82 protein-coding genes and 2 pseudogenes (2 of these 84 cut by a window edge) are annotated in these 52,689 nt (G+C 46.3%); 80 read left to right on the plus strand and 4 right to left on the minus strand.

Features of this window, described 5'->3' with window-relative positions; all coding sequences use genetic code 11:
* Nucleotides 1–396: the 3' portion of a hypothetical protein gene (locus MHI55_RS07510; protein WP_235193755.1), read on the plus strand. The gene continues 3 nt to the left of window position 1, outside the view; the window shows 396 of its 399 coding nt (coding positions 4–399); its start codon lies off the left edge, out of view; its stop codon occupies nucleotides 394–396.
* A 174-nt stretch (nucleotides 397–570) separates the two neighbouring features.
* Nucleotides 571–1,254, plus strand: a complete 684-nt coding sequence (locus MHI55_RS07515; protein WP_076251543.1) for an HAD family hydrolase — start codon at nucleotides 571–573, stop codon at nucleotides 1,252–1,254.
* Nucleotides 1,255–1,358: 104 nt separating this feature from the next.
* On the opposite strand, the gene MHI55_RS07520 is transcribed toward MHI55_RS07515, so the two are convergent.
* Nucleotides 1,359–2,654 (minus strand): Nramp family divalent metal transporter, encoded by a 1,296-nt coding sequence (locus MHI55_RS07520; RefSeq protein WP_036669231.1) that lies wholly within the window; start codon nucleotides 2,652–2,654, stop codon nucleotides 1,359–1,361.
* A 400-nt stretch (nucleotides 2,655–3,054) separates the two neighbouring features.
* Here MHI55_RS07520 and MHI55_RS07525 point away from each other — a divergent pair, with 400 nt between their 5' ends.
* The 8 genes and pseudogenes from MHI55_RS07525 to MHI55_RS07560 form a co-directional block, all read left to right on the plus strand.
* Entirely contained in the window at nucleotides 3,055–3,474 is a 420-nt protein-coding gene (locus tag MHI55_RS07525) for an organic hydroperoxide resistance protein (RefSeq protein ID WP_036610819.1), read from the plus strand.
* 210 nt (nucleotides 3,475–3,684) lie between these two features.
* Nucleotides 3,685–3,930, plus strand: a complete 246-nt coding sequence (locus MHI55_RS07530; protein ID WP_036610816.1) for a zinc ribbon domain-containing protein — start codon at nucleotides 3,685–3,687, stop codon at nucleotides 3,928–3,930.
* 99 nt (nucleotides 3,931–4,029) lie between these two features.
* Complete coding sequence (locus tag MHI55_RS07535; RefSeq protein WP_036610814.1) at nucleotides 4,030–4,308, plus strand: hypothetical protein; 279 nt, start codon at nucleotides 4,030–4,032, stop codon at nucleotides 4,306–4,308.
* Between the two features lie 188 nt (nucleotides 4,309–4,496).
* Nucleotides 4,497–4,919 (plus strand): thiol-disulfide oxidoreductase DCC family protein, encoded by a 423-nt coding sequence (locus MHI55_RS07540; protein WP_076251545.1) that lies wholly within the window; start codon nucleotides 4,497–4,499, stop codon nucleotides 4,917–4,919.
* A 99-nt stretch (nucleotides 4,920–5,018) separates the two neighbouring features.
* The gene (locus MHI55_RS07545) at nucleotides 5,019–5,882 is read left to right on the plus strand and encodes a DUF6612 family protein (protein WP_036669080.1); all 864 of its coding nucleotides are present in this window, start codon (nucleotides 5,019–5,021) and stop codon (nucleotides 5,880–5,882) included.
* A gap of 209 nt (nucleotides 5,883–6,091) precedes the next feature.
* The gene (locus tag MHI55_RS07550; protein ID WP_017690000.1) at nucleotides 6,092–6,475 is read left to right on the plus strand and encodes a VOC family protein; all 384 of its coding nucleotides are present in this window, start codon (nucleotides 6,092–6,094) and stop codon (nucleotides 6,473–6,475) included.
* Nucleotides 6,476–6,636: 161 nt separating this feature from the next.
* Nucleotides 6,637–7,854: a hypothetical protein gene (locus MHI55_RS07555; protein WP_076251547.1), complete on the plus strand. Its 1,218-nt coding sequence runs from the start codon at nucleotides 6,637–6,639 to the stop codon at nucleotides 7,852–7,854.
* A pseudogene (locus MHI55_RS07560) lies at nucleotides 7,851–8,759 on the plus strand (ATPase, T2SS/T4P/T4SS family); the annotation flags it as partial. The gene MHI55_RS07555 and the pseudogene MHI55_RS07560, both read left to right, overlap by 4 nt.
* 21 nt (nucleotides 8,760–8,780) lie before the next feature.
* Here the strand turns inward: MHI55_RS07560 and MHI55_RS07565 are convergent.
* Both MHI55_RS07565 and MHI55_RS07570 read right to left on the minus strand, forming a co-directional pair.
* Nucleotides 8,781–10,262 carry a recombinase family protein gene (locus MHI55_RS07565; RefSeq protein WP_340389488.1) on the minus strand — a complete coding sequence of 494 codons (1,482 nt, stop codon included), beginning with the start codon at nucleotides 10,260–10,262 and terminating at the stop codon, nucleotides 8,781–8,783.
* A 1,017-nt stretch (nucleotides 10,263–11,279) separates the two neighbouring features.
* Nucleotides 11,280–11,648 (minus strand): helix-turn-helix transcriptional regulator, encoded by a 369-nt coding sequence (locus MHI55_RS07570; protein ID WP_340389490.1) that lies wholly within the window; start codon nucleotides 11,646–11,648, stop codon nucleotides 11,280–11,282.
* 156 nt (nucleotides 11,649–11,804) lie between these two features.
* Here MHI55_RS07570 and MHI55_RS07575 point away from each other — a divergent pair, with 156 nt between their 5' ends.
* From MHI55_RS07575 to MHI55_RS07855, 57 genes are all read left to right on the plus strand, one after another.
* On the plus strand, nucleotides 11,805–12,038 hold the full coding sequence (locus tag MHI55_RS07575; protein WP_340389492.1) for a helix-turn-helix transcriptional regulator: 234 nt from the start codon (nucleotides 11,805–11,807) through the stop codon (nucleotides 12,036–12,038).
* Nucleotides 12,039–12,053: 15 nt separating this feature from the next.
* On the plus strand, nucleotides 12,054–12,671 hold the full coding sequence (locus MHI55_RS07580; RefSeq protein ID WP_340389494.1) for a BRO family protein: 618 nt from the start codon (nucleotides 12,054–12,056) through the stop codon (nucleotides 12,669–12,671).
* 14 nt (nucleotides 12,672–12,685) lie between these two features.
* Nucleotides 12,686–12,874 carry a hypothetical protein gene (locus MHI55_RS07585; RefSeq protein ID WP_340389496.1) on the plus strand — a complete coding sequence of 63 codons (189 nt, stop codon included), beginning with the start codon at nucleotides 12,686–12,688 and terminating at the stop codon, nucleotides 12,872–12,874.
* A 73-nt stretch (nucleotides 12,875–12,947) separates the two neighbouring features.
* A complete protein-coding gene (locus tag MHI55_RS07590; RefSeq protein WP_340389498.1) occupies nucleotides 12,948–13,079 on the plus strand; it encodes a hypothetical protein in 132 nt (43 codons plus the stop codon).
* Nucleotides 13,072–13,311, plus strand: a complete 240-nt coding sequence (locus MHI55_RS07595) for a hypothetical protein (protein WP_340389500.1) — start codon at nucleotides 13,072–13,074, stop codon at nucleotides 13,309–13,311. The genes MHI55_RS07590 and MHI55_RS07595 overlap by 8 nt, the downstream gene beginning before the upstream one ends.
* Entirely contained in the window at nucleotides 13,301–13,525 is a 225-nt protein-coding gene (locus tag MHI55_RS07600; RefSeq protein WP_340389502.1) for a hypothetical protein, read from the plus strand. Before MHI55_RS07595 ends, MHI55_RS07600 begins: the two co-directional genes overlap by 11 nt.
* 141 nt (nucleotides 13,526–13,666) lie before the next feature.
* Nucleotides 13,667–13,843, plus strand: coding sequence for a hypothetical protein (locus MHI55_RS07605; RefSeq protein ID WP_339197778.1), 177 nt, complete (start codon nucleotides 13,667–13,669; stop codon nucleotides 13,841–13,843).
* Nucleotides 13,844–13,880: 37 nt separating this feature from the next.
* A complete protein-coding gene (locus tag MHI55_RS07610) occupies nucleotides 13,881–14,114 on the plus strand; it encodes a hypothetical protein (protein WP_340389504.1) in 234 nt (77 codons plus the stop codon).
* Nucleotides 14,092–14,802 carry an ERF family protein gene (locus MHI55_RS07615; protein ID WP_340389506.1) on the plus strand — a complete coding sequence of 237 codons (711 nt, stop codon included), beginning with the start codon at nucleotides 14,092–14,094 and terminating at the stop codon, nucleotides 14,800–14,802. The genes MHI55_RS07610 and MHI55_RS07615 overlap by 23 nt, the downstream gene beginning before the upstream one ends.
* 78 nt (nucleotides 14,803–14,880) lie before the next feature.
* Nucleotides 14,881–15,282, plus strand: a complete 402-nt coding sequence (locus MHI55_RS07620) for an HNH endonuclease signature motif containing protein (RefSeq protein ID WP_076249682.1) — start codon at nucleotides 14,881–14,883, stop codon at nucleotides 15,280–15,282.
* Nucleotides 15,283–15,285: 3 nt separating this feature from the next.
* Complete coding sequence (locus MHI55_RS07625; RefSeq protein WP_076249681.1) at nucleotides 15,286–15,465, plus strand: hypothetical protein; 180 nt, start codon at nucleotides 15,286–15,288, stop codon at nucleotides 15,463–15,465.
* 34 nt (nucleotides 15,466–15,499) lie between these two features.
* Nucleotides 15,500–15,658, plus strand: a complete 159-nt coding sequence (locus MHI55_RS07630; protein ID WP_339188432.1) for a hypothetical protein — start codon at nucleotides 15,500–15,502, stop codon at nucleotides 15,656–15,658.
* A gap of 133 nt (nucleotides 15,659–15,791) precedes the next feature.
* Nucleotides 15,792–16,463 carry a site-specific DNA-methyltransferase gene (locus tag MHI55_RS07635; protein ID WP_340389508.1) on the plus strand — a complete coding sequence of 224 codons (672 nt, stop codon included), beginning with the start codon at nucleotides 15,792–15,794 and terminating at the stop codon, nucleotides 16,461–16,463.
* 52 nt (nucleotides 16,464–16,515) lie between these two features.
* Nucleotides 16,516–16,812: a helix-turn-helix transcriptional regulator gene (locus MHI55_RS07640; RefSeq protein ID WP_339197800.1), complete on the plus strand. Its 297-nt coding sequence runs from the start codon at nucleotides 16,516–16,518 to the stop codon at nucleotides 16,810–16,812.
* Between the two features lie 42 nt (nucleotides 16,813–16,854).
* Nucleotides 16,855–17,148 carry a hypothetical protein gene (locus MHI55_RS07645; protein WP_340389510.1) on the plus strand — a complete coding sequence of 98 codons (294 nt, stop codon included), beginning with the start codon at nucleotides 16,855–16,857 and terminating at the stop codon, nucleotides 17,146–17,148.
* 31 nt (nucleotides 17,149–17,179) lie between these two features.
* Nucleotides 17,180–17,383, plus strand: coding sequence for a hypothetical protein (locus MHI55_RS07650; protein WP_340389512.1), 204 nt, complete (start codon nucleotides 17,180–17,182; stop codon nucleotides 17,381–17,383).
* A gap of 202 nt (nucleotides 17,384–17,585) precedes the next feature.
* On the plus strand, nucleotides 17,586–17,807 hold the full coding sequence (locus tag MHI55_RS07655) for a hypothetical protein (RefSeq protein WP_340389514.1): 222 nt from the start codon (nucleotides 17,586–17,588) through the stop codon (nucleotides 17,805–17,807).
* Nucleotides 17,804–18,247, plus strand: a complete 444-nt coding sequence (locus tag MHI55_RS07660; protein WP_340389516.1) for a hypothetical protein — start codon at nucleotides 17,804–17,806, stop codon at nucleotides 18,245–18,247. The genes MHI55_RS07655 and MHI55_RS07660 overlap by 4 nt, the downstream gene beginning before the upstream one ends.
* Before the next feature lie 37 nt (nucleotides 18,248–18,284).
* Complete coding sequence (locus MHI55_RS07665) at nucleotides 18,285–18,590, plus strand: hypothetical protein (RefSeq protein WP_340389518.1); 306 nt, start codon at nucleotides 18,285–18,287, stop codon at nucleotides 18,588–18,590.
* Entirely contained in the window at nucleotides 18,591–18,938 is a 348-nt protein-coding gene (locus MHI55_RS07670) for a hypothetical protein (RefSeq protein ID WP_340389520.1), read from the plus strand.
* Nucleotides 18,939–18,956: 18 nt separating this feature from the next.
* Nucleotides 18,957–19,196 carry a hypothetical protein gene (locus MHI55_RS07675; RefSeq protein WP_340389522.1) on the plus strand — a complete coding sequence of 80 codons (240 nt, stop codon included), beginning with the start codon at nucleotides 18,957–18,959 and terminating at the stop codon, nucleotides 19,194–19,196.
* 111 nt (nucleotides 19,197–19,307) lie between these two features.
* Entirely contained in the window at nucleotides 19,308–19,553 is a 246-nt protein-coding gene (locus MHI55_RS07680; protein WP_340389524.1) for a hypothetical protein, read from the plus strand.
* A 13-nt stretch (nucleotides 19,554–19,566) separates the two neighbouring features.
* Nucleotides 19,567–20,148: a hypothetical protein gene (locus MHI55_RS07685; protein ID WP_340389526.1), complete on the plus strand. Its 582-nt coding sequence runs from the start codon at nucleotides 19,567–19,569 to the stop codon at nucleotides 20,146–20,148.
* Entirely contained in the window at nucleotides 20,141–20,518 is a 378-nt protein-coding gene (locus tag MHI55_RS07690; RefSeq protein ID WP_340389528.1) for an HNH endonuclease signature motif containing protein, read from the plus strand. The genes MHI55_RS07685 and MHI55_RS07690 overlap by 8 nt, the downstream gene beginning before the upstream one ends.
* Entirely contained in the window at nucleotides 20,511–20,810 is a 300-nt protein-coding gene (locus MHI55_RS07695) for a hypothetical protein (RefSeq protein WP_340389529.1), read from the plus strand. The genes MHI55_RS07690 and MHI55_RS07695 overlap by 8 nt, the downstream gene beginning before the upstream one ends.
* On the plus strand, nucleotides 20,807–21,013 hold the full coding sequence (locus MHI55_RS07700; protein WP_340389531.1) for a hypothetical protein: 207 nt from the start codon (nucleotides 20,807–20,809) through the stop codon (nucleotides 21,011–21,013). Before MHI55_RS07695 ends, MHI55_RS07700 begins: the two co-directional genes overlap by 4 nt.
* The gene (locus MHI55_RS07705; RefSeq protein WP_340389533.1) at nucleotides 21,010–21,297 is read left to right on the plus strand and encodes a hypothetical protein; all 288 of its coding nucleotides are present in this window, start codon (nucleotides 21,010–21,012) and stop codon (nucleotides 21,295–21,297) included. The genes MHI55_RS07700 and MHI55_RS07705 overlap by 4 nt, the downstream gene beginning before the upstream one ends.
* Nucleotides 21,287–21,484, plus strand: coding sequence for a hypothetical protein (locus MHI55_RS07710; protein ID WP_340389535.1), 198 nt, complete (start codon nucleotides 21,287–21,289; stop codon nucleotides 21,482–21,484). Before MHI55_RS07705 ends, MHI55_RS07710 begins: the two co-directional genes overlap by 11 nt.
* 11 nt (nucleotides 21,485–21,495) lie before the next feature.
* Nucleotides 21,496–22,362, plus strand: coding sequence for a hypothetical protein (locus MHI55_RS07715; protein ID WP_076249662.1), 867 nt, complete (start codon nucleotides 21,496–21,498; stop codon nucleotides 22,360–22,362).
* Between the two features lie 88 nt (nucleotides 22,363–22,450).
* Nucleotides 22,451–23,140 carry a DnaA/Hda family protein gene (locus MHI55_RS07720; RefSeq protein ID WP_340389537.1) on the plus strand — a complete coding sequence of 230 codons (690 nt, stop codon included), beginning with the start codon at nucleotides 22,451–22,453 and terminating at the stop codon, nucleotides 23,138–23,140.
* A gap of 118 nt (nucleotides 23,141–23,258) precedes the next feature.
* On the plus strand, nucleotides 23,259–23,558 hold the full coding sequence (locus MHI55_RS07725; protein WP_340389539.1) for a hypothetical protein: 300 nt from the start codon (nucleotides 23,259–23,261) through the stop codon (nucleotides 23,556–23,558).
* Complete coding sequence (locus MHI55_RS07730) at nucleotides 23,555–23,962, plus strand: RusA family crossover junction endodeoxyribonuclease (protein ID WP_340389541.1); 408 nt, start codon at nucleotides 23,555–23,557, stop codon at nucleotides 23,960–23,962. Before MHI55_RS07725 ends, MHI55_RS07730 begins: the two co-directional genes overlap by 4 nt.
* A complete protein-coding gene (locus MHI55_RS07735) occupies nucleotides 23,959–24,153 on the plus strand; it encodes a hypothetical protein (RefSeq protein WP_340389544.1) in 195 nt (64 codons plus the stop codon). Before MHI55_RS07730 ends, MHI55_RS07735 begins: the two co-directional genes overlap by 4 nt.
* 137 nt (nucleotides 24,154–24,290) lie before the next feature.
* Entirely contained in the window at nucleotides 24,291–25,325 is a 1,035-nt protein-coding gene (locus MHI55_RS07740; RefSeq protein WP_340389546.1) for a hypothetical protein, read from the plus strand.
* On the plus strand, nucleotides 25,325–25,564 hold the full coding sequence (locus MHI55_RS07745; RefSeq protein WP_340389548.1) for a hypothetical protein: 240 nt from the start codon (nucleotides 25,325–25,327) through the stop codon (nucleotides 25,562–25,564). Before MHI55_RS07740 ends, MHI55_RS07745 begins: the two co-directional genes overlap by 1 nt.
* On the plus strand, nucleotides 25,561–25,869 hold the full coding sequence (locus tag MHI55_RS07750; protein ID WP_340389550.1) for a hypothetical protein: 309 nt from the start codon (nucleotides 25,561–25,563) through the stop codon (nucleotides 25,867–25,869). The genes MHI55_RS07745 and MHI55_RS07750 overlap by 4 nt, the downstream gene beginning before the upstream one ends.
* On the plus strand, nucleotides 25,829–26,260 hold the full coding sequence (locus tag MHI55_RS07755) for a hypothetical protein (RefSeq protein WP_340389552.1): 432 nt from the start codon (nucleotides 25,829–25,831) through the stop codon (nucleotides 26,258–26,260). The genes MHI55_RS07750 and MHI55_RS07755 overlap by 41 nt, the downstream gene beginning before the upstream one ends.
* Before the next feature lie 260 nt (nucleotides 26,261–26,520).
* Entirely contained in the window at nucleotides 26,521–26,733 is a 213-nt protein-coding gene (locus MHI55_RS07760; protein ID WP_339188366.1) for a hypothetical protein, read from the plus strand.
* 114 nt (nucleotides 26,734–26,847) lie between these two features.
* Nucleotides 26,848–27,573 (plus strand): BC1881 family protein, encoded by a 726-nt coding sequence (locus MHI55_RS07765; protein WP_340389554.1) that lies wholly within the window; start codon nucleotides 26,848–26,850, stop codon nucleotides 27,571–27,573.
* A 28-nt stretch (nucleotides 27,574–27,601) separates the two neighbouring features.
* Nucleotides 27,602–27,763, plus strand: a complete 162-nt coding sequence (locus MHI55_RS07770) for a hypothetical protein (protein ID WP_339306528.1) — start codon at nucleotides 27,602–27,604, stop codon at nucleotides 27,761–27,763.
* 15 nt (nucleotides 27,764–27,778) lie between these two features.
* The gene (locus MHI55_RS07775; protein ID WP_340389556.1) at nucleotides 27,779–28,243 is read left to right on the plus strand and encodes a terminase small subunit; all 465 of its coding nucleotides are present in this window, start codon (nucleotides 27,779–27,781) and stop codon (nucleotides 28,241–28,243) included.
* Nucleotides 28,149–29,690, plus strand: a complete 1,542-nt coding sequence (gene terL / locus MHI55_RS07780) for a phage terminase large subunit (RefSeq protein ID WP_340389558.1) — start codon at nucleotides 28,149–28,151, stop codon at nucleotides 29,688–29,690. The genes MHI55_RS07775 and terL overlap by 95 nt, the downstream gene beginning before the upstream one ends.
* Nucleotides 29,691–29,706: 16 nt before the next feature.
* The gene (locus MHI55_RS07785; protein WP_339188358.1) at nucleotides 29,707–29,850 is read left to right on the plus strand and encodes a hypothetical protein; all 144 of its coding nucleotides are present in this window, start codon (nucleotides 29,707–29,709) and stop codon (nucleotides 29,848–29,850) included.
* The gene (locus MHI55_RS07790; protein WP_340389561.1) at nucleotides 29,847–30,104 is read left to right on the plus strand and encodes a hypothetical protein; all 258 of its coding nucleotides are present in this window, start codon (nucleotides 29,847–29,849) and stop codon (nucleotides 30,102–30,104) included. The genes MHI55_RS07785 and MHI55_RS07790 overlap by 4 nt, the downstream gene beginning before the upstream one ends.
* A 4-nt stretch (nucleotides 30,105–30,108) precedes the next feature.
* Entirely contained in the window at nucleotides 30,109–32,031 is a 1,923-nt protein-coding gene (locus MHI55_RS07795) for a hypothetical protein (RefSeq protein ID WP_340389563.1), read from the plus strand.
* A complete protein-coding gene (locus MHI55_RS07800; protein WP_076249647.1) occupies nucleotides 32,028–32,273 on the plus strand; it encodes a hypothetical protein in 246 nt (81 codons plus the stop codon). The genes MHI55_RS07795 and MHI55_RS07800 overlap by 4 nt, the downstream gene beginning before the upstream one ends.
* 13 nt (nucleotides 32,274–32,286) lie before the next feature.
* Nucleotides 32,287–32,556, plus strand: a complete 270-nt coding sequence (locus MHI55_RS07805; protein WP_340389565.1) for a hypothetical protein — start codon at nucleotides 32,287–32,289, stop codon at nucleotides 32,554–32,556.
* A gap of 140 nt (nucleotides 32,557–32,696) precedes the next feature.
* Nucleotides 32,697–33,575 carry a hypothetical protein gene (locus MHI55_RS07810; RefSeq protein ID WP_340389567.1) on the plus strand — a complete coding sequence of 293 codons (879 nt, stop codon included), beginning with the start codon at nucleotides 32,697–32,699 and terminating at the stop codon, nucleotides 33,573–33,575.
* Between the two features lie 10 nt (nucleotides 33,576–33,585).
* Nucleotides 33,586–34,035 (plus strand): hypothetical protein, encoded by a 450-nt coding sequence (locus tag MHI55_RS07815; protein ID WP_076249644.1) that lies wholly within the window; start codon nucleotides 33,586–33,588, stop codon nucleotides 34,033–34,035.
* Between the two features lie 15 nt (nucleotides 34,036–34,050).
* On the plus strand, nucleotides 34,051–34,944 hold the full coding sequence (locus tag MHI55_RS07820; RefSeq protein ID WP_340389569.1) for a Mu-like prophage major head subunit gpT family protein: 894 nt from the start codon (nucleotides 34,051–34,053) through the stop codon (nucleotides 34,942–34,944).
* An 11-nt stretch (nucleotides 34,945–34,955) separates the two neighbouring features.
* Complete coding sequence (locus tag MHI55_RS07825) at nucleotides 34,956–35,258, plus strand: hypothetical protein (protein ID WP_340389571.1); 303 nt, start codon at nucleotides 34,956–34,958, stop codon at nucleotides 35,256–35,258.
* A gap of 5 nt (nucleotides 35,259–35,263) precedes the next feature.
* A complete protein-coding gene (locus MHI55_RS07830) occupies nucleotides 35,264–35,455 on the plus strand; it encodes a hypothetical protein (protein WP_340389573.1) in 192 nt (63 codons plus the stop codon).
* Between the two features lie 45 nt (nucleotides 35,456–35,500).
* On the plus strand, nucleotides 35,501–37,183 hold the full coding sequence (locus tag MHI55_RS07835; protein WP_340389575.1) for a right-handed parallel beta-helix repeat-containing protein: 1,683 nt from the start codon (nucleotides 35,501–35,503) through the stop codon (nucleotides 37,181–37,183).
* An 11-nt stretch (nucleotides 37,184–37,194) separates the two neighbouring features.
* A complete protein-coding gene (locus MHI55_RS07840) occupies nucleotides 37,195–37,887 on the plus strand; it encodes a hypothetical protein (RefSeq protein ID WP_340389577.1) in 693 nt (230 codons plus the stop codon).
* Nucleotides 37,888–39,282: a hypothetical protein gene (locus tag MHI55_RS07845; protein ID WP_340389579.1), complete on the plus strand. Its 1,395-nt coding sequence runs from the start codon at nucleotides 37,888–37,890 to the stop codon at nucleotides 39,280–39,282.
* Nucleotides 39,283–39,293: 11 nt separating this feature from the next.
* Nucleotides 39,294–40,070, plus strand: coding sequence for a hypothetical protein (locus MHI55_RS07850; RefSeq protein WP_340389581.1), 777 nt, complete (start codon nucleotides 39,294–39,296; stop codon nucleotides 40,068–40,070).
* 49 nt (nucleotides 40,071–40,119) lie between these two features.
* Entirely contained in the window at nucleotides 40,120–40,704 is a 585-nt protein-coding gene (locus MHI55_RS07855) for a hypothetical protein (protein WP_340389583.1), read from the plus strand.
* A gap of 143 nt (nucleotides 40,705–40,847) precedes the next feature.
* On the opposite strand, the gene MHI55_RS07860 is transcribed toward MHI55_RS07855, so the two are convergent.
* Entirely contained in the window at nucleotides 40,848–41,309 is a 462-nt protein-coding gene (locus MHI55_RS07860) for a helix-turn-helix domain-containing protein (RefSeq protein ID WP_340389585.1), read from the minus strand.
* A 99-nt stretch (nucleotides 41,310–41,408) separates the two neighbouring features.
* On the opposite strand from MHI55_RS07860, the gene MHI55_RS07865 reads away from it, so the two are divergent.
* The 13 genes and pseudogenes from MHI55_RS07865 to MHI55_RS07925 all read left to right on the plus strand — a co-directional run.
* Nucleotides 41,409–41,621, plus strand: a complete 213-nt coding sequence (locus MHI55_RS07865; RefSeq protein ID WP_340389587.1) for a helix-turn-helix transcriptional regulator — start codon at nucleotides 41,409–41,411, stop codon at nucleotides 41,619–41,621.
* A 66-nt stretch (nucleotides 41,622–41,687) separates the two neighbouring features.
* Nucleotides 41,688–41,948 carry a hypothetical protein gene (locus tag MHI55_RS07870; protein WP_340389589.1) on the plus strand — a complete coding sequence of 87 codons (261 nt, stop codon included), beginning with the start codon at nucleotides 41,688–41,690 and terminating at the stop codon, nucleotides 41,946–41,948.
* A gap of 2 nt (nucleotides 41,949–41,950) precedes the next feature.
* A complete protein-coding gene (locus MHI55_RS07875) occupies nucleotides 41,951–42,778 on the plus strand; it encodes a hypothetical protein (protein ID WP_340389591.1) in 828 nt (275 codons plus the stop codon).
* Between the two features lie 636 nt (nucleotides 42,779–43,414).
* Nucleotides 43,415–45,010 (plus strand): hypothetical protein, encoded by a 1,596-nt coding sequence (locus MHI55_RS07880; RefSeq protein ID WP_340389593.1) that lies wholly within the window; start codon nucleotides 43,415–43,417, stop codon nucleotides 45,008–45,010.
* 107 nt (nucleotides 45,011–45,117) lie between these two features.
* Nucleotides 45,118–45,402 (plus strand): transglycosylase SLT domain-containing protein, encoded by a 285-nt coding sequence (locus MHI55_RS07885; protein ID WP_340389595.1) that lies wholly within the window; start codon nucleotides 45,118–45,120, stop codon nucleotides 45,400–45,402.
* A gap of 18 nt (nucleotides 45,403–45,420) precedes the next feature.
* Nucleotides 45,421–49,005: an LPD38 domain-containing protein gene (locus tag MHI55_RS07890; RefSeq protein WP_340389597.1), complete on the plus strand. Its 3,585-nt coding sequence runs from the start codon at nucleotides 45,421–45,423 to the stop codon at nucleotides 49,003–49,005.
* 101 nt (nucleotides 49,006–49,106) lie between these two features.
* A complete protein-coding gene (locus tag MHI55_RS07895; RefSeq protein ID WP_340389599.1) occupies nucleotides 49,107–49,376 on the plus strand; it encodes a hypothetical protein in 270 nt (89 codons plus the stop codon).
* 214 nt (nucleotides 49,377–49,590) lie between these two features.
* Complete coding sequence (locus MHI55_RS07900) at nucleotides 49,591–50,466, plus strand: N-acetylmuramoyl-L-alanine amidase (RefSeq protein WP_340389601.1); 876 nt, start codon at nucleotides 49,591–49,593, stop codon at nucleotides 50,464–50,466.
* 1 nt (nucleotide 50,467) lies between these two features.
* On the plus strand, nucleotides 50,468–50,812 hold the full coding sequence (locus MHI55_RS07905; RefSeq protein WP_340389603.1) for a phage holin, LLH family: 345 nt from the start codon (nucleotides 50,468–50,470) through the stop codon (nucleotides 50,810–50,812).
* Between the two features lie 64 nt (nucleotides 50,813–50,876).
* Nucleotides 50,877–51,050, plus strand: a complete 174-nt coding sequence (locus MHI55_RS07910; protein ID WP_340389605.1) for a hypothetical protein — start codon at nucleotides 50,877–50,879, stop codon at nucleotides 51,048–51,050.
* A 59-nt stretch (nucleotides 51,051–51,109) separates the two neighbouring features.
* Nucleotides 51,110–51,514 (plus strand): annotated as a pseudogene (locus MHI55_RS07915) (CpaF family protein); the annotation flags it as partial.
* Between the two features lie 40 nt (nucleotides 51,515–51,554).
* On the plus strand, nucleotides 51,555–52,298 hold the full coding sequence (locus MHI55_RS07920) for a type II secretion system F family protein (RefSeq protein ID WP_076251735.1): 744 nt from the start codon (nucleotides 51,555–51,557) through the stop codon (nucleotides 52,296–52,298).
* Nucleotides 52,299–52,310: 12 nt separating this feature from the next.
* Nucleotides 52,311–52,689: the 5' end (the start) of a type II secretion system F family protein gene (locus MHI55_RS07925; RefSeq protein WP_047842033.1), read on the plus strand. The gene runs 491 nt beyond the window's last position; the window shows 379 of its 870 coding nt (coding positions 1–379); the start codon lies at nucleotides 52,311–52,313; the stop codon falls past the right edge of the window.

Here is a 52,689-nt window from a genome sequence, read left to right on the forward strand (position 1 = left end):
ATGGATACTGAGATGATCTTAGTGACTGCTCCAAATGAAGCAGGACGTAAATTTATCAAATTGCTGATGTACAAAAAAATGCCGTTTGCCGTTCTAACCAACAGTGCAGGGGAAGAGCGAAGACTCCGTAGAATCGGAGTAGAACATGTCATTCGCATGAATACGGCTGCAGCTCAAAAATGGTTTTTGCCGCAGGGCAGCGTAGGCAATGTGTTTATTTTCGAGAACAGCCTGAATCTGACCTGTCGTTATTTACAGATCTGCCGTTCATGGACATCGAAATCCCTGTGCGTCATTACGGAGCAGAGTCATCCTAAGGGCATCTATCGGGGCATGGGCGCAGACCGGATTGTATATTCGCTCAATGGGGAAGTTGGCTTTCTCCTCAATGGTTAATGCCATAGCTTGTGATTGCTCAGGTGTAAGGTGCCTGTTATAATTGAATGTATTAGAATCAATTTCAGAATTTACTCAAGGTATTATGAAATTGATTCATCGATAAACGGAAGTTTGAGGAGACTCATGCAGGATGGTGAGTCTTCTTTTTTATGCTTACAAGGAGGAATTGGCGTGCCGGATGTAGGTGGATTGAAATGGTTGTTTTTTGATGTTGGAGATACGCTGGTGGATGAATGGGAGCCGGTTGATGATATTATCGGACAGTTTGTCCGTGAAGCTTGTGCTTTGGGGTATCCGGTGACAATTGAGGCGGTACGCGAACTGTTCGCGAGCTGTTACCGAAAATATGAGCAATGGCCTATGAGAGTGGCGATTCGCACATTTGTTGAAGACGAGGGGCATCAAAAACAGATTCAGGACAAGCTGAAGTTTCAAAAAGATCTTGAACGTCCTTTTCCTTCAGCAGATTTTGTTCTTCAGCAGTTGTCACGGCATTATCGCATTGGCATTATTGCCAATCAGAGTCCTGGAACGGAAGAGAGACTGGAGAGTTACGGCTTGCGGAAGTATGTTGATGTTCTGGCATGTTCAGCTGAAGAAGGAGTGTCCAAGCCAGACCCTGAGTTATACGCTGTGGCCTTGAAGCAGGCAGGTTGTGAACCGGAGGAAGCCGTCATGATCGGAGATCGGATCGATAACGACATTATACCTGCTCGGAATCTGGGCATGCGTACGATTCGAATTATGCAGGGTTACGGAAGATTCCAGCCAGATCTATCGGATGACAAACGTGCGGATTGGACTGTTGAATCATTGGATCAACTCTTGCCGTTACTGATGCCAAATCAGGATTAGATTCAGATGGTTGTTTATTGGATTGCAACAATAAAGGCTGATCAACTGGGTATAAAATACCGGAGTTGATCAGCCTTTTTAGTATTTAGCCAATTAAAATGAGATTAGAACAACCGGATCGTCTGAATGATCAGATATACATTCAGCACAACGATAATCGCGGCAATGACCCATGAGATGATTTTGAGCCACAATTTGTTGGCGAATGCACCCATGCTTTTTTTATCACTTGTGAACATCACCAGGGGAATTACAGCAAAGGGCAATTGAAGCGACAGCACGACCTGGCTCAAAATGAGCAGTTCTTCTGTGCCATGTTCTCCTGCAATGGCTGTCACAATTACCGCCGGGATGATGGCGATCAGACGTGTGACCAGTCTGCGTAGCCAAGCCGGAATTCGAATGTTCAGGAAACCTTCCATAACGATCTGCCCAGCGAGTGTACCTGTAAGGGTAGAGTTCTGACCTGATGCTAACAGCGCCACACCGAACAGGATACTTGCGACCGTAGTACCCAATAGAGGTGTCAGCAGATGATAGGCATCAGCGATCTCAGCAACCTGCGTCATACCAGCACTGTGAAATACAGCGGCAGATACAATCAGGATGGCTGCATTGATGAACAGGGCCAGTGTCAGCGCAATCGTAGAATCCATGGTCGAGTACCGAATGGCTTCTTTTTTGCCCTGTGGTGTCTGTTCGATCTGACGGGTCTGCACAATGGAAGAATGCAGGTACAGATTATGCGGCATCACGGTTGCTCCGATAATACCAATGGCAATATAGAGCATAGCCGGGTTTTGCAGGATCTCAACATTTGGTACAAAACCATGGAGAACACCGCCCATATCCGGTTTTGCCAGAAACAGATCAATCCCGAAGCAGAGGGCAATTGTTGCCATCAGCACAATGACGAGAGTTTCCAAAGCGCGGAAGCCTTTGTTTTGCAGAACAAGAATCAGGAGTACATCAACTGCGGTGATGATAACGCCGTATAACATGGGGATGTTAAATAACAGTTTTAATGCGATGGCAGAACCAATGACTTCAGCCAGATCGGTAGCTGCAATGGCAAGCTCACACAGAATCCATAACATCATAACAACAGGCATGCTGAATCGTTCACGACAGGCTTGAGCCAGATCCCGTCCAGTGACGATACCGAGCTTGCCAGCCAGCGACTGAAGGACAACGGCCATCAGGTTCGATAACAGGATAACGGATAACAAGGTATACCCGAACTGCGAGCCGCCTGCGATATCTGTTGCCCAGTTCCCCGGGTCCATGTAACCTACGGCAACGAGGTATCCTGGGCCTACAAAGGCGAGGAATTTCTTCCACCATGCAGCATTCTGCGGAACTTTCATGGAACTATGTGCTTCTCCAAGGGAAGGGGCCATGCCCGCAGTAGATAATGATTCTCTTGAAGGAGCGTTGAACGGATTTTTTTTACTCATACGATAATCACCTGACTTTGAATTATTGATTTGGAGATATTGATGCGGTACAAACCGCTCATGATATATCTAAATTTTTATGTTTATTGTTACATTGTACTCCTTCAATTATTTTTGTCTAGTGCAACTTTTATGTATCAGCACAAAATTTCGGTTGTAGCTTGAATATGCCCCTTCGTATATTACCCAACCTTAGGGAAAATACAGCCATGGCATTGAAATGCATGAAAATAATAAAGTTGTAAAAGCTGATAAAGATACAAAATTGCGTTTCAAAATGAGCCAGAAGTTTAAATTGAAAGGAAGGCAGTAAAAAACTATATGGATAAGGGAGAGATTCTGAATGGAAGCTTTATATACAGCAGTAGCGACAGTTAAAGGTGGACGTACAGGTTCGGTGACTTCTTCGGATGGCGTGCTTAAGCATGATCTGAAAATGCCAAAAGAGCTTGGTGGCTCCGGTGGTGAAGGTACTAACCCTGAGCAACTTTTTGCCGCTGGATATGGAGCATGTTATGAAAGTGCCCTTGCCAATGTAGCACGCAAAGCAGGTGTGAAATTGGAGGATGTGGTCGTTACAAGTAACGTATCCATTGGTAAAGACCCTGCGGATGACGGTTTTCAGCTGTCTGTTCGTCTGGACGTTAGCATGCCTGGTGTAGATCACAGTCAAGCAGAGGAACTGGCCCGCAAGGCGCATGATTTCTGTCCATATTCCAAAGCAACACGCGGCAACATTGATGTTGTATTAAACGTAGTTTAAGATTTGACTCCTGGTAAGTAAAGGGAACATATAGAGCAGGTTATCCCAGATACCTGATGTTCGACTACAAAGCCCTGCTGGCAATCGGCAGGGTTTTGTGTTGATTATCATATAAGGACATGATGCAGGAGATTAGATGCCAGATCGCGTACTATTTTACATAATTGCACTCTCACTTCATGCTACACATTCCATAAAGGGGGAACGAAGATGAGTATTGAAGAGATGATCGAGCGGCGATTTGTGTGTACAAAATGCAGGGGCACGGATTGTAACATTAAGGAAGTTTCCATGTCAGGAGCAGGCCTGAGTAAGATGTTTGATATACAGCATAATCACTACCTGTTCGTGGCTTGTGCTTCCTGCGGGTATGTTGAAGTATTTGATCCGGATGTCTTGAAAGGGAAAAAACAGGGACAGGTAGGGACGATTCTGGATATTCTGTTTGGCGGGTAGACATGCGCGAGTTGACATTGATCTGAATTTTCTTTAATATAACTTAGTACTGAGTAGTGTCATTGCATGAACCAAATTTGAATTAAACAGGTGATATCCATGTCTTATAGACCGCGTATTGCAGATTTAGAATTAGCTTATGGTAACAAGGAAGACGGATTGTATGAATTCAAAATGAATTTGGTAGACGGTACAAAATGCCGTGTATTCTACACCCGTTCACCGGAATGGAAGATGACCAATATCAGCCGTCTGCAGAAAACCCCTTGTCCAGTATGTCGCAAAGATTTCATTTGCAAATGTATGGACCAGTGGGCAAGTGACCTGCATCAACAGATGATCGATGACCAATGGATGGAAAAGGCAGTTACGGAATAATTGTCGGACAGATACGAGCGTGGGCACAATGCCTGCGCTCTTTTTCTTTATATTTCCCATTTATGCGTGTTCAAAAAGAGCGGTGTTCAGTCTTTTTGAACTACCTCTAGAAATAAATTTAGAATTAGTGAACAAGAAGGCCCAGATTGGGTAAGTTACTCTAACCGCAACAATAGGAGGCAGCCAATATGACAGCAAATCAAACAGATGTGCATCAGGGACATCCGATCGTACTGGTGGATGGTGTCTGTCACTTCTGCCAGGGCTTAACCAAATGGATTATCAAGCGTGACCCGGAAGGAAAATATCATTTTGCATCGCTTCAATCGGATGTAGCCAAGGAATTGCTGAAGAAAGGCAATTTGTCGACAGATAGTATGGACACCTTTGTGCTGATTGAAAATGGAAAATACTATACACGTTCAACCGCCGCACTGCGATTGGCTAAGGGTCTAAAGTTTCCTTATCCGTTGTTATATGTGTTCATCATGATACCGAAATTTATTCGTAATGCAGTCTATAACTGGGTTGCTCGCAACCGTTATCGCTGGTTTGGCAAGGATGAAGCGTGTATGTTGCCTACACCGGAGATCAAAGATCGATTTCTGTGAAAAAGTCTCGTGCGACACATTGTATCCAAATTTGATGATTAATAGCGGAAATAATTGGGTAATGACTACAGATCATATCTATTTTGGGAGGAAAACAACTTGAAGAAGTGGACTACATTAATTATCGGGGCATTATTAGCAGTAAGCTTGGCAGCATGCGGAAACGACACAGACAACACGGCAACGCCGCCAGCGACCAACAATGAAACATCTAACGAGGGTAATACACCTGCGGAGCAGGAAACAAAGATCCCTACCCTGGATGAGTTGATTACCAAAACGAATGCAGCAACCAAAGAAATGAAAAGCTTCACAACTGAAGCAAACATTGATCAGAATCTGAAACTGGATGCTGGTGAACAGTCACAGGATCAACAGGTTAAAACATCGCTCAAAATGGATATCATCAAAGATCCAATGATGATCTATCAAGAGATGAAAATGGAAATGTCTGGGCAGGAAGCGCAGAATGTAAAGCAATACATCACTTCAGATACGATCTATTCACAAGTGGGAGAACAATGGGTTAAAATTCCTGAAGCTCAAACCAAAGAATTGGTGGAGCAGATGAAAGCAAGCATGAATCCAGAAGGTGAATTGGATCAGTTCAAAAAGATTGAGGAAGACACCGAAGTTACAGAAGATGGCGACAATTATGTCATTAACGCTAATGTATCCGGTGATAACGTAAAGGAACTGGCCAAAGCCGTGATGGAGCAAAACGGATCGAATGCCCAGACCCAAGCGATGCTTGAACAAATGAATATTACAAGCATGAAGATGAAATATATGATTAACAAGGAAACCTATCTGCCTGCAGGTACGGATGTAAACATGGTCATGGAGATGGAACAGAATGGACAGAAAATGACGATGGACATGAAGATGAACAGTACATTTTCTAACCACGATCAAGTGGAAGAGATCAAGATTCCACAAGAAGCATTGGATAGCGCTAAATAATTTGGTTATGCCAAATGTGCTGAAGATGATTTAATGCGGTAAGCGAGCATCAATGTATGCCGTTTGTAGGGCACCTCTGAACTAGATTTGTGTGAGCCGAGAGGTTTACCGGATTAGAATCAGGGGTGTTTTTCTGTTTAGCGGAGATTATGGTCAGGGTTGAAGGTGTTATAGTATAGTCATATTGAAGTAGAGAGGGGAGATATAAGATGATTGAATATGCACACATTCACCATGTTAGTCTGGCTGTACGTGATCTGGAAATCGCGAAAAAATTCTATTCGGGGTTACTGGGCATGCAGGAGATTGAACGTCCTCCTTTCCGCTCCACAGGTACATGGTATGCTATCGGAAGTCAGCAGCTTCATCTGCTTCAGCACCCGGAGGGTCACACGTTACGCGAAGCGGGTATTGATACTACAGACGGTCACTTTGCGATCTGGGTCACCAGTTATTCAGGGACTATAGCCTGGTTGGAGCAGCAGGGAATTGAGTATGAAGCAAGACCTGACAGTGTGGCTGGATTCGCGCAGATTTTTGTGCTTGATCCGGACCGTAACATTATTGAGTTCGATTCACCGTACAACTCTTAAGGGAAAAAGGGTTAGAATAAATCCCTTGCTCCCCCAGAAATTGTATGCTATATTATCCATACATTCATAGCACGTGACGGAAGCACCGTCCAAATATCGCATACTCATGCGGTTATTGGACGGTGCTTTTTTGTGCTTTTTGACAGGGAGGGAAGGAAAAGTTGATTGTACTGAAGGTTGTTCTGGTTTCAAAAGATAGAGATTACATTAGCGCCTGGCTTGATTATGTACAGGGAAATTCATCTGGTCTTCATGTGCGTTTCACAGCATTCTCCCAAGGGGATTCGTTCAAGGATCACATGAAAGAGCAAGAAGGTAGAGAATTACCGGATCTGGTTATTGCGGAACCGGAGTTTCTGAATGACTGGCTGAATAACGGGGGAGAAGTATCAGGTGTACCTTGGCTAATGCTTAGTGAAGGGATGGAGGAGGTGGATGAGGCTAAGCGGCTGATGAAATATCAACCCTTGCCTGCTTTGCTGGATGCTGTGATGCATGCTTGCCGGCAGCCGCGCCGTAAGAAGGTTCACCATCCAGGGCAAGAGACTCTCTCCATCGGTGTAGTATCCGCTTCGGGTGGAAGTGGCAAAACGGCAGTGGCCCTGCATATGGCGAAGCAATTGGGACTTGCAGGATATGCTGTTCTCTATCTTAATCTGGAGACGCTGGACAGTACGCTCCCGTTTCTGGAAAAGGGACTTACTAGAAGTGGGCAGCGTCACCCGGATACGGAGACGGGATTGTCACGCCTGTTATACGATCTGAAGGTGGGCAGAAAAGAATCCGGCAAGCAGTTACAGTTACAATCGAAGGGCGTAGACGGATATGTGGTCCGGCATGAAGCGCTGAAATCCGATGTGTTCTGGCCATTATCGAATCGGAAAGAACTGTTGCAAATGACTCGTGAGGATACGTCGAATCTGCTTCGTTATTTAACAGATTGTGGACAGTATGACGTGCTGATTCTGGATGGGGATTCCAGTTGGGATGGGCGCAGTGAAGGGGTGCTGGATACTGCAGATGCATTTGTCTGGCTGGTTGAGGATGATATATCTGCCATGCATCGTTGGGGACAATGGTTACAGCATGCTGAGCGTACGAAGCCAGATTTGTATGAAAGTATGCTCGAGCGTTCACGCTTTGTGGTTAACAAATATCGGGACAATGTCGTCAATGCACTTCCACGCCCTGATCTGCATCTGGATGCAGTGTTGCCCTATATCCCTTCTTGGAAGCAACTCAGTCAGGAGGAAGTCATGCTTAGTTCTCCGATCTTCCAACGTGAAGTGAAGAGATTATGTGCCATGCTGGTACAAGATGGCGAAGAAGAATTGAAGCAGACCGGACGAATTCAGAAGCAGGATCGGTGGGCGTTATGACGGATTCATCCAATAGAATACTGGATCGTGAAGAACAGTTTCAGATGATGCGTAGGGAAGTCAGGGCTGGCCTCGATTTAACCTCTTCCGCAGGAGATGATGAACTGTGGCAGGGGATAGAACGCAAAGTTCTCACCGACCCGAAGCTGGATGATCTGACCTCAGGAGAGCGTCATACGCTGGTACAGCGATTGTTTGATTCCTTTCGTGGATTGGATATTTTGCAGCCACTTGTGGATCATCCCGATATTACGGAAATTATGATCAATAGTCACAAGGAGATTTTTGTGGAGCAGGAAGGTGAAGTCAGCCAGATCACCCTTGAATTTGAGTCCAGGGAACGGCTCGAGGATATCATCCAGATGATTGTGTCCGGGGTAAACCGGATTGTGAATGAGTCTTCTCCAATCGTAGATGCCCGTTTAAAGGATGGTTCGCGGGTCAATATCGTGTTGCCTCCTATTGCCTTGAAAGGACCCACGATGACGATTCGTAAATTCCCCAGTGAACCGATGAAGATGTCTGATCTGATTGAAAAGGGAGCCCTGCATGAAGAAGCGGCAGAATTATTGCAGCAGTTGGTACGGAGCAAATACAACATCTTCATTGGAGGTGGGACCGGATCGGGAAAAACGACCTTTCTGAACGCATTATCACAGTTCATCCCTGCCGATGAGCGGATTATTACCATTGAGGATTCGGCTGAGTTACAGATTGTTACGGTACCCAATCTGGTATCACTGGAAACGCGGAATGCAAACACCGAAGGCAAGGGACAGATATCTATTCGGGATCTGATCAAATCTTCCTTACGGATGCGTCCGAACCGGATTGTGATTGGGGAAGTCAGGGGCGCAGAAGCGCTGGATATGTTACAGGCCATGAACACAGGACATGATGGAAGTCCATATAGTACATAATGGTAGTCAATTAAACTTAATCTCCTCAATGTCGGCATTGAAAAATTTGTTCTTAACACCCTTAACATTTGTTTCTGGCGTATTCAAAACAATTTTCTCGAACACTTCATAGACCATCGTCTTCTTCTCTTCATCGTCCATATGCTTCCACAACGTTTGCAGGTCTTCCAGCACGGCAGTATCTGGCATAACCGAAAGTGAATTCTTCACGCTTGCCAGCTTCTTACGAGCCGCTTCCTCAGCTGCATCTTCCTCGGCAATCTTTTTACGGATCGCATCTTTCCCGATCAGCCCTTCAACGAACATGTACTGCCATTTCTCCCGGCGTTCAGTGATCCGATTAATCTCCCGGCGAGCTTCTGCGGCTTCATCCTGTTTATCGGCTACCGCTTGTTCCATTCCTGCGGCGATCTCCCCAGCCGTCTTCATGTCCCATTTAATCTTGCTAATATACTCCATGACCAAATGCTCTACGTGTACCTGGCGGAACATAGGCATGTCACAAGATTTATTCGAGTGCTTGTTGGAACAAATATAGTAAGGGGTGCGAACTTTACCGTTAGTCGTTGAACGCGCTGTCGTCATGCGCCCAAACATAGCAGCTCCACAGCGTCCGCATCGTAGCACGCCGCTGAACCAATATGTTTGTACACGACTGAAACCGCCATGGGACTTGCGCTCCATGAATTCTTTAAGCTGCTCATACTCCACTCTGGTAAATATAGGATCATGTGATCCATCACCATACAGACACTTCACCCGTCTGTCCCGATTACCATTAACATAGTTACCGTCTGATGTTTTTGATCCCAACCGCAGTATCCCTGCATAGTAAGGGTTCTCCAATGTATAGGCTGCTGTAGCTGATGTCCATTCTTGCCCGCGGCGTAGCTTGCCTTCGCGGTTTAACTTCATAGCAATTCCTTTGTATCCCAAACCACCCATGTAGAGGTCTCTCGCATACCGAATGAGGGCAGCTTCCTCCGGGATTAGTTCCTCGCTCTGGGTGTAACCATATGGAATCACTCCACCTGGGCGACGCCCTTCGATGATCATTTGCTCCACGCCGAACCGGACACGCTCTGAGATCGTCTCACGTTCCCACTCAGCCATTGCACCAACGAGCGTGATAAAGAATCTACCCATGGCCGTGGTTGTCTCAAACACCTCTGTAGAGCTTTTAAACTTGACACCGAATTGATCAAAGCGTTTCAGTAGTCCGTGAAGATCCGCAACGGAACGAGTGAGCCGGTCCAATTTGTACACTACGATAACTTCAAACTGCTTCGCTTCCATATCCTGAAGCATACGCTGCATCTCAGGCCGATTGAGATCCTTAGCGGATTTACCTTCATCTATATAGTAATCATGCACAGACCAGTCCTGAGACTGTATGAAGCTTTCCAAACGTATACGTTGTCCTTCTATAGAGAATCCGTCCTCAGCCTGCATGTCAGTAGATACCCGGATGTATATAGCCGCTTTCATTATGTGTCCTCCCGTGAACATTGATAGTAAAATTGTAATCGAAGTGATAGAAAAAAGCACCCAGAAGGGTGGCGTTACTGTCCCCAACTTTGGGGTGAGTGGATGTACTGTCCAGTCATCCTTCATTCAATCCAAATTTGGATTGAACTAAAGTCAAATTAACTCTACTTGGAACTGATCGTCAATTTGACGATTCGTCAGAGTGTGAAATTCACACCTCGTTAACTGTCCTCAATCTGATGATAGTTCAACTGTCGTGAATTTCACGATGGTTAAGAAGATGGAATTTCCATCTCGTTGTAACCGATCCAACTTTGGATTCGTTGAACAAGTCATCAATTTGAGGAATCGTCAAAACTCAGATTTGAGTTCTGATATTATGAGAACGGAATTTTCCGTTTTCAAAAAAAGAAAGTGACTCCGCCGTCCACGGAGGCATCTATATATGTATTGTAAATTATTTCCTTGGATTTCCCTAGTATATTGTATCGCCAAAATTCAACAATTCGTGCTATATTTAACTTGAGTTGATGGAGGTGCATACTAAAAGTTACGTTAATTCGGAACTTTTTCCCGAGAGCAGCGGAAACGCCACTCTGCTACCGTACTTCCCATTTCCACAGATCATCAACTTTGCATTCAAGATAATAGGCAATGAGTACAGCTCGTTTTATCGAGATATTGGTGCTTCGAAGGTTCACAATTTCCGACATACGCGACTTACTCATTCCTACCTTGTCTGCAAGCCATTGCTGTTTCTTTCCAATCCTCTCAAGATGTTCGGGAATACGACAGCGGACGGGGATAGGTTCCATCGCACTGCCACCTTATTCGCTTTTTTTTACCTAAAAAACAGAACATACGTTCTAATACTATGCGTCTATGGTATTATTAAAACAACAAACACACGATGTCATAAAACACTAAAGGGGTTGTATCGTATGGACGAGCAGTTGTTGAAATCAGCAAGACTCATTATAGAGAGAACGAATGTGTCTGATGATGAGAATAATCTAATTAATCTTTTGGCTGAGAAGCTTTCTTCATCCTTGCAAGATTATTTATCAAATCACGAACAGCATCCTCAACAACTGGATCGTCGCGAAGACTAACCCCGTAATGAGCTTCAGCTTCTCTTATAACTTTAGAAACAACCTCTTCTGGGAGGGTGTACTCGCCCTCTTTTTCATCCCTGCCATTCAACCAATCTAATGAAACTTCATATAAATTAGCAAGATTTTTAAGAGTATCTGTGTCGGGATCTCTGTATCCTCTTTCATAACCGGATATAGCACCATTCGATACACCTAACTTATCGGCGACCTGCTGCTGCGTGAGTCTCTTGTTTTCTCTTGCTTTCTTCAATTTCGATCCCAAGTCACTCAATTTACATCCTCCTTTTCATCTATAAATATAACAACATTAAGCGCTCCGCATAACAAATTAAGCGATAAGCTAAATAAAGTATTGACTAAGCGAAACGCTTAGTGTATATTTGGTTCATCAGGTAAGCGAAACGCTTAATCAACGGGAGGTGATCACATGAACCCGGTTGTAAGGAACATCGAAAGTCTTCGTAAACAAAAACGAATGACAATGAAAGAAATTTCTGATCATTGCGGTAAAACCATTCCTTGGTATGCAGATATTGCAAAAGGTAGACGCAGAATTTACCTTGACGACATGCTGCTTATCGCAGAAGCTATGAAAGAGGATCCATCCATTTTTTTTGCTCAACAACTAAGCGTTACGCTTAACCCTAAAAAAACAGCTTAAAAAGGAGAGATAGTCATGACAATTAAAATTGAGAACTGGAACGGATTCGGCATCCGCTTTGTAGAGATTAGTCCTGATGAATGGTGGGCGGTAGCAAAAGATGTTGCGGAAGCCCTTGGATATCGAATGGCATCGGACATGACACGCTCTTTGGATAGTGAAGAACATGGTACGCATAAAGTGCGTATGGGTAAATTTACCAGAAAAGTTTTGCTTATATCCGAGTTTGGAGTCTACGAAGCTGCATTTAACAGTGAACGACCAGAAGCTAAAGACTTCAAGCGCTGGGTGAAAGAATTGATTCGCAATCTACGTAAAGCATCCGGTTTTGAAGGATTTCAAATCTTTCGAATGTTGGACAAGGAACATCAGAAAGAAGCAATGAGTTTATTGAACCGGAACAAAGAGAACGCAGGACGCCCGGACTTCATTAAGGCAAATACGATCGCGAACAAAGCAGTGTCCAGTAAATTTGGACATCCCAAAATGATTAAAAAAGAACAAATGACTCCACAAATGCTTGTTGAAAGACAGCGCATTTTAGAAGACACCGTGACACTGATTACTACAAAAGAGAATTTTGGGTTGGATTTGTCAGTCTCTGAAATGATCTACAACAAATACCTTCAATAAAGGAGTTTTGACCAATGATCTACATCAAAAAGGAATTAAACGGCAAGCAACATGAAATTGAAATTTACGGTGACGAAATTTACACCCGCTGCTTCCAATGCGGGAATGAATTCCAACTGGATGAAGAATTACTGTTAGATATTTTGGCTGGATCAGGTTCATTCAGTGGTACAAGGATCAGCTGTGGATGTAAGTCTAAGTAAACACAACATGCAGATATGTATGTAAAGACAAGCCCTATATATTGTACACAAAATATCGGAAGGTGGCGACAGTATGAACGGATACAATCCTGGCATGTCAGACAAAGCGTGGCGGAAGGTGCATGAGATGGCTATCCTGCTGAACCGGAAGTACTGGAAAGAGATCCAAGAAGAACGTGAGAAGGAGCTGAAAAAGAATGCGTAACTTAAAACTTGCAGTTGATAACAACATGACACGCGGCAACGTGGTCACATTCAAAGATCCCAAGCCGAAACCAGCACCAATTGGTCCAACATGCGGGTGCTGTGGTGGGGAAGCAGACTACATGGTATTTGACCAACCTCACTGTCAGAAACACATGTTGGAAGCCATCGATTGTAAGGAAGGCGGCATGGTACGCCCGATCGGAGGAGGAGGGTATGACGATGCCAGCTGAGGGACTTCGAAGCAACGTAGATCCAATGACGACCTATATCGTGTCCACGCAAGGTGGCAGAGTGTTGGAACGTCAGGCCTTCGACTACAACGACCTGATCCGTGACCTGTACAACAACCAGCATGTACCTGTGAAGATCTGGACGCAATCAGAATACGATGCGGAGATAGAGGGATTGAAGCAGGAAATCAAGGAGGAACTGAAGACAGCGTGAGTAATGAAGAAACTTTTAAAAGCGTGGATGACATATTGAAGCATTACAAGAAGCAAGAAGTGATATTGTTCAAACGAACCGAGGATGTCATTGAATACTTCGGGTGGGGAAGACCAATCAACTTAGTGGAGGTGAGGAAGGATGAAAGTTCCGCCAACAGACCGAAAACACTTCGAACAGCTGGAGCAGATCGCAAGCCAGAGAGGGACGCTGACTGAGACGTTGAAACGGGTGTACCAGATGAACAGTGCCATTGCCCTTAGACGAGAAAAGGCCGCCGTAGCATCGGCAGCCTTAGAAAGACGATTTGCAAATTGAATTACAACCAATATACCACAACGAAAGGAAGAATGGAATGCCCACACAATACAGATACATCCCACAGCATAAAGACGGCCACTTCGCAGATCTGTATGCGCAACCGGTTGAGGATTATATGAAGGCAGTCCGCTTCAACCGTGAAGATGACTTAGAAGTCTGGCTCACCGGACGATATGGTCCAGATGATCCGCATAACTTCCGCACACGGAAGATGAGAGTGAACTATGAACTGGAGGTTGAGGTCGATGAGCGAACAACAGACGCTTAACCTTTACCAGAAGATTGTCCAGGTACGGAAGGTTGCAGAAGGATTTTCTAAAGACAAGTCAAGCTATGGTTACTCGTATGTGTCCGGCAACCAAGTTCTATCCAAGATCAAGGACAAGATGAATGAACTCAATCTGCTGCTGATTCCTTCAACCAAAGTCGGAGAGCACCACACACACGAGTACAAAACGGCTAAGGGCAAGGACGTGTTGGACTTCGTCGTGAAAGGCGAAATGACATACACCTGGATCAATGGAGATAAGCCAGACGAAAGAGAGACTATCTCATGGGCTTACTACGGGCAACAAGATGAGATATCCAAGGCGTACGGTTCCGGACTGACATACAGTGAGCGCTACTTCCTTCTGAAATGTCTGGGATTGCCGACAGATGAAGATGATCCTGACGCCAAACAAAAAGAGGGGTCCGCACCAGCAAGTAAAGCCAACAACAATACCATAAATACATCTAACAACAATAATACGAAATCTAATACGAATACAGGCGGTGGGACGCTTGCCAGTGAAGGCCAGACCAGAATGCTGTATGCCAAGCACAAAGCAACCGGTTGGCCTGGATTCGATGCAATCAACACATTCCTTGGCTACACGATTACCAAATTCGCGGAGGTTCAGGCAGCAGACGTGACCAAGCTGGCACAGCACCTGGACAAGCATAAAGCCGCATGAGATACCACGACACCCTATTCTACGACGACGGCAGCCACATACCAGATCCGGGCGAAGGCCCATTTACCGAGGTGACTTATGTTAGCGAAAAAGAAGAAGACCGTACAGCCGTGGAGACTCAACATCCTGTCTCACCACAACCGGAAAGAGCAGCCTAAAGCCAAGAGAGAGCGCAACACGGACCCAGAGTACATGACCAAAGAAAAGGTACGGCAGGCGGTAATCGAGCGTGAGGGAGGAAACTGGTGCGTCCTGAGTGGCGTGCCGGGACCCGGACTTGAGTTGCATCGCATCGTGTACGGATCGCAAGGCGGCAAGTATGAGACGGACAACTGCATCCTACTGAGCGCGGATATGCATCGGCTGGTACACAGTAGCAAGAAAACGTGGATGCCCATCCTACAGGACCATGTTCACTGCATGAAGCTTGGCATGCCTGAGAAGTCACCAATACAACGCATACCCCACAGGGAGGAATAGAACGTGGATAACAATGCTTACATGGGAGCCAACATTGAAGTGTATACACCCTCCGGACGGCTGTTTCGTAAAGGAAAAGTTTTCAACGTGAAAGGTGACGCCGTTTGCTTTGTGATCGAGGGAACGGACATTGAAACAGCGGTTTACCTCAGCCAAGGCGTAAGGATTGAGATTGTAGATTAACCCACCAATAAACCATCTAAGGGAGAGATAGAACATGAGAGTAAAAGAATTAATTGCTAAATTGCAGGAACAGAATCCAGAAGCTTTGGTTATCACGATCACTATCGTTAGCCACAACGATTGGGAGTATACGTCTGAGCCGGTGATAAAAAAAACAGGCAATTCCTACGGCGAAAAAGTTTGGATTCAGTAATTTTAAACCATCTAAGGGAGGATACACCCACTGGGGATAACAGAGGAAGGGAGACAAGACACACATGATCAACCAGATCATCAACGCGGACTGCTTCGATGTCTTCCCGGATATACCTGACGGCAGCATAGACATGATCCTCTGTGATTTACCATACGGGACCACACAAAGCCCATGGGACTCTGTTCTCCCGTTTGATAGACTGTGGCCCGAATACGAACGGATGATCAAAGACAACGGAGCAATCGTCCTGTTCGCCAAAGCGCCGTTTGATAAGGCACTGGCAGCAAGCAACATGAAACTGTTCAGGTACGAATGGATCTGGGAGAAGAACAAGGCAACCGGACATTTAAATAGATCGCTGATGCCCTTGCAGGCTCATGAGAACATATTAGTTTTCTACAAACGCCCTCCCGTCTACTATCCACAGATGTCACAGGGTCACAAGCCGATGAACGCGGCGACCAACAACCACAAATCGCCTGTCTATGGCGGCGGTGTGCCCTGGTCAAACGAAGCAGGATCAACCGAACGGTACCCACGTAGCGTGCTGTATTACCCGGTGGTTAACAATGACGACCCAGAACGTATTCACCCAAACCAGAAGCCCGTGGAGCTGTGCGAATACCTGATTCGGACTTATACGGCTGAGGGCGAGATGGTGCTTGATAACTGCGGTGGTAGCTGCACAACAGCGGTAGCTGCAGCGCGGACCGGACGGAAGTACATCGTAATCGAGAAGGACCCGGAATATGCTGCAGGCGGACAACGGCGAATCAATGAGATGCAATTAACACTTTTTTAACAGAGGAAGGGAATACCCTCCCTTCCCGCCACACAAAGGAGCGGAGACACAAATGGAATTGGAAGAGATTGTTTTGCGCAGAAGAACGGAAAAATCCATGTCACAACGACAGTTGGCTAAGTTAGTATCTGTAGATTTTACCATGATCAGCAAGATCGAAAACGGAGAATATGTGCCGTCTGAGAATGTGATTGTTAAATTGGCACTAGCATTAGACGTTAATAGACATGATCTGATCCTATCTGCAAACAGGATACCTAGTGATTTTGCGATAGAAATAAAATCAAATCCAGACCTGCAAGACACACTGAAAAAATTAGTTGCGAGTTACCCAATTCCAAATATTTGAGAACATATCTGGGCTAGGCCCACCAAAGGAGAGATAACACACATGGATAAACAAGCGATTTTGAACGTGTTGAACAGTTTGGAAGTTGAAGAAAAGAACGGCGGAGACGATGCTTACATCTTGGTGAACCAAACACCTGATACAGTGGCGAAACTAAACGAGTTGGGAGTTTCACAAGACATTATCTCTAAATACGGCGATGGTGAAACATTTTGCATCCTTGCGCTAGCGTTTAACGAAGGATATGCAAACTTCTGGCACAAGGGAGTTTTGGTAAATTGGCCGCAGGAAGCAGTCGATTTGATTGAGGAAATGGAGTCTGCTTTACGATCATGAGGCTCCGGCCTCTAACCAAGGAGGGATATACATGGAATTTGAAATTGACCAAGTGGTTACCTTTAAAAATAAAACATATGCCGTACATGCTGACATGGAAACTTATATCTGGCTAATTGATGATAAAGGTGAATTGCTTAGGGTTGATGCATGGGGCAAACAAGCAATTAAAATGAGTGACATTGAAGCAACTTTCGATCACATCAACGGTTACATGGTTCCTGTTTTTAATTAGATGGCAGGCATACCGATCAAGAGACGTCTGGCCCGATTCTATCGTCATGTTGAGGACGGAGACGAGGTGTTTGCCATCGCTGAGTGACGGGATGGGAATGTGTACTACCAGCATATGGACGGCTGGGGCGAGTTGGAGAAGATGCTATCCCAGCAATTTTATATGGAGTATGAGTGGATTCAAGATTAGGGAGGGATTGCCGATGAGTAATCAGGAAAATGGAGTTTTATATGTTGAGTGGGAAATGTCAATTGGCTTCCCCGGTGCTCGTAGACAAGGAACCGTTGATATAGATTTGTCGGAATTAGAGGGCAAGACAGCAGAAGAACGTGAGGCAATCATTCATGAAGCTATTTGGGAAGATGCCATGAACTTTGTTGATGTGTATCCTACGAATCTGAGCGGGGAGGAAGAACAGTCATGAAAACTATCTTGGATGTTAAACGGAGACTGGCAGCGGCAAGATGTCCGTACCCAGTGTCACTGATGGATGATCTGGAGGAAGCATATGAGGAAAACGAGCGGCTCCGCAAGGAGCTTGCCTTGAAAGATGCGACTATTGCCGACTTGAATCATAATCGTGGATTACTCTCCAAGGAGCTTGAAGAGGCACGTAAGATCAAATTCCCACGGCAGCCGGGTGGTAAATACGGCTGGACAATAGACTTTTCTTTATTGAGAAAGATTCAACAGCTCAAAAGTGAGTATCCATGCAACTCAACTTTGGAGGAAATAGAAAGCGTGTTGCTTGTGCTTGAAACATTTTGGGGTCAGGAAGGAGAGGGGAACCAACGCACGATAGAGGTCACTCTCACCAACGCCGGATACAAACCGCACCAAATTAATTGGGATAACGAGGAATGAGGTCCTTTGGGCCTCTCCCTACTAAGGAGGATATGACATGCCAGTCATTCATAAATACCCGATACAGCCATCCGATCAGATTCAGCACATAACAGTCCCGACCGGCAGTAAAATCGTCTCCTGCGGCGTGCAGGACGGGCAGATGGTTATGTGGGTGATGAAGCTTGAGGATACATTTCATCCTGATAAAACGGATTTTCTACGATACATGGTGGTTGGTACAGGTTGGCACATTGATGGGAGAGAATACTTCCCCGATTTCAAAGGAACCGTTCAGATAGACGGATATGTGTGGCATGTACTTGAAATGCAAAAATACGAGTGGGTTAGGGAGGATATATAGATGACACAAACAGCGTTGACCAGGGAGCAAGTGTTGATGGCAAAGCCTGGCGATCACCTTGATTTGTTGGTTGCCATTAACGTAATGGGCTTCGAACCAAGCAACCAACGTAGCGGCTGGGTAAGGATCGGAGCGCTAGCGACATATCCAAAGAGATACAGCACAGATATTTCGGCAGCATGGGAAGTCTTAAACAAAATGATTTATTTCGGCATGGAAGTAAACGTTGGATTCTATGAGAAGTGGGATTGTGCGTTGGACTACAACGGAACGAACTGGTGTGAACAAGCAGAGACGGCACCTGAAGCAATATGCAAAGCCGCGTTATTGGCTGTACTGGACTTATAACATAGGAGGGATAGACGGATGAAAGTTACTAAGGGAATTATCAACACCTTTGAGCAATACATGAAGGCGAAGGAGAGAGAACATCAGCTTTTGGCGGCGCTATATGATTGGATGAATGCCCAAGGAATCGACACTATGGATAATGAGTTTGCAGACGCTATTGCTGTAAGGATCGGGAATAACGAGTTTAATTCATCGGAACACTTTTTCAGTGATTTGCAGCGGTTTATTGATGGCGAACAGGTAGGCTACGGTTGATGCGCAGTACGGATGCATAAGGCCGGAGGCCATCGATATCGACCGAAATACTAAGCGAAGCGAGGCCGGATAAGGGTTTCTGGTCTCCCCAAATAGGAGGATATACAAACCATGAAAAAACAATTCGGAACATATGCAGCACATCAACCAGGATACGAAGGATTCAAACAACTCGGAAAGTTGGACGATTACGTGTATCAATCCTTGTCTCATTTAGGAGATGCTTCACATAAGCTTTCCTGGAGTCTGACCGTTCTTGAGAATACGGATGTACCAAAAGAGCTGCAAGAGGAAATTAAACAGGTTCTACAAGCGGTTGGAGATATCAAACAAAAACTTAGAGCCCATCAGGGATAGGAGGATATACAAGATGATTGATGAAACAGAAATCCGTGAACGTTGGTTCCATAATCACCAAGCAACCTATACCGACCATGGTGTGATTAAAGAGTTGATCTGGCGGCGTCCTGAATCTATAGCATACTACGTGAGATTCGTGTTTGACGGTAGAAATATGTATGTAACAGGCGATTTGGGAGAAGCATTGTTCTGCTTCACAGAGACGGCGGACGTACACACTTTCAATGACTATGGAAATGAATACTTTATCGAGAAGCTGAGAGCCTACCATGAAGACAAATACTATTTCGATTCTGATATTGCAGTAGGTAGCCTACGAGAATGGCTGAACGATCTGAAAACGAATGGTGTCAATTATGATCACGATGAAATGAGGGAGTTATTCGAATCTGCTAGATCTATTGATAGGATGGATGAATGGTCAGATGTAATCAATGATGCAGAATGGTTACATGACATTGATCCCTACTACTGGGAATGGATTTATAGCATCGGAAAACAGATTCAGCCACGTCTCAGATCATACTTGGTAGCACTAAAAATGGCATCTGAGCAGCTGTTGGCTCCCAAGGAAGGAGCGGAACATGAATAAGAAACGTAAAGCCATTTACGACAAAACAGGTGGACGGTGCTTTTACTGCGGTTGTCAGCTCGGGGAAAAGGGATGGCACGCGGATCATGTCGAGGCTATCCAGCGTAATTGGTGGGACGGTACGTGCATGAATCCACACTTGGATACAGAGGAAAACAAGGTTCCTGCCTGCGCCTCCTGCAATCTCCAAAAAGGGCCGTTGACCATTGAACAGTTTCGGGAAAAAATAGCTGGGTTCGTAAACAGTTTAAACAGCTACCATAACCAATACATTGTGGCAAAACGGTACGGATTGGTTCAGGAGACAATTGTTGCAACACCAGTATTTTGGTTTGAGAGGGTTGAGGAAGGAGCGGATAAGCATGAGTAAACAAGTAGTGTTCAATGCATCAAAAGAATTTATCAGTGCTGCAGCGGATGGAATGAACAAAGAGGATCGGTTAACGGTGATTGCTCCATTAGCTGGTAATGCCAGTGTACACGCACCATCAAGGAGCGGAAAGCACAAGGGATACCACCGCATTAAGTGTGAAATATGGATTCCCGAGGACGCTATAAAGGGCGAGGATGCGTTAACTGACTTCGGGGCATTCATGGTACTCAGCTTGCCTAAAAACCGCGTACAACCGCATATGGGTGGGGAAGGAGCGGATACAGAATGATACCTTGGCGTAAATACGAACCAACAGACCGGAGTATCCCAAGTCATGTAGACCACATCGTCACTAATGGACGAAATACATTGATTGCGCAGCATGCAAGCATTCCTGGCACCGGTAAGTATGGCTGGAGAATCAACAATGCTTTAATACCGTGGGTAACGCACTGGTCGCCCATCAATAAGCCCGGGGAGGAAGAAGCATGAGAGAGATACAAGAATTCGTGGAGCATGTGAAAGGCATTGTGGAATATTGGTCGCAGCAGCCATGGCAAACGGATTATGAAAAGTGCGATGGTGTTGCATTTAGCATACTGAACCTTCTGGACGGATACAGTGGTGGAATGCCACCTTACGAGGTTAGGCCATTAGACGAAGAAGGTAAAGCCGGCGAAGACATCGGAGGAAGCTTACACGAAGCGTACAGCGCACTTGGAATGGTAGAGGGTAGGGAGTCTATACCCAAGGAGGATACAAAGGATGGCATCTAACAACGATCTGAAGATACTCGAATTAGCGTTGTGGGAAGCGACGATGGAACAGGCGGCAATAAATTTTGAGCACGCGAAGACGTTTGATGACTATGGCGCGATGGAGTTTAACGAAGAGTTGATCAGGTGGGCACGGATCAAGATAGCGGAGATCGAGGATTACTTGGATATACAAAAAGGAGCTTAGGTGGTGCGATTATGGACGGTTGGATACGGCTACACAGAAAGATCATCGAGAGCGCTATTTGGGACAAGCCGCCCCTTTACCTCAAGGTATGGATGTTTCTGCTCATATCTGCGCAGCACTCTCAATACAAAGGGTTGCAGCGTGGGCAGATGAGCCTATCCTTACCGGACATAATTGAGGGCTGCAAATGGCGCGTCGGGGCAAGGACAGTAAGGCCTACAAAGGACCAGGTGTATCAAGTTATTGACTGGCTACGAAAACCCAATGAAAGGGGTCACGAAAGCAACGCGAAAGCAACGATGATCACGACTACGAAAGCAACGCATGGGATGTTGATTGAAGTCGTTAACTACGCGGTTTATCAGGATTCTGAATATGACGAAAGCAACGACGAAAGCAATGACGAAACTGGTGCGAAGCCTACGCGAAAGCAACGACGACCCAACAATATAAACAAGAATGTTAATAATGACAACAATGATAAGAATGAAAAAAAGAAAGAGAGTATCCCAAAAATTCAATTTGCTGAATTCGTTTCAATGACTCAAGCAGAATACGACAAGCTGATTGATGGTCATGGTGAACAACAGGTTAAACGGATGATTGAAATACTGGACAACTACAAAGGCGCCAACAAGAAAAAATACGCCAGTGATTACCGAGCCATTTTAAACTGGGTTGTTAATCGGGTCCAAGAAGAGGAACGGAAGCTAAAAGTCATACAAGGAGGCGGTCAAGGTGGACGTGGGCGGATCAATGAAAGGACTACTGGCTCGGATCGAGCATCTCAGAAGCCAACAGAATACATCGGAACTCCAGGGAGTCGGAGAGTCATTGTTCCGGACGACTTCGAACAGCAGCTCCGGAACTTCGAATGAGGGATGTCCCAAGTGCCACCACACTGGAACGATAACCAATCTGCGCTGGGTGGAGGAGGAAGGATATAAACGGGCAGATGGTAAGCCCATGAAACGACAGACGACAACGGTAGAGCTGTGTGACTGCTATTACGAGCGACAGTTCAAGAATTACAACCCTACAGATGGACTTGCTCCAGATGAAAAAGAGTACACCTTCAAAACGGCTGTGATCGACAAAGAAAATGAAACGCAACTCAAGCTGGCGATGGACTTTGTACGAAACATCAAGGACCACATGGAGAAGGGGAGCTGGATGTACATCTTCGGTGACGATCACCGGGCAAAGGAAAAGAATGTATCAGCATTCGGAACGGGCAAGACGTATCTGATGGTGTGTATCGCCAATGCGCTGGCACATCGAAAGATACCAGGCATCTACGTGACGGAGGAAGACATGTTCTCCGCTATCAAGGAGACGTACAACAAAAAAACAGACGAAACGGAGTCAGAGGTGCTGGAGAGATTCCGCAAGGTTCCGATTCTGATGATCGACGATATCTTTTCGGCACAGTACAAGGATTGGGCAGATGACAAACTGTTCAGCATCCTGAATGGCCGGGAGCGCGAAGGCAAGGTAACCATTATGACAAGCAACTACGAGTTAAACCGGATACCCTCCCGGCTGCAGATCAACGGAGCGAAGCTGGTCAGTCGGATTAAGGGCCGGATCGGTGAACGGGAGATCGAGATGATCGGCAGAGACCGCAGGCCAGAGCAGCACAACCAATCAGCATAAGGGAGAGGGACAGGGTGAAACAACCAATCGACGACTACGACCTGATGGATATGGACTGGGATGAATTTATGCGCAGGGGCCAAGAGGCCTTTGCAGACGACACTGAGGAGGAAGCGGCATGAAGAAGAAACATTGGGCATCCGGCGGACAGATCAAGGAGCAGAAGCAGACGAAGAAACCGATGGGCAGGCAACAGGGAGAGCAATACAAAGGTTATGTGAAGACGAGGAAGGAGCCAGAGGCAGATAAATTAATGGCGAGTTTGGATATCCCACTTTCGCCAGAACAGTCAGACATGATTATCGAGCTCTACGATTATGGCTGGCTGAGGTCAGACATCGCTAAGGAAGTCGGCGTACCCAAGACACGGGTTAACCATGAGCTGATTGTAAAACGGAGAGGAGGTGGTGCAGCTTGATTGAATTTACCGTGGACATCGCTCCAATGGGTGCGGTCCGCATGACACAGAACGGGAAATGGACAAGTGCAACGGCTCAACGCTATCTCAGCTACAAGAAGTTCATCGGCATACACGCAAGGAAGTATTGCTCAGAACCGCTCAGACGGCCTGTACAAGCCGAGATACACTTTTACTACCCAATTCCTGCGAGTTGGAGCAAAAAGCGCCAGGAGGCTGCTAGAGTCGGCGAGACGATGCCTGTAGTAAAGCCCGACATAGACAATTGCGTAAAAGGTGTTTTCGATGCTCTAAACAAGATTGCATGGAACGATGACAACCAAGTCGTTTCGCTGGTGACGCAAAAACATTATTCGGACAAGCCAAGAATCGTCATCAAACTTAGGGAGGTCGTGGCAGCATGATTGGACGGTACGTACACGTGGGAGACGGATGGGTGCTTCTGGACGAATCTGGGGCGTGTAGAGGGCGTTTACTAGGGTTGGACAGACAAATACTAGGATCAACACAAAAACGTCTCTATGAGCCAACAGGGTGGTTTAAATTGGATGGTTGGAAAGTGAGCAAACCGGAAGCGAGATCCGAAATTGCATGAACGAAAAAGTCAAATGTGACATGTTGCAGATAAACCACAAAATATTGTGTAAAACGGCGAAAAAAGTACTTAATAACCACAAAATGTGCTATAATAAGATATATCATTATTACTATCGGAAAACGGGGTGTATGTAGGTGGAAAAGCAAGAACGTATTGGACAATTACGGTATGAGTTGAACAGCGAAAGACAACGTGGTGCAATGGCAGATGCGGGTAAGATCGTAGATATCGAGGAAGAAATCGCATACCTGGAGCAACAAAACGTGGAAGAATCTCAACAAGAGGTCGCCTACATCATGGACAATATGGATCTGGACGGCGTGACCATGCGTGACATGTTTAAAAACGACACACCGGAGTCAGCAGAATCGTCTTATCAAGTGGTTCGCATCGTGGTACAGAACACCTTGCTGCAGCGGGACGAGCACTGGATGGTTCAGATCAAAGATTTGCAGGAACGACTTGCAGCAGAAACAGCCGCGAAAGATGTGGCACAGGCGAAAGCGGATGAAGCAGGTGAAGCAAACGCCAAGTTGGTAACAGAACTGCGTGATGTCCGGTCTGAATTGCTGGATGCGGAAAGCAAACGTGATGCAGCTGTTGCGCAACTGGAAGAAGTTAAGGCTGAGGTGAGACAGAAAGAAAGTCATATCGACGATCTGCGCCAACAAATTGCAGTGGGTGCGGTACAAGCGACCAAGGTTATCGACGTTGGTGACGCCATGGCAGCTTGGAAAGAACAGAAGAAACGCGAGGAAGAAGCCAAGCCAGCAATCTATGATGTCGAGTGGGCAAATGACAAGCGTTCCACATACACGGCTAAACTGGCCGCAACTGACAAAGTGATCACCTTCAACTACCTCGAAAAAGGGAAGTACCGGGAGGTGAGCGCCGAAGAGGCGCCGCAATTTCGAATCAGCTTCGAAGAACCCGAACGTGTTGATGAGGATCTGGCACGGACTAACGACGTGGAAGAAAGCGGCGAACTAACGCCTCCCTGGGGCTATCCCGAAGAAGACACGGCGGAAATCACAACCAACGGACTGGCTGAAGAGCAGTTGGCAGGAAGTAGTGCTGAGGAAACAGAGGGAACAGTTACGCGAGCAGAATTTGAGGAACTCAAAAGACGCGTGAGTGCACTGGAGTTGCCGCAATCGGAGGTGGCGTAATGAACGAGGCAATGATTGCTGTGATTCATGACCACATGACAAAACTGTTTGAACCAGAAGACGAGTGCTTCACGTACGATCTAAGCACTACTGACGCAACCGAGCTTTTCACATCCATGATCCAAGCAGAGGCGTTTCTGTTCAATGAATTAACTAAACAAAAGAAAACATTTCTGGAGTACACACATATGGCGAATCAATTAGTCGTGCAGGACTTGATAGAGAACAAGGGTACATGATATACCACCGCAAAGCAGAAACCGTGAGGGCGATCCGTTTAACGGATTACTCTCCGGCTTTAATAGAGCAGATACAGCAGTTTACAGGCGGTCTGGTACAAAAGGGCCGAGTAGTGCAGAAAGTGCAACAGCCGTACCTTAGCGTCGTTGTAGAGAAGAATTACTTCAAGGTGCTGGAAGGCAGTTGGATCGTACATTCACCTGAAAAGGGATGGAGGGTATACCGGCATCATGAATTTATCCAAGAGTATGAGGAGGGAGAACATGGACAAGAACAAGGTGATAGAGCTGCTGACGGATTATAACTCGTACAAGTACGCGGTAAGTTGTGCCAACCCATCTGGCGGTGGACCGTTGATGCCAAGGAGTATGACGAATAACAGATTGCTGCCAGCGAATGCATGGGACAATGCACGATATACCCGGATCGTAAATGTCATTACAGGAGCCATCAACGAAGTCTTGAGCGATAATGAGTGCCTGGTAATCAAGCGAAAGTACTTTGATCGGAATAAGAATTCGCTTAGTGAGATTGCTTCTGATCTGAACCGAGACCGTGGCACAATAACCAAATGGCATACAGAAGCGCTCAAAAAGCTCTGCAAGGCATTGGAGCCGTTGGACGTAGAATACACTCTTATCAGCAACATTGATCACATGTGGGACCGGGACTGGAAGTACGAAGAACCCGCATAAAACCCGCATTTTTCCCGCAAAAGAATCACACAAAACCCACAGTTAATGTGATAAATTAGTAACATAGGGAACGGATGATAAGCGCCGATAGCTGTATGCGCAGTCGTCGTTTACAACGTTCCTTCCTTGCATGCCAAAACTGAATGCGACCGTAACGCACGGGACTCGCTCCCCGCACGATTGAGTGCAACATTACGGATAGAGAGTGACGGTCAAGCGCCGTTGCTCTTTTTGTTTTATAACAACGAGGAGGTTAATTAATGGACTTTGGATCTGCGTTTGCTCAGGTTAAAACAGGTAAAGGTATGAGATTACCGCAATGGCAACCGGATGTTGTGATTCGCGCACAGTATCCAGATGAACACAGTAAGATGACGGCTCCATATTTGTACGTGGAAAGCCGCTTTGGGCGAGTGCCTTGGAAAGAAACAATGATTGAACTGTTTGCAGAGAATTGGGAAGTTGTAGAGTAGTATGCGCCTGCGGGCGCTTTTGCATTTGCGGCATAGCCGCCATCGAGACGACCGCATTACCCAGCGAAGCGAGGGCCGTATAGGGTTGGGTCATTAAGAGGAGGGATAACACATATGAAACTACACAAAGACGGAACATTAGAGGGTACACCACAGGAGATAGCGGAGTATAACGGGTTAGCGGTTGGAGAGAGTGAACGATGCCGACTAATCAATAAACTACACGAACTTAACAAAAGAGCATGCGCAGCTACAAGTAGCACACAACATGAAGAAATCATGCGTGAAGCGAACGAGGTAAGAAATAGGATGAAGTCTCTGGAAGAAAAATCTGCAATAGAAGGCGTGTATGAAGAGATTGGGAATCCATTTTTGGGCGCATTGAAACGTGCACAGACCCTAGCAGGAGTGAAGGTTACATCGAATGAATGGGGAGAAGTAGTACCTGTACAAGAGAAAACATTGGCCGAACATAATAAAAGAACAACAACAGCCTTGTATAAAGTGTTTTTGTTTAACGATGATTTTTATGACATTCGTCTTTGCCCTTCAGATGCTGAGAAGAGAGAAGAAGGAATATGCGTTGTCACTCTTCGAGATCAAGAAGATGCATATAAGGTATGTAATGCATTGAACGCAGAGTTGATCAGGGGAGGGAAGGTAAACGATATGGAATTGAGTCAATACAGCACAATGGAACTATCAGAGGAACTGAGTCGTCGTGAAGGAGTAAGAGTAGTCAACTTTGAGCCGCACGAGCCATTCAGAGTATGGGACGATACAAACAATGAAGGAATCAAGTGTACAGGACCAGCAACCATACTGATCAACCAAGACTAACAGGGGAGTAGAGAGGAAGGTGATACCCATGGATGCTCATCAATGTAATGGGTTGAAAGATGCAGTATTTGTTCAGGGTATCGCGCATGATATTGATAAAGATGGGTCAGATGAATGGAGCATGAATATTGAGAATGAGTATTTCGAAACCATCTCATTTTGTCCGTTCTGTGGCACCAAGTTGGAATAGAGAGGAGATGAGACCATGGCAGACTTGAGACCGCAGATCATGCTGTTTGTGACTGAGTACATCAAGAACGGCGGCAATGGAACGGCTGCTGCTATTGCTGCTGGATATAGTGAGAAGTCAGCATACAGCCAAGCGAGTAGATTGCTAAAAAGTGTTGAAGTTCAACAATATCTTAACAATACTCAACAAAGTATTAACAAGGACTTGCGTTTAATGTTCGCTGAGGACGCTGTTAAGGCATATAACGTGCTGCTAGAGATCATGCAGAGTCCGAACGCGGTGGACAAGGATAGGCTGGTTGCGGCAAGGGATTTGCTGGACCGTGCAGGATACAAACCAATTGATCGAGTACAGGCAGATGTACAAGGTGAGGTGAACCATCAACATGAGTACATTGTCGAGCAAACCATCACGACAGACCCAGAAAGCGCCGAGCTTCTTAAACAACTCTGGAAGCGACAAACCAGTACCGCTCAGTAGGCAGTTTGAGATCCTAGCCAAGCATGACTTCAGCTTCTTCATGGACTTCGACAGCGATGGACGGGACGCAGACGGAAAGCATCTGGACGTACTGGACAGAGCACTGATGGATGTATCTGAGGGCAAGATCAAGCGTCTGATCGTAACAATGCCACCACGTCATGGGAAGTCCGAGCGAGTGAGCAAGAAGTTCCCTGTGTGGCATATAGGGAGAAATCCAAACGATGAGATCATACTGGCGTCATATGCATTATCACTCAGCCGGGACAACAATAGGATTGCACGAGACACGTTCATGGACCGATCGGGTCTATTTGGCGTTTCTATATCTGGTGCCAGGCAATCCGCAGAGTCATGGGGCATAGAAGGCTACCGTGGCGGAGTAAATGCTGCTGGTGTGGGTGGTCCAATCACAGGTAAGGGTGCACGGATAGCGATCATTGATGACCCGTTGAAGAATGCTGAGGAAGCCAATAGTGAGGTTGTACGTGAGAGTTTATGGAGTTGGTACACATCAACACTGTACACGCGGTTAACGCCAGATGGACGCATTATCGTGGTTATGACGCGATGGCATGAGGACGACTTGGTGGGGCGGTTGTTGAAAAAGGAAGCCGACGAGATTAAAGCAGGAACACATGAGGGCGAGCGTTGGACGGTAATCAACTTCCCAGCAGTAGCTGAAGAGGATGATTACTTGGGTCGTAAACCTGGAGAGGCGCTATGGCCGGAGTTTGGTTTTGATGTCCAGCGTCTGAGACAGATTAAGTCCGACGTTGGCTCATATGTATTCAATGCGTTGTACCAGCAGAGGCCTACAGCTGCTGAGGGTGCGATGATTAAACGTCACTGGTGGCAGTACTACGAAACTGATCCCGAGTACATGCAGTTCGATGAGATCATTCAATCTTGGGACTGCACATTCAAGGATTCAGACGGAAGTGACTTCGTGGTTGGTCAGGTATGGGGCTGCAAGGGAGCAGACAAGTACTTGCTTGATCAGATCCGTGACCGGATGGACATCAACCAAACGATGGATGCCATTCGTAATATGACGAACAAGTGGCCCAAAGCGCGCTTGAAGCTGATCGAGGACAAGGCGAATGGGCCAGCAATCATCCAGATGATGAACAAGAAGATCGGCGGTCTGGTGCCGATCAGCCCACGAGACAGCAAGATTGCACGTGTATCCACCATTGTGCCAGATATCGAAGCTGGTAATGCGTATCTGCCAGCCAATAAGCCATGGGTGCAGGACTTCGTGGAAGAGTGTGCTTCGTTCCCTAAAGGTGCGAATGACGACATGGTTGACTCCATGAGCCAAGCGCTGAACAGATGGGCACTCAAGACGGTACATGGTAAGAGCGAGAAACCGCAGGGTCACTACTACGGTTCAGAGCTGGAAGACATGGGATACAAATCTACCGGGATACGGAAGGTGAAATGATATGGAGAAATGTCCAATGTGCAAAAGCACATCCATTAAACGTGCGCGTAACGACAGCGGGTTCTTCAAGGCTGACGGAATTAAGCCGATTCGAACATACAACTACCGCTGTGATACATGCGGATTTGTAGCTGCTTATGCGAAGGAGGAAGCGAAATGATGTATGCAGGGGTGCTACTGGTCGGCATGGTGTGCGGATACCTGATGTGTTACTTGGCGCAGCGTCCACGTCCTCCTGAACGAGTGCAACATGAGGATAAAGAGATTGTGGTCAAACGGAACAAACCAAGCATGAGAAGCCCGTTACGTACGACTCAGGTGAAATATGACAAGTACAAGACGCGTGACAGTGGGCTGTATGCACCGGTTAAGCCGAAGGTGAGTCGCAAGGATGAATTCGAGGTTGGGAGGTGAGTAGATGGCTGAACTAAAAGACGGAGCGTTTAAACTTAACACGGACAAGGAAGACCGCCGAACCGATGTGATGGATGAAGCGGAGTGTAAGCTGGCAGATAAGTTGTTGGGATGGTACCGCAGTGCCTGGAACGACAAGGACAACCGTGGACTGTTCGATAAGTGGGAAACCATTGATCTGTACTGGGAAGGCGACGCTAACGAGCCGGAGAGCGACACAGACCCAGCCAGTAACACGAACATCATCAACCCGAACGTTGAGGGACAGGTTGCCTACCTGATCGAGCAGAACATATCTGTGCAGACCAAGGGACGAGGACCAAGTGACGTTCCGTTTGCAGACATGGCACGGATCGTGCTGGAGTTCGTGAAGGATCAGAACAAGATGCGCCGCAAGCTAGACGTGCATGAGCGCAGACGACAGAAGTTTGGTACGGGTATCTTCCGGGTGCTGTTCGATCCTGACAAACTAGATGGTATGGGCCTACCATGTGTGGAGCCTTGCAACCCTGCATACGTGTTCCCTGACCCGAACATCACAGATATATACAAGACCAACGAGGGGCGCTTTATGATCGAGGTCATGAACAAGTCCATCAGTTGGGCTCGTGAGTCTGGAATGTACGATGAGAACCGTGTAGGTGCCATTGACCCAGGGTACGAGCCGATGGAAACAGGCATGATCTTTGGTGAGGATGAGGGAGACACAGACACCGTAAGTCATGACCACTACCTACACATGCTGGTGTGGTTCAGGGACAAGGTGAAAGTGAAGTCAGAGGATGAAGACGAGGATAGCAAGGAATACGAATGGCGCATGCGACTGGTGGAGATGTCCGGTTGCGGCGTCATTTTGCGTGATACGAAGGAAGATGAAGATTATTTCGTCATTCCGGGCAATCGCTATCCATACTTCTTCACACCAGACATGTACCGTGAAGGCACTGTATGGGCCAAGGGTACAGCCGAAATGTTGATTGATACACAAGACTTGGTCAACGACATTGATGACCAGATTCGAATCAACGCACGCCTGACGGGTAACCCGCAGCGTTGGGTCAATACAGCAAGCCGTGTAGACCCAGACAAGGTAACGAACGAAGGTGGATTGGTCATACCGACAGACACTCCAGGTGGAGAAGCTATGGGGTTCTTCCAACCACCGGGCATGCCTAACTACATCATCGAGCGCAGAAACTTGTCTCTAACCACCGAACGACAGCTTGTAACGCGATTTGGTGACCAGCAGACGGGCGTTAAGCAACAAGGTGTAGACACGGCTACCGAAGCCCTTGCGATCCAACAGGGAGCCAATGCGGGCGTCACACACAAGAAGATGTTACTGGAAGAGACGCTGAGTGACATGTTCGAGTACATTCTAGAATTGTGCATGGAGTACTGGGACGAGGAACAAGCTTTCCGGGTGACGGAGCGAGAAGATGATTTCGAATTCTTCCGCCCGTCTGAACTCAAAGAGGTTCCGGTTATGATGCCTGCAACACCTCAGTATCAGACAAATTTCATGAGACACCTGGAAGACATGGGACTTCCTGCGGAAGCTGGACCGCGTTACATGCCATTGATGGATGAAACGGGAAATAACAAGCAAACCAAGAAGGCCGCCTTTGACGTGTCTATCACCGTGGGTGCTGGATTGCCAAGCAACAAAGGATTCGTATACACGCTGATCAACGAGGCACACACCAAAGGCGTGTTGTCAAACGCCACGTATGCCAAACTACTGCGCGAGTATGCAGGTTTGCCAATATCAGATGACGACATCCAAGCGCTTCAGCCGCCACCACCTCAGCCAGGAATGGCAGATGGAGGACAACAGATGGGCAATCCGCTGATTCAAGGACTTGGTCCAGGCGGAGCACCAATGCAACCAGGTAACAGCGTACCAACAGGAGGGATGGCAATATGATTATACGTAGCGTAGGCATAGACCAGTTTAAACAACATGCCGCATCTCACCCGATGATCGGTAGGCACGGTGGGGCTAACTCACACGTGCAACATCCAGTGTGCCCAGCATGCGAGAAGATTGCGCTCAGGGACAAGGGATGGTCGCAGAATCGTAAGGCACGGTGTCCGGCATGTGGTTGGACCGGACGTGCCACGAAGCTGCTGAATGAATACATCGAGGATCAAATGTATCGGAGGTGATGACATGGACCACATGAGAACAACGAAATGCTGCAATCATATATTTACTGCGAAGGACATCAAACCACCGCTGATGAAGCAACAACAGGCGCTGGGTACGAATGATCCACATATCTACGGTGGGAACGCCAAGGTGTTCGCCGCTGCTGAGTGCCCGGAGTGTAACGAGCAGTACATACTCTGGATGAAGCAACAGTCACCCAATTACAAGGTGCTGACCATCAGCAAATCGCAAATGGAACTGGATTTAACAACCAAATCAAAACGAAGCTCTGCCAAATAAGGTAGGGCTTTTCTTATACCCATCTGTAGGGCAGCTACAGGATTCGGTGAGAGCACACCGCCCAAAAAACTTGTGTTATCGGTTCACACGAAAAACCGCATACTCGTGGGCGACACGCTTAAAACGCAGGAGGAACGAACATGAATCACCTGAAAAAGCAATACACAATGGACTTGCAACTTTTTGCTGAGCAGTCCGCTACGGTAGATGGCGAAGAATGGACCATCGATGACGATAGAGAACCTGACTACGCCTCTCTTGACGGGGAGTACGAGGCAGATGAAGAAGGTATCACGATCCCGGATGACGAGGAAGAACAACCTGATCCGGACGATACCGATTCAGATGAAGACCAAGAGGAATCCGACGAGGAGCAGGAGGAATCCGAACCGGATGAACCAGCTACCAAGGGCAAAGGCAAGTCCTCTACAGCCAGTGCAGTAATCGCCGAACGCCGTAAATGGCAAGAGCGCGTGAAGGCAATGGAACGCAAGGCTAACTTGGCTGACAAGATCATGAAGACGTCCGGCGCCGCCTCGGTTGAGGACTTGGAACGCCAGATGGACGGACTCGTGGCACAAAGCTACATTGACCGCGGGTACGACGAACAAACCGCAAGTATGCTGGCCAGTCAACAACGCCGTATGGATGAAATGGAACGCGACATGCGTCAGAAGAGTTTCGACGCAGAGGTTGCATCGCTCAAGTCAGATCCATTCTTCGCGGATATCGAAGACTGGCGTGATGAGTTCGAGCCAATGGCGATCAATACCGGGCAATCGCTGAAAGATGTTTACATGATGCAGCGTGGCCGGGAGCGCATGAAAGAGCACGAGCGAGAGATTGAGCAGCGTATGATTGCCAACCGCACCAAAAAGAGTAAGTCCAAGGTGGATACCACATCTGGTGGAGGCACGCCGAAGAAGCCAACCGGCCCGAAACTTACGCCAGATCAATTGGCTATCGCCAAAGCTGCTGGTGTTAAGCCGGCAGAGTACTACAAATACATGAAAAAGTGAGGGATAACCCATGGCACAACGTGGAGTTTATAAAGGTTCGCTCGATGGTAGCGCACCGATTTACAAGGAAGTTCCCGTCAACGCAAGCCAAAACATCCTGAAAGGATCTGTAGTCGTTAAGGCAACAGGTAAGGCGTCCGTAGCGGCGGCGGCAGCGGCGGCAGGAACCGTATGGGGCGTTGCTGCTCAAGATGTAGCGACAGGAGCAAGCGTAACTGCTGCTGACCTGATCAAGATCGACGTTAACCCGATGAGCGTCTATGAGTTTCCGCATAACACAACCGGAACAAAGACAACCATTGACAAGGCTGATGTTGGTAAGGTGTTTGACTTGGGCGCTAACGCCTTTACGGTCAACCTGGACGACACCACAGGTGGATACTTCGAACTGGTGAACACTGTATCAAACAAACCGAGCCGTGGCGACTTTCTAATCAAGAACCGCATCCAAGTGGTATAAGGGGGAAAATAGACAATGAAACTGACAAGAGATAATTTCCAAGAGCTGCTGACGCCAATCCATAAGAAAATCATTGCTGATGAATACGGGAAGCTTGAACCGCAGTTCGAAAAAGTATTTAAAGTACACGACATGAAGAAGAAGGATGAGTCGTACCCACACATCGGTGCATTCGGCCTGTGGGGCGAGAACACTGAGGGTAACACGATCAATGAAGATGAGATCAACCAAGGTGAGACAGCTCGTTTGGAAGCTCGTCGTTTTGACAAAGGGTATTCAGTTACATGGGAGCTTACGCGTGACGATCTGTATGGTGTACTTGACGGACGTGGTAAAGACGGATCTGCTCGTATGTTGGCACGTGGTTTACGGGCTACTATTGAGACGGATGCAGCGAATGTAATCAATAACGGCTTCACACAGATCGGTTATGACGGAGTGCCATTATTCTCTGCTGCACACACGTTGACTGACTCAGCGATCTTGGGAGACAACCTCATCACTGGTGCGCTCACCCCAGAGAACCTGAAACTGGGACTCACGAAGATGCGGAACCAAGTCAACGAAGCTGGCGTGAAGATCCAATCACGTGCACAACAACTGGTTGCTGGACCTGACAACGAATACACCGCTCGTGAAATCTTGAGATCCACAAACCAAGCGTTCGAAATGTCTAACACCATCAACTCCATTGAAGGTATCACGCCGATTATCTTGGATTACATTGATGGTTCAGCATGGTTCCTGCGTGACCCGTCGTTTGACAACTTGGTATTCGGCTGGCGCGACCGCACGTTCTATGACTCTATGAAGCTGCCTAAGACGGTCGACTTCTTCATGTATGGGTTCGCTCGCTGGGACTGCACACACGTTGACTGGCGCGGTCTGGTTGGAAGCACAGGAGAATAAGGAGGGTTCATATGCCTAAGTTAATCCTAAGTGATGGCAAAACATTGTTCTCGAAGATGGTTGATGACATCCGGGCTACAGTGGATTTTGCCAGTGTCGCTACAGGTGCAGGTGCTACATCCAATAACATTACAGTCCCCGGCGCAATGCTTGGGGATTTTGTGTTGGTGGCACCGTTGATTGATACGCAAGGATTGCAGCTGTTCGGCTGGGTCACTGAAGCAGATAAGGTGAAGATTCGGGTCGTGAACAACACGGGAGCCGATGTGGATCTTGCCAGTGCCCAGTACAATATCAAAGTGGTTAGGGGCTGAGTAGGATGAGGGAAGTCAGATCGCGGTCTGTTGCAGATAGCGCTTCTAAGTCGTCCAAATCGCGCCGGAAGCAACTACCTTATGTGTCGGAGGCTAAGATGCAATCGGACTACACGGACTCTCAGAAGAGATTCTCAGAGACGTTTAATCAGATGCGGGAACGGCTACTGGAAACTGGGGAAATGCAGCAGAAGTAAAGCGGGAGGGTTCGCCCTCCCCTTTTTATTTATGGAGGTGAGACAATGCCAACAACCAGCGAATTAATGAGTCAGAACAATACAAATGCAATGATGAACTACCGTTTGTGGGGTAGCCTCACATATGTAGTTTCAGCATATGACATCTTTCCTGATGGAACAGATGTAACAAATAAACTTCAGGCTTTGGTCAATCTTGCTAACTCCGAAGGACGTAAAGCGATATTTTTCCCGCCAGGAGAATACTTTGTGACATCCATCGTAAACGGGATCAATATAAATTACTTTGGCGACAATGCATCATTTGTTGGTGGTTATGATAGAGTGATTGCACAACTCGGAGAAGGATCAGCCCCTCCAGTAGATCCTGTGTTTGTTGATATTGCAACTTTAGGTGCTGTGGGAGATGGATCTACCGACAATACCAGTATTATACAAGGTGCGATAAATTCAGCTTCATACGGTACGGTCATTTGGATCCCAGTCGGATCGTTCAAAGTATACCAACTTGATATCATAAACAAGCAAGGTATCTGCATTACTGGGTACGGAGAATTAAAAGGCAGTGCGAACACAGCTACAGTTAGTCTAAAAGGCGTCATCAATATCACCGGTTCATCCGACATTACAATTGAAAATATCAACATTAGTGGAGTGTATTCAGGTGCTGATGATCGAGGTATTTGGATTGCTGATTCGCACAACGTAAACGTGCGACAAAACAGGATAACAAATTTCAGCCAAGAGGCAATGTATATTTGGGGCGCTAATGATAGCGTTCAGTCGACGAACCATATTTATGATAACTACATCTACAGCAACAATTTCGGGATAAAGATGGCGATCAATGCGGAGTATTACCACATCCACCGCAACAAAATTATCAATAATACATGGGGCATATATGGGGCTTTTGGTAACTGCAGATTCGATAACAACCAAGTCATCATGAATGGTTATGGTGTGTTCTTGGACGGCAGTTTAGGGTCTAACCCTGACCATACATCCATCAGTGGTAACGTAATAAATCATAACAAAAACATCGGTCTGTACATGGCTAATCTAGTCAATGGTATGCAAGTCGTAGACAATCAGATTCTATCAACTGTTGGCGGATCATGGCCGACCACGGGGTTGTCTCACAGTTTGGTTATGATCAATGTAAAAGACGTCCAAATGGTGGGGAATCGCATCGATGCAGCGACCGGAAGTTATATTTACGTGAATGGACATGTAGAGTGCAGATACGTAGACAACACATTCCATGGCGGGGATTTCCGAGAGATTGCTGCAGGTGGAATTAATACGTATATTGCCAACCGTTATTTGTCTCCATCAACACTCACTTTGCACGCATCAACACCAAAGCCTATCAGACTCGGAGAGATCGAGCAGGGCGTGAGTGTCACAGATATATCTGCATCAGTGGTACCAACGACACTTACCAAACAAAATGGATGGGTTGACGATGCAAGCTACCAACCGCTCATTGCTTGGAAAGGCCCTGACGGCATTGTCCATATTCAAGGGACTGTTACTGGCGGTACAGCCGGAAGCGTTATAGCCCAACTGCCAACAGCATTAAGGCCAACAAAAGCTATTGATTTATCGGGATCAGCAAGCAATGCAGGTACATTTTCGTCAATTCGCGTGTATTCTAATGGCAATGTGCAGCAATTGAGCGGCGGTACAACACTGCTTTCAATCTGTGCATCATTTAGGCCATAGGAGGGAATGAGATGCCAACACTTCAAAAACTACTCAATTCCGTAGACGCCACATATAGAAACTCTTATGCTGTCTCACAAAAAGTGGAATGGATGGACACGACTCAGAAACAAATATTTCAGACGGTTCGCCATGAAGCTCTGCCATATTCGATATCGTTGAGCGCGAATTTCGCATACTACCCGCTTCCTCCCGATTGTGATCCTATGGGGATTAAGCAAGTGGTTATGGAAACCAAAGCGGGAAGAGAGAGATATGATGATCTGAAGTTTGTATCCATAGAATCAAATGAGGATGTGGGCGAATCGTCGAGATTTTACAGCATTGCGTCCAATCAAAACATATTCATCAACCCGTTGCCGAAGTTGGAGGATGAGGGACGAAAGGTGTTTGTGTATTACAACCGGCGCCCTGCTGAACTGACAGCATCCCAACTGGACCGCATTCCTGATCTTGAAGAGGACTTTCAAGAATTACTGGTACTTGGTTGTCTTGAGCGCATCGCCCGGGCTCGTGGTGAATACGACGACAAGAATACATTCGCAGCCGATTACCTTGCCCTACTGAGGGACTATAAGAGTCTTTATCGCACACCGTACCCTGAATACACCAAGCCGCAAGACAAGCTACCCCGCAGACGCGGTCATGTGGCTACCAAGTATGGATATGGGCGGCGCAATGCGGTGTATCCGTGGGGTGAGTAGATGACAATAACCAGAGGAAGACAAACGAAGAAACGTGCCGAAAACAACTTCAGTGGCGGTATCAATCAAGCTATGGATGCATTCGCAATTGGAGACACACAGTCATCGGATGAAATGGGATTCGACACACTGGATACACCATTCGCATCGACAGCGCTCAGTCATCAATCCTATGGCGCTGCCGGTTCAGGGGAAACGCACTTGCTCACCAACTTTGGGAATACCCATCTGGTGAGGATCACAGGAACAACAATGCAGTACAATAGCGCAGGCACAAATTGGACGAACATAGCTGGAACATTCCTGAGCACGAGCTGGGATGCTACAAACTTCGAAGTCGCTGGAGCGCCAGCATTGATTATGACGGATGGCGGCAATGCGCCCCGTTATTGGAACGGTTCAACGCTGGGCACTTTGGGAGGATCTCCGCCAAACGGACGATTCGTCACCAATGATACTGTGCGGGTATGGATGGCAAGGGAAGACATGCTGTACTTCTCTAAATTTCAGGACGCTCAAAACTGGACAGCCACCGAGGATTCCGGGTTCATCCAGTACTACACCGAGCGCGGGGGAGACATTACAGCGCTTAAAAACTTCTATGGCGACAAGTATGTTTGGAAACGTGACTCCATGGCTGTGGTCCAAGGGACGAACTATTATAACTACCGGCTCAAAGAGATATCCAACGATGTTGGATGTATCTGCTTCAAGACGATCCAGGAAGTTGGCGACACCTTAGTCTGGCTGGGTGAAGTGGATGTGTACACCTTCCAAGGTGGTTTCCCGGTGCCAATCGGTGACCCTGTTCGCAAATACTTGAAACGCATCAACCAAAATTACTTGGAAAGATGCAGCGCAGTACATGATGGGGAGCGCTATTACCTCAACCTTGTTTTGGACTCAGCAACCCAGCCGAACATCCGGTTAGTCTACGATACGAGATACAAGATATGGCGTGTGTGCAGCCCGGATGAGCAAATCACATACGGAGTCCGGTTCAAAACAGACACCTACATTGGTAACGCATCAGGTCAGACGTTCAAACTGAACGCCCTGCCTTTGTCTCAATCGTGGTATCTGGTGACTAAACCATTTGATGAAGGTATTGCAGAGGCGGAAAAAGAGTACAAAGAGTTGCACATACAGGGTTACTTCCCGCCAGGAACTACACTGCAAATAAGTTACTCCACATCTGACCGGGTTGATATATTTACAGAGATAACGTTTAATCCGCTAGACAGCAATTCAACATCTGCACAAAATCGAAACCTGATCATTCCACTAGACACCACGCCGTTAACCAACTGGATTCGGTTCAGAATATCCGGCACAGGACAGGCCACTATCTACAACGTTCAACGTTATTTCCGAGTCTGCCGGGTTCAACACTAAGGAGGATAAATATGCCGATACCACAGATCCCACCACTTAACCAAGACGCTGACCTGGAGCAAATCAAAACGTATGTCATTCGTCTGGAGCGCACCCTGAACTTCCTTCTGGAGAATGGGTTGGACAGCGAGAATATGTTTGAAGTAGGCGGTTGGCGCGTCAAGAACGACACATTAGCTTCTAAAGACGGCGATGTGGGCATGACGACTTCGGGTAGCAATCCCGATGACATTCGCCTGTGGGCTGGATCTACCGATCCTGACAACGCACCATGGCGAGTGACGAAAGAAGGCAAGATGTATACGACGGGTGCTGTGATCCAAAGCTCTGATGGGTATCCGCGGGTGGAGATGAATCCAGATGAAAATCTGTTCGGGGCGTACTCAGCCGCGAATAACTATCTCACCATTCAGGCGCTACCGGGTACAGCACAGTCGCCGCAACTTATCATTGCAGGTCCAAGTAGTAACCTAACTATCTTTGTATCTGGACTGGCAGCCTATGTAGGCGCTACTGGAGCTGATGTTAATATAACTACTGATAAGAATATAAGACTTGTCCCAGGAGCCAATATATACGATGTAATTACGCCATTCGATCAATTTAAAGACTCTTCAACGAATCAAACATTACATGTGAAACTGATGGATAAAGCAAACAAAGGATCGCAAACAGGGCCGTCTGGAGCGGCTAATGGAGGAATTGCTCCTGGTACTGTTCTTAGAAAAGCCGATGGTGGAACTGTCACTTGGATGGGGCTTTCTGATCATACACATACCCAAAACTAGCAGCAAATGCTATAATGTTGGCAAAATCTAACACAAGGGTGTGTGCTTGATGAAGAAGATAGTAAAGAACATTAGCTTGGTTCTGGGCGGCGTGGTGCTTGGTGTGGCAATCTCGTTCTCAGGAGAGATTAGTGCAGCAACATCGAAGCTTCTCGGCGGTAAAGTAGGCAAGGTCATGACAGTGACGTTGGACAATAAAAGGATCGGGGAAGCGCCTGTGATTGGTGGTACAAGCTATGTGCCTGTGCGTACCGCGGCGAATGAACTGGGACTGGAGGTTAAGGTGAGCGGTGATGAAATCAAACTGACCACGCCGGAGGAAGTGAGCGAACCGGTAGTGACTACGCCCGTTGAGCAACCAGCAGTAGAAACAGATTCTACTCAGAAGCAGGAATTGAACAACAAGATCGAGGAAGCGAAGCGTAGCATTACTAGTAAAGAGAAATCATTGGAGTTTAAGAGACAACAACTCGTTGACTTCAAAACAGCAGCTGAAGCAGATCCATCAGGCAAAACGCCACTATGGACGATGGTAACTGAAATGCAGAAAGATGTGGACGCTGGACAGAAGTCAGTGGATACACTCAAGGCAGAACTCGCAGATCTCGAAGCTCAACTGGCTGCGTTGAAATAAAAGCGGATTGCGTTACAACGGATTACTCAAAAATGGTACACTGCATATGATAATTGAGAAGAGGACCCCTCAGTTTTGAGGAGTCCTTTTTTGATCAGCTTTTTATTCAGCTTTAGCGGTTTTTAAAAAAGTAGTCTTAATGCCTACTCATCAGTTTTTTTTAAATCCCCTTTTGGGATCGGTTCGTAATTATGGAAAGGAACGTTTCTAATTATTTCTTCTAATCTTGTTTGAAGGCGAAGTCTTTTTTCTATGTGGGTACCTAGAAGTTCATTCAAGCTAGCAAGAATGATTTCGTGTGTCTGTTCACGATAAGCAGGATCGAATATCTGTTTTTGACCAGCATGTATGAGTTCACTAAGTCTATTTATCTCTCGTTTAAGTTCACTTATTTGTCTGGTTTCGGATGTTACACCTATCATGAAATCAACTGACTCACCAAGAAGTGAAGGGAATGAAGCTAGGACTTCTAGGTTGGGTTCGCGATCTCCTTTTTCTATTTTACCGTAGCCCTGTGGGGACATGCCTACATGGTCGGCTACTTGTTTCTGTGTCAAACCAGCTTTCTCTCTTAACCATTTTAGACGCGCGGGAAAAATCTTCAAAATAATTCTCCTCCAGATATTGACTTTGAAACATTTTGGATATATATTGATCTTAAAGGTATCCATAAAAGATACTTTGAAGGGGTGTGAGAAAACAGAATGGCTATTCCGAAAACTAAGCTAGAGATGATTCGAAGACAAAACTTTCTCAGCCAAAAGGAAGTTGCTGAACAGTTGAACATGACTTCGGTAAACTACTCCAAGATTGAACGTGGAGAGCGCAGGCTTACGGTCGATGTTGCCAAGCAGTTGGTCAAGGTATTCAACCTCAACTACATTGATGATCTACTCGATGATGCTAAAGCAAGCTAACCAAACTATCCATTTTGTTTCATTTTACATCGGTAAATTATTTTTTACAAGAAGGAAGGTAGTTACATGGGAGATGTAGTTGCATTGAACAAGGTAGAATCAAAATCGCATTATCAATATGAAAAGATAGAAAGGGTAGAAGGTGTAGACATATCGGAAGATGTAATAGGCAGCTTCACTGATCAGTTGTTTGATTACTTCGGGGTAGATACGAAGGAAGCTATCCGAATCATTGATCTGCTTAAGGAACAACTTGAGGGACTTCACGCAGCTGAACAAAACGGTGAATTGGCAAAATTCCAAGAGAAGTTATCGAAGGGAGAATGAACATGGATAATACGGAACTGTTAGTTGAAAGCAAAACAATGAGGGAGAGTGTAATATCAAGGGTTGAAATTCTTGATAAGGTTAAAAAGTTACACCTTCTTCCTGATGATATCCACTTAACTATTGAATTAGGAGCTAATTACTATGAGGTTCACAAAGATGCCATCGAGAAGGTTATTCGTGAGCACCGAAGAGAACTTGAAGCCGATGGATTGAAATTGATAAGCGGTGAAGCACTTTCCGCCTATAAGGCGGAGACAGGATTTTCCATAAGGGCTGGAAAAGTTATTATTTTCCCTAAAAGGGCATTACTCAGAATTGGAATGCTGTTAAGACACAGTGAGGTTGCAAGACAAGTCAGAACCTACCTTCTAGATAACGGAGTCACTGCTGTTCAGTCTAACATTGTTCAAATACCAACTGAACTAAACCTGCTCGGTCAAATATCAACGGCGATCCAACAATCATACAAAGCAATGGTAGATATGGAACAGCGGATAGTAGAGGCTACCAAAGAGATTAAAGAAACGAAAGAAGAAAACAAGCAGCTCAAATCAGAAATTGATGATGTTAGAAACGGTCTGGTTGATATTAATCTCCCGCTACGAACTCAATTCAACGATGCTGTTAAAGAGTACAAGGGAAAATGCCAGTTGGATTGGAATATCGCCTACAATAACATTTACAAACTACTCGGGAAACAAAATCACGTAAATATTAAGCAAAGAGCAGAAAATCAAGGTAAAAAGCCGATTGAAATTATTGAAGAGTTGAATCTCCTCGTGCCAGCAATTAGATTAGCAAAGACGTTGAGCGGAGTAGCTAGTTAATTACTTTATTGCAAAGCGAAAAAAACGCGCAAATTAATTTGTATATATGAAGCAAAAAAAGTTCCAGTCCAATTATGTTGAGTTATAGTTAAATAAAAGATAAAGTAGATAGACACAGGGAAATAATTGCCACGAATTATTACCGCAGAAATTAAAACCTGTGCTACCATGTATATTACATGAGAGGAGGAAACACGTTGAAATGCAAAAAGAGCAAATAAAAAGAGCCGCTTATAAAAGCGACTCAGCTGTATTGTCACCTAATCATCTTGGCGGGCGATAGGTGACGCAAAATCCGGGGTGTTGCACAATACGTGTAAAAGTTATACGTAAGAACACACATAAATTACACGTGTTGACTATAGTCAACGCAAGTATAACATATACAGCGTATATGCGACTACCCCTCAAAACTGGGGGAAAACATGGAAAGAATAACCTTCACCATGACTCAAGAGAGCATATGTGAAGTGTTGGGAGTAACAAACTCGGAGGGTTTGGACAAACTCATGGACCGTTTATCCCCGCATGACGTAACGCTTGAGGACTTCATATCTACTATTAATAACTTAATCAAGGTTTAACCTAAGGGTGCCCACACGGGTACCCTTTTCTATTACCCAAAGGAGGTGCAACATGGCAGTATATGAGACAACAGGAACCGTGGTTCAGCCTGGCGCAACGGGAGCAAGTGGAGTGGCAAGGCCTCAGAGTACCTCGCCATCGTCAACACAGAACATCATCCAACAATCTCAGCAAGTGCAAAACCCGGTTAACAATAGTCCTTCCAGCGTATACAACATTGGAGTACGTAACGCCTTAAATGGTATGGGCGTGGACAACAACCGGATCGGATTTACCAATGGATATGTGACAATTGACGGGCAGAACGTTATACGTCCTCAAGTGAACGCTGGCGGGAATACGTACACGTCACAAGCAAATCTTAACTCGGTACAGGGACAGGTGAACCAGCTTAACCAATCTAACAGCATTTTGAACCGAGTGATGAACCCACAAGCTACAGTAAACCCGTTTGACACTAGGATTTCGGATGTTCTGACACAGCTCACACAAGGAATCAACAATCCTGCTGCATATGATCCGTATGGGTCTGCAGAGTATGCGGCATACGAAGCACAGGCCCAGCGGAATGCACAGCAGGGTATACGCACCGCGCAAGAGTCGCTTGGCGCATCTGGATTGGGACGTTCATCCATTCTTTCAGACCGCGCGCAGGGTATTCAGAACGATGCGAATGAGTACATGCAGCTACAGGTCATACCTCAATTGATCGCGGCCAATCAAGCGGCAGAACAGCAGAAACTAAGCAATCTATCAAACCTGATGGGCTTAATGTCCAATCAGCAAGCGACGTATGATACACGAGATCAGAATAACTTCAACAATTCATTCAATGCGCTGGGTTATCTTGCAGAACAGAACCAATTGAAACTGGATAATGCCCGGGCTGATGCTGGACTGACAGGTAATTACCTGACTCCGGAAGCCAGAGAGTTGATGAACAGCCTACTTGGACTGAAACAACAAGCTGAGACGAAGGGAATTACGAAGGATGCGCGTGCGGGACTGAGCAGTCAGGCCGATGGTATCCGGGATCAATTGAGTATGTTGGGCGTTGACACATCGCAACTGGGTGCCAATACTTCATATGCAAATGCCAGCAAATCTGGTATTGGTCGAACGATTCAAGGGCAACAGTTGGATTCGCAGAAGCAAGGACAACAGTTCGATCAGGGAATGCAGACAAGACAACAAAACTTCAATGAAGGACAAACTGGGGTGGAGAACCAATTCCGGGATCGGCAGCAGACGTTCAATGAAAATCAAACTGGTGTTGAAAATCAATTCCGTGATAGACAACAGACGTTTAATGAGGGACAAACACAGTGGGAGAATAGCTTTAATAGTACACAGCAAGCATGGGAGAACTCATTCAATCAGGCTAAGTTTGATGAAGACAAACGCCAATATGGCCTCAATCATGCCATTGATGAGGCAGCTCAAAAACTTCGTGAAGATCAGTTCACGTACGATAAAAACACGGATAAGCAGACTAAAAAGGATCTGGAATCAGCATACAAGGGTGAGTTGGCAGACATGATTCTTTCGCAGAACTTGTCAGATGATGAGACGAAGAAGATGCTCAAGAAATATGGGATTACTGATGCAATGATCCAAGAGTACATGGGTAACCCGGGAAACCTGTAAGCCCCACATCCTTCAAGAACGGGACTGGTGGGGCTTATAACAACTACTACAAAGCTGAAAAAGATGCTAAAGCGAATCCTCAAAACTTCTCTATCGCTAGTAATGCTGTGACTAAAGCAATAAAAGAACTTGGATATCCTGAAAGTTGGATACAGCCGGCACTCGAACTGGTTGCCAGGGAATCCAGTTTCAACTCGAATGCGAAGAACGCTAAGTCTACCGCAGCCGGGTTATTTCAGTTTCTGGACAGTACCCGAAAGAATTACGGTGGCAGCTCAGTGAATTGGAATGATCCATACCAGCAATCGGTACAAGGCTTGAAATATGTAAAAGACCGCTACGGCGACCCGGTTAAAGCCCTGCAATTCTGGGATAAAAACAAGTGGTATTAAGATGATGGAGGTGAGGGAATGTCTCTCTATGATGAATATCGGAAGCAAAGAAATCTGAGCAGCAAGTTCCCTTCAAGTACAGGGAGCACTGACACCAAAGAGGTAAGTGTCTACGATCAATATCGGATGGCTAAGGGATATAAGACAGACATGAACAAACTGAAGTCATCTTTACCACCAGCCCTTACACAGCAGGGTCCAGATAGATATATGAATTCCACATTGGGTCGCGCTTTGTCAGGCGATCCTCAAGACGTGGATTTATATCAGCGTGCATCCGGGCTCAAAGTAGATCCTATCCCGTACCAACCAACACAGTATGAGATCAACAAAGAAAAGATTGCCAAAGATGCAGCCACCAGTTCTTTTGCCTCTTCAGTGGCTCCATTTGCAAATTTTATGAACAAAACATTTTATGATAATCCAGTTGGTAATTTCATCACCCGCTTGGGTGGTGCTGCTGGACAAGTAGCTACTGGTACACCAAGTATGGCCCCGGGTGACACCGGGAGTCGTGCTGCTAATGTTACTGCCGATCTAATTGGCGGTGCGTTTGGCGCCCTTACGAATCCATCAACCATTGGTGCACCGGGCATGGGAATGCTTTCAAGCTCCTATAGAACATCCGATGGCCTGTTGAATACCCAACTGGGCATGAAAGCAATTGATAAGATTTCTAAGGCTCCAGGGAAGATTATGAGTGCTGACAAAGCAAGAAGTTTGACGCAGGGAGTGGCTAGGGAATCCATAGCTGGTGCTTTCCAGGGTGGAACCGGATCACTTGCAAGGGGCGAGGATTTCAAAGGCGTTTTAACAGACACTGCTCTCGGAGCTGGCTTGGGTGGTGCGGGGGATCTTGTCTTACGTGGACTTGGGGCAGGTTTTAAAGGTTTAAACTCAACATTACGTAATAAAACAGGGTCCCTTACTGGATCAATCAGAGAAGTAGGCGAAGCTGCACAACCAGGGATGGGTGCATCTGGTCTCGGGAGGAACAGAGATCCTTATGCAGCTGCTGCACTGACTGATACAAAGAGTCAGATCCGCTCCAGAAATAGCGTTGAACTTGGTTCGCCAGGAGGTCTTGCTAACCGTGCTTATACGGCCTTGGTGGATGATCTCAATCCATTGAGACAGTTTGACCGACTCACTGAAAAGGTGCTTGGGCGTAGCCTCAAGGCATCTGAAAGCCCGTATACACTGGCCCTAGGGTCGCGCGGTGCTGATATGACATCCCGACAAATTGTAACAGAAAATCTAGTGGATAGTGCAGGGAATACGATCGGTTCTTCTCTTAAGGACATCATGGGAAAACTGCCGAAAGGAAAGTTCCTGGAGTTTGAGGATTACCTCATTAATAAGCACGCCATTACCCGTTTTGGTCGGGGCGAGAAAGTATTTAGGGATGATCTGAAATGGACGCCTGAAGTGGGAGAAGCGAAGATTTCAAGATACGATGCCGAGAACCCTGAGTTTAAGCAACTTGCTGATGAAATGTATGAATTCAACAATAACATGGTGCAGAAATGGCTTGTTGATACAGGGATTATTTCTCCAGATCAAGCTAAAGCCTGGTCAGAGGTTAACCCGTATTACGTACCGAACAAGCGATATTTTAATGAGCTAGAGAAGACGGGGAAACAGATCGGCGGAGCCAAGGGCAAGGGCTTCAGCGGTAAAAATCCAGTTAAGGGATATCAGAAGGGCGGTTCCCAGAGACCAATCATTAGTCCGATTGAAGCAACAATTGAGAACGTAGATTCTTACGTTAAATCTGCTAAGCGTAATCAGGTTATGCAGCAGTTCGTGAATAACATTCGGCAGTCACCGGATGACTTCCGACCGTTTGCTGAGATCGTGGAGCAACCAGGGAAAATTGATGACATCACAAAACAGTTGCTTGATAACGAAGGTATGGAAGAAGTATTATCACGATTCAGCGATGACTTTAATAAGGCCATTCAGAACACCAAGCTGGATAAGGACAACATTGTTCGGGTGCTGGTAAACGGCGAACCGGTTCATGTGAAAATCAATGATAAGAGTTTATTGCAAGCTGTCACTGCTCTCGGCCCTGATAGTGGCGGATTGTTGCTTGATGCCATTGGATGGGTCACTAATAAAATGAAAATGTTGACCACCGGAGCAAATCCAATTTTTAATATCACAAGGAACTTGTTTAGAGACATACCTCAGGCTTACGTGACCAGTAAGTCTACGAATAACCCTATTCGTTTTGTTGGGGATCTGGCAACGGCTTCTTTGGAAGTGTTCGGAAACAAGGAATTGTACCGTCAGTATACAGCTATGGGTGGTGGTCACTCTTCAGCAGTAGCGGCAAACCGTAACTTATTGGCTCAGAGCAAACGGAGAATACTCCCTCAGGCTCCGCTCAAGAATGCAATTCCAAGAGCGTGGGATGCATTAGAAAACTTTCAGAACATCCTCGAGACAGCCCCGCGTTTGGCTGAGTACAAACGGTTGTCCAATAACGGAACCGGATCACGTGACGATATCTTGAAGGCTCTTTACGAGGCGCAGGATCTGACCACTAATTTCAAGCGAAAAGGTTCGGTGGTCCGTGAACTCGACAAGGTGTTCCCATACATGAATGCAGCCATTCAAGGTATGGATCGATTCGTCCGGATGTATAAAGATAACTGGAAGGCAGCCGGGATCAAATCTATTCTGGCCATAACGATACCGTCTCTTGTGGCGTATGCGGTAAACCATGATGATCCCAATTATCAGAAGCTCAGTAACCGCATCAAGGACCAATTTATTTTAATCCCTAAGGGTGATGGAACCTTTATCCGTATCGCGAAGCCTCAAGAACTGGGTGTGCTGTTTGCTGATATCCCTGAGCGTCTGATGCGTAAGCTACAAGACGAAGATCCAGCGGCGTTCCGTGACTTTGCAGACACCTTGCGGAATAACTTCATGCCACCGGGCCTTCAGTCGTTAACCAAAAAAGGAGCGAGTTTCCCAGACAGAGTCTTGGGTGATACAATCTTCGGTCCGATGACACAGGTAGCTGGTAATAGTAACTATGCAGGAGCACCAATTGTTCCAGGATATCTGTCCAGACTATCGCCTGAATTGCAATCCGATGCACGTACAAGTTCTTTGGCGAAGAACATTGGTGAGATGACGGGCCAATCGCCAAAAGAACTGGATTATATCATGCGGCAGTACACGGGTGTTCTTGGTCAGGTAGGATTGCCTGCAATGTCACCATCCAACCAAGGTGATAACATTTTACAGTCTCTTGGTAACTCATTTGTGCAGAACATGACAGCAGATCCGGTGTATAGCAACGACATCTCAAAAGAGTTCTACAACTATAAGGATCAACTTGACCAGGCGAACTACGACAAAGAATATCGGGATTTCCCAGCTTGGTACAATGATGATTTGCGCAAACAATTCAACCGTATTAATAAAGACATGGGAGCCTTGCGTAAAGAAATGCGGGCACTAGAAGCCAACACAACACTGAATAAGAAGCAAAAGCGTGAGCAGCTACGCACCATGCAACAACAGCTTAATACACTGGCTCAGCAAGGTGTTGATCAAGCAAAAGGAACTGTCCCATATAAGTGATTTTGTGGTAAAATATAATAGTATTGCGGAAGCACCGCATACACCCTAAAAAGGACTCTGGGAAGGCATCCCGGGTCCTTTTACTATTTGAGGTGACCCCTATGATAGAAATGGATGAGGATGAGTATCAGGAATCCGTCGTATCTGACGACACCCTGCACCTCGTATCAATATTTTGCGGCCCGGAAGTAAGAGATAAACTGCTCTATCGGAGAGTGGACGATGTACGACTTCATAGTGGATTTGATTCACACATTATTCAAGAACGGCCTCACCCTATCGAGTTTAGGGGCGGTCGTTTTTTTGATCCTAAAACAGCGGAAAATGAAGGCTCAGCTAAGGAAATTCCTGCCCTGGATGTTCCAGGATGACAACGAAATCAAGGCGTACATGGCGAACCAAATCGTCATCATGCGTAACCAAGAAATCATTATGAAGGGACTGGGGTTGGAACCATGTGTGATCACTTTGAACGAAAAACCGCAGGCTTCAGTAAAGAACTTAAGCAATATTTACTCATCATCTTGGGCGACTATTACTTATGCCCACATTGCAAGAAAATTACCGAGACGGAGGAGATACGCGATGGCAGAAAAGCTAGTAGTTCTTGATCCTGGACACGGTGGTAAAGATCCGGGCGCTTCTGGTCCAACGAAGAAGAGGGAGAAAGACTTCGTACTGACGATGGCATTGAAGGTTGAGGACATCCTGAAAAACGTTCCGAATATAACTGTGTCACTCACAAGACGAACGGATGTATATCTCGAACTTAGTGATCGGGCAAAAGTGGCCAATCGTATGAAGGCTGATTTCTTTGTCTCCATTCACGCAAATTCATTCCTGAGCACGTCACACGGATCGGAAACCTTCTATAAGAAGGACAACAGTAAATCAGCAGCGCAGGTGCTCAACAAAGCAATGGTGGGTGCATCCGGTTTATATGATCGTGGTGTGAAATACGGAAACTTTGCTGTGATCAGAGAAACCACAATGCCATCAGTGCTATTGGAGGTAGGCTTCATATCTAATCCGGAGGAAGAGAAGCTACTGTTTGATACTGCATTCCAGGACCGTGTAGCGCTAGCAATAGCCAAGAGTATCTGTGATTACATGGGTGTGAAGTTCGTGGTTCAACCTGCTCCAACGCCAGGCAAACCAGTACCCGTGTCATATCCAATCATGGAAGTCACAGTACACGCCGAACCGGCACAGAAGTTTGAAGGAATCAATGTAAGTGGTACAACATGGTTGCCATCACGGCCTATTGGAGAGTACCTGGGTGGGAAGATCGGATACAAAAAGGGTCAGGTGACCATCAACGGCACTGCTGTGGAGACGATGAACATTGGTGGAACGGGTTATGTTACGGCTCGTGCGCTTGCTGAGAATGTAGGAGCTCGCCCATTCTGGGACAAAGAGAATCCGACAAAAGTAGATATCTATCCTAAGGAGGCGGTTTAGTATGTGGGAATCCATCTGGACAGCATTTATTGATAAGATTGCGGTGGATCTGGTGACAGTGATTGTGAGTGTGCTGCTTGTGCTGTATGCGATGATTAAAACCAGAGTGTTTTCATGGATTAAAAACGAAATGATCCGTAAGGCAGCCGAAGAAGGGTTTGCGCTGGTTGAACAAAGATTTAAAGATGCTTATCAGGAAGATAAATTTGATCGTGCGTATGCATATACTAGCGAGAAGCTGACCCGTTGGAAGATTAAAGTACCACAGAATGAGATTGAAGCAGCCATTGAAAAAGCTGTAGTGGATTACAACGCACAAAAGGCTGGTGGAAAGATTGCCAGCTAAGAGGAGAGGCCCTGCTATGACGGCAGGGTCTTTTTGCTTTATAATTAACCCTGGAGGTGAAAATATGAGGAATATTGTTGCTCAGTACATATATTTTGATGGTCCAATGAAAGTTGAGAAGGTCATCGGAATTCAGACCGAATTGACCGATGATAAAGAGGTTGAGAAGTTGCTAGAACAGGAAGCGGAGAAAATTGCGAAGACAACAGTTAAGATTACAAATATTCGCGAAGCATAACCAGAATGCACCCACCAATTGGTTGGGTGTTTTTTTGTTATGACTACCATATTGTCTAAGATGGAAGCTTATCAACTGGGCACGCCAATACCATCTCGGACATGATCAGCAGACTCGAAACGATGGTGCTTAGCGGTGCGGATCTTCCTATTGCGGTTGTAAGGCAGCAGATTAGTTCAGCAATCGATATTTTTGTACATCTGTCCCGGCTACGAGACCGCTCACGGCGGGTGACAGAGATTAGTGAAGTGATTGGCATGCAGGACGGTGAGGTTATGCTGAATCCACTGTTTCGTTTCCAGGAACAAGAAGAGCGTGAAGGCAAAATTATTGGCGGGTTAGTGCAGGTTGGAAAGTTGAATCAGGTGGATAAAATTCAGATGGCTGGGCTCGGGGAATGGCTGGATGAATACATAGAACAATATAGTGTTGGAATAGATTCATCAGATAACAACATGAATTAAAGCCATTGGAAGGTGATTACTGTTGGGTGAAGCCAGACAGATGTTGACGGATTACACCGTATATACGCTTTCCCGGAGACAACGAATGGTCTGTATGCTGATTAGTGGTCTGCTGTTTTTTGGCATCGGAATTCTGTTCTACCATCACTGGTTGGCTGGAGCGATCCTGGCTGCGGGTTGCATATGGGTACCAAAACATTGGACTAAAGTGCTGTTGGAACGAAGAAGAATGACACTCAGTTTACATTTTAAGCAAGCGTTATATGCATTATCTTCGGCACTGGCCGCAGGAAAATCGGTGGAAAATGGATTCAAGGAATCCGTGGAGGATCTGCGGATGTTGAACCCGGAAGCGGATACCGATCTGATTCGTGAGTTCACGATATTGCGGACACGGATGGAGTATGGACAACCAATTGAAGAGGCACTACAGGATTTTTCGGATCGGGCGCAGATTGAAGATATTACGAACTTTGCAGATGTGTTCATTACGTGCAAACGAACTGGCGGGGATCTGGTTGAGGTTGTGCGTCGTACCTCTGCGGTGATTGGTGAGAAGCTGGATATTCAGCAGGATATTATGGTCGCGGTATCGCAGAAAAAGTTCGAATCAAAGGTGATGTTTGCCGCTCCATTTATTTTTCTGATATTCCTCAATCTGACCGCCAAGGACTTTATGGAGCCGTTATATAGCGGGATGGGGTACCTCATCTCTAGTGGAGCATTGGTAGTACTCGCCTGCTGTTATATGTGGATTAATCGCATTATGGATATCAAAGTATAAGGAGCTGAAACGATGCTGCTTCCCGTTATAGTCGCAGGGATGCTCGGAGCGGGATGGCTGGTGCTGGATCGAACCCGGGGGCAGACCTACCGGCATCTGCGCAAGCTGGATATGGAAGGATTACGACTGAAAAAATTGCATGGTCCCTTCCTGTTTATATTGGACAAGTTCGAGATTGGACGCAGATTGCCAGTGCTCATGTTTCGAATGCAACATGCCATTCAGAAAATGTACGGCATACAGCACAGTGGAGAGAAAACGATGCTGTATTGCGCCGAGATGTTGACCTACACGTGGCTCATGCTGCTGGTGGGCTGCCTGTTATCACTCGTTGGAGATATGGGCATCGGAGGTATGGTGGGTGGGCTCGCGCTCGGTGCAGCGTTGCCTT

This window comes from Paenibacillus sp. FSL E2-0151 (assembly GCF_037993015.1).
Taxonomy (GTDB): domain Bacteria; phylum Bacillota; class Bacilli; order Paenibacillales; family Paenibacillaceae; genus Paenibacillus; species Paenibacillus amylolyticus.

Excerpts from the sequence above, each read along its gene's own strand:
- MHI55_RS07595 (WP_340389500.1), top strand. The coding sequence starts at position 13,072 with ATGCGTAACTTAAAACTTGCAGTTGATAACAACATGACACGCGGCAAC.
- MHI55_RS07605 (WP_339197778.1), top strand. The coding sequence starts at position 13,667 with ATGAAAGTTCCGCCAACAGACCGAAAACACTTCGAACAGCTGGAGCAG.
- MHI55_RS07745 (WP_340389548.1), top strand. The coding sequence starts at position 25,325 with ATGAACGAGGCAATGATTGCTGTGATTCATGACCACATGACAAAACTG.
- MHI55_RS07710 (WP_340389535.1), top strand. The coding sequence starts at position 21,287 with ATGGCATCTAACAACGATCTGAAGATACTCGAATTAGCGTTGTGGGAA.
- MHI55_RS07880 (WP_340389593.1), top strand. The coding sequence starts at position 43,415 with ATGGCAGTATATGAGACAACAGGAACCGTGGTTCAGCCTGGCGCAACG.
- MHI55_RS07645 (WP_340389510.1), top strand. The coding sequence starts at position 16,855 with ATGGATAAACAAGCGATTTTGAACGTGTTGAACAGTTTGGAAGTTGAA.
- MHI55_RS07535 (WP_036610814.1), top strand. The coding sequence starts at position 4,030 with ATGTCTTATAGACCGCGTATTGCAGATTTAGAATTAGCTTATGGTAAC.
- MHI55_RS07840 (WP_340389577.1), top strand. The coding sequence starts at position 37,195 with ATGCCAACACTTCAAAAACTACTCAATTCCGTAGACGCCACATATAGA.
- MHI55_RS07630 (WP_339188432.1), top strand. The coding sequence starts at position 15,500 with ATGAGAGTAAAAGAATTAATTGCTAAATTGCAGGAACAGAATCCAGAA.
- MHI55_RS07770 (WP_339306528.1), top strand. The coding sequence starts at position 27,602 with ATGGATGCTCATCAATGTAATGGGTTGAAAGATGCAGTATTTGTTCAG.
- MHI55_RS07670 (WP_340389520.1), top strand. The coding sequence starts at position 18,591 with ATGACACAAACAGCGTTGACCAGGGAGCAAGTGTTGATGGCAAAGCCT.
- MHI55_RS07895 (WP_340389599.1), top strand. The coding sequence starts at position 49,107 with ATGATAGAAATGGATGAGGATGAGTATCAGGAATCCGTCGTATCTGAC.
- MHI55_RS07635 (WP_340389508.1), top strand. The coding sequence starts at position 15,792 with ATGATCCTCTGTGATTTACCATACGGGACCACACAAAGCCCATGGGAC.
- MHI55_RS07825 (WP_340389571.1), top strand. The coding sequence starts at position 34,956 with ATGCCTAAGTTAATCCTAAGTGATGGCAAAACATTGTTCTCGAAGATG.
- MHI55_RS07690 (WP_340389528.1), top strand. The coding sequence starts at position 20,141 with ATGAATAAGAAACGTAAAGCCATTTACGACAAAACAGGTGGACGGTGC.
- MHI55_RS07530 (WP_036610816.1), top strand. The coding sequence starts at position 3,685 with ATGAGTATTGAAGAGATGATCGAGCGGCGATTTGTGTGTACAAAATGC.
- MHI55_RS07550 (WP_017690000.1), top strand. The coding sequence starts at position 6,092 with ATGATTGAATATGCACACATTCACCATGTTAGTCTGGCTGTACGTGAT.
- MHI55_RS07705 (WP_340389533.1), top strand. The coding sequence starts at position 21,010 with ATGAGAGAGATACAAGAATTCGTGGAGCATGTGAAAGGCATTGTGGAA.
- MHI55_RS07870 (WP_340389589.1), top strand. The coding sequence starts at position 41,688 with ATGGGAGATGTAGTTGCATTGAACAAGGTAGAATCAAAATCGCATTAT.
- MHI55_RS07850 (WP_340389581.1), top strand. The coding sequence starts at position 39,294 with ATGCCGATACCACAGATCCCACCACTTAACCAAGACGCTGACCTGGAG.
- MHI55_RS07525 (WP_036610819.1), top strand. The coding sequence starts at position 3,055 with ATGGAAGCTTTATATACAGCAGTAGCGACAGTTAAAGGTGGACGTACA.
- MHI55_RS07865 (WP_340389587.1), top strand. The coding sequence starts at position 41,409 with ATGGCTATTCCGAAAACTAAGCTAGAGATGATTCGAAGACAAAACTTT.
- MHI55_RS07815 (WP_076249644.1), top strand. The coding sequence starts at position 33,586 with ATGGCACAACGTGGAGTTTATAAAGGTTCGCTCGATGGTAGCGCACCG.
- MHI55_RS07790 (WP_340389561.1), top strand. The coding sequence starts at position 29,847 with ATGATGTATGCAGGGGTGCTACTGGTCGGCATGGTGTGCGGATACCTG.
- MHI55_RS07755 (WP_340389552.1), top strand. The coding sequence starts at position 25,829 with ATGGACAAGAACAAGGTGATAGAGCTGCTGACGGATTATAACTCGTAC.
- MHI55_RS07600 (WP_340389502.1), top strand. The coding sequence starts at position 13,301 with ATGCCAGCTGAGGGACTTCGAAGCAACGTAGATCCAATGACGACCTAT.
- MHI55_RS07775 (WP_340389556.1), top strand. The coding sequence starts at position 27,779 with ATGGCAGACTTGAGACCGCAGATCATGCTGTTTGTGACTGAGTACATC.
- MHI55_RS07920 (WP_076251735.1), top strand. The coding sequence starts at position 51,555 with ATGTTGACGGATTACACCGTATATACGCTTTCCCGGAGACAACGAATG.
- MHI55_RS07750 (WP_340389550.1), top strand. The coding sequence starts at position 25,561 with ATGATATACCACCGCAAAGCAGAAACCGTGAGGGCGATCCGTTTAACG.
- MHI55_RS07680 (WP_340389524.1), top strand. The coding sequence starts at position 19,308 with ATGAAAAAACAATTCGGAACATATGCAGCACATCAACCAGGATACGAA.
- MHI55_RS07700 (WP_340389531.1), top strand. The coding sequence starts at position 20,807 with ATGATACCTTGGCGTAAATACGAACCAACAGACCGGAGTATCCCAAGT.
- MHI55_RS07575 (WP_340389492.1), top strand. The coding sequence starts at position 11,805 with ATGAACCCGGTTGTAAGGAACATCGAAAGTCTTCGTAAACAAAAACGA.
- MHI55_RS07855 (WP_340389583.1), top strand. The coding sequence starts at position 40,120 with ATGAAGAAGATAGTAAAGAACATTAGCTTGGTTCTGGGCGGCGTGGTG.
- MHI55_RS07905 (WP_340389603.1), top strand. The coding sequence starts at position 50,468 with ATGTGGGAATCCATCTGGACAGCATTTATTGATAAGATTGCGGTGGAT.
- MHI55_RS07655 (WP_340389514.1), top strand. The coding sequence starts at position 17,586 with ATGAGTAATCAGGAAAATGGAGTTTTATATGTTGAGTGGGAAATGTCA.
- MHI55_RS07765 (WP_340389554.1), top strand. The coding sequence starts at position 26,848 with ATGAAACTACACAAAGACGGAACATTAGAGGGTACACCACAGGAGATA.
- MHI55_RS07735 (WP_340389544.1), top strand. The coding sequence starts at position 23,959 with ATGATTGGACGGTACGTACACGTGGGAGACGGATGGGTGCTTCTGGAC.
- MHI55_RS07580 (WP_340389494.1), top strand. The coding sequence starts at position 12,054 with ATGACAATTAAAATTGAGAACTGGAACGGATTCGGCATCCGCTTTGTA.
- MHI55_RS07640 (WP_339197800.1), top strand. The coding sequence starts at position 16,516 with ATGGAATTGGAAGAGATTGTTTTGCGCAGAAGAACGGAAAAATCCATG.
- MHI55_RS07820 (WP_340389569.1), top strand. The coding sequence starts at position 34,051 with ATGAAACTGACAAGAGATAATTTCCAAGAGCTGCTGACGCCAATCCAT.
- MHI55_RS07590 (WP_340389498.1), top strand. The coding sequence starts at position 12,948 with ATGAACGGATACAATCCTGGCATGTCAGACAAAGCGTGGCGGAAGGTG.
- MHI55_RS07650 (WP_340389512.1), top strand. The coding sequence starts at position 17,180 with ATGGAATTTGAAATTGACCAAGTGGTTACCTTTAAAAATAAAACATAT.
- MHI55_RS07875 (WP_340389591.1), top strand. The coding sequence starts at position 41,951 with ATGGATAATACGGAACTGTTAGTTGAAAGCAAAACAATGAGGGAGAGT.
- MHI55_RS07785 (WP_339188358.1), top strand. The coding sequence starts at position 29,707 with ATGTGCAAAAGCACATCCATTAAACGTGCGCGTAACGACAGCGGGTTC.
- MHI55_RS07800 (WP_076249647.1), top strand. The coding sequence starts at position 32,028 with ATGATTATACGTAGCGTAGGCATAGACCAGTTTAAACAACATGCCGCA.
- MHI55_RS07685 (WP_340389526.1), top strand. The coding sequence starts at position 19,567 with ATGATTGATGAAACAGAAATCCGTGAACGTTGGTTCCATAATCACCAA.
- MHI55_RS07565 (WP_340389488.1), bottom strand. The coding sequence starts at position 10,262 with ATGAAAGCGGCTATATACATCCGGGTATCTACTGACATGCAGGCTGAG.
- MHI55_RS07665 (WP_340389518.1), top strand. The coding sequence starts at position 18,285 with ATGCCAGTCATTCATAAATACCCGATACAGCCATCCGATCAGATTCAG.
- MHI55_RS07910 (WP_340389605.1), top strand. The coding sequence starts at position 50,877 with ATGAGGAATATTGTTGCTCAGTACATATATTTTGATGGTCCAATGAAA.
- terL (WP_340389558.1), top strand. The coding sequence starts at position 28,149 with ATGAGTACATTGTCGAGCAAACCATCACGACAGACCCAGAAAGCGCCG.
- MHI55_RS07725 (WP_340389539.1), top strand. The coding sequence starts at position 23,259 with ATGAAGAAGAAACATTGGGCATCCGGCGGACAGATCAAGGAGCAGAAG.
- MHI55_RS07835 (WP_340389575.1), top strand. The coding sequence starts at position 35,501 with ATGCCAACAACCAGCGAATTAATGAGTCAGAACAATACAAATGCAATG.
- MHI55_RS07760 (WP_339188366.1), top strand. The coding sequence starts at position 26,521 with ATGGACTTTGGATCTGCGTTTGCTCAGGTTAAAACAGGTAAAGGTATG.
- MHI55_RS07805 (WP_340389565.1), top strand. The coding sequence starts at position 32,287 with ATGAGAACAACGAAATGCTGCAATCATATATTTACTGCGAAGGACATC.
- MHI55_RS07620 (WP_076249682.1), top strand. The coding sequence starts at position 14,881 with ATGTTAGCGAAAAAGAAGAAGACCGTACAGCCGTGGAGACTCAACATC.
- MHI55_RS07715 (WP_076249662.1), top strand. The coding sequence starts at position 21,496 with ATGGACGGTTGGATACGGCTACACAGAAAGATCATCGAGAGCGCTATT.
- MHI55_RS07890 (WP_340389597.1), top strand. The coding sequence starts at position 45,421 with ATGTCTCTCTATGATGAATATCGGAAGCAAAGAAATCTGAGCAGCAAG.
- MHI55_RS07810 (WP_340389567.1), top strand. The coding sequence starts at position 32,697 with ATGAATCACCTGAAAAAGCAATACACAATGGACTTGCAACTTTTTGCT.
- MHI55_RS07585 (WP_340389496.1), top strand. The coding sequence starts at position 12,686 with ATGATCTACATCAAAAAGGAATTAAACGGCAAGCAACATGAAATTGAA.
- MHI55_RS07795 (WP_340389563.1), top strand. The coding sequence starts at position 30,109 with ATGGCTGAACTAAAAGACGGAGCGTTTAAACTTAACACGGACAAGGAA.
- MHI55_RS07615 (WP_340389506.1), top strand. The coding sequence starts at position 14,092 with ATGAGCGAACAACAGACGCTTAACCTTTACCAGAAGATTGTCCAGGTA.
- MHI55_RS07675 (WP_340389522.1), top strand. The coding sequence starts at position 18,957 with ATGAAAGTTACTAAGGGAATTATCAACACCTTTGAGCAATACATGAAG.
- MHI55_RS07830 (WP_340389573.1), top strand. The coding sequence starts at position 35,264 with ATGAGGGAAGTCAGATCGCGGTCTGTTGCAGATAGCGCTTCTAAGTCG.
- MHI55_RS07610 (WP_340389504.1), top strand. The coding sequence starts at position 13,881 with ATGCCCACACAATACAGATACATCCCACAGCATAAAGACGGCCACTTC.
- MHI55_RS07845 (WP_340389579.1), top strand. The coding sequence starts at position 37,888 with ATGACAATAACCAGAGGAAGACAAACGAAGAAACGTGCCGAAAACAAC.
- MHI55_RS07720 (WP_340389537.1), top strand. The coding sequence starts at position 22,451 with ATGAAACGACAGACGACAACGGTAGAGCTGTGTGACTGCTATTACGAG.
- MHI55_RS07520 (WP_036669231.1), bottom strand. The coding sequence starts at position 2,654 with ATGGCCCCTTCCCTTGGAGAAGCACATAGTTCCATGAAAGTTCCGCAG.
- MHI55_RS07695 (WP_340389529.1), top strand. The coding sequence starts at position 20,511 with ATGAGTAAACAAGTAGTGTTCAATGCATCAAAAGAATTTATCAGTGCT.
- MHI55_RS07540 (WP_076251545.1), top strand. The coding sequence starts at position 4,497 with ATGACAGCAAATCAAACAGATGTGCATCAGGGACATCCGATCGTACTG.
- MHI55_RS07660 (WP_340389516.1), top strand. The coding sequence starts at position 17,804 with ATGAAAACTATCTTGGATGTTAAACGGAGACTGGCAGCGGCAAGATGT.
- MHI55_RS07900 (WP_340389601.1), top strand. The coding sequence starts at position 49,591 with ATGGCAGAAAAGCTAGTAGTTCTTGATCCTGGACACGGTGGTAAAGAT.